44 protein-coding genes, 1 tRNA gene and 1 pseudogene (2 of these 46 cut by a window edge) are annotated in these 57,671 nt (G+C 35.5%); 23 read left to right on the plus strand and 23 right to left on the minus strand.

Features of this window, described 5'->3' with window-relative positions; all coding sequences use genetic code 11:
* The 5 genes in view from AAC084_RS16490 to rodA are tightly spaced (at most 51 nt apart) and all read left to right on the plus strand, a layout consistent with a single transcriptional unit that may run on beyond the window.
* Positions 1 to 226: the 3' end of a rod shape-determining protein gene (locus AAC084_RS16490; protein ID WP_027066022.1), read on the plus strand. Its footprint begins 803 nt before the window's first position; only the last 226 of its 1,029 coding nucleotides appear in the window; its start codon lies beyond the left edge, outside the window; its stop codon occupies positions 224 to 226.
* A gap of 51 nt (positions 227 to 277) precedes the next feature.
* Positions 278 to 1,102 (plus strand): rod shape-determining protein MreC, encoded by an 825-nt coding sequence (gene mreC / locus AAC084_RS16495; protein WP_339841320.1) that lies wholly within the window; start codon positions 278 to 280, stop codon positions 1,100 to 1,102.
* The gene (gene mreD / locus AAC084_RS16500; RefSeq protein WP_339841321.1) at positions 1,092 to 1,601 is read left to right on the plus strand and encodes a rod shape-determining protein MreD; all 510 of its coding nucleotides are present in this window, start codon (positions 1,092 to 1,094) and stop codon (positions 1,599 to 1,601) included. The genes mreC and mreD overlap by 11 nt, the downstream gene beginning before the upstream one ends.
* Positions 1,598 to 3,466: a penicillin-binding protein 2 gene (gene mrdA, locus AAC084_RS16505; RefSeq protein ID WP_339841322.1), complete on the plus strand. Its 1,869-nt coding sequence runs from the start codon at positions 1,598 to 1,600 to the stop codon at positions 3,464 to 3,466. Before mreD ends, mrdA begins: the two co-directional genes overlap by 4 nt.
* On the plus strand, positions 3,456 to 4,739 hold the full coding sequence (gene rodA, locus AAC084_RS16510; protein WP_339841323.1) for a rod shape-determining protein RodA: 1,284 nt from the start codon (positions 3,456 to 3,458) through the stop codon (positions 4,737 to 4,739). The genes mrdA and rodA overlap by 11 nt, the downstream gene beginning before the upstream one ends.
* Here rodA and AAC084_RS16515 read toward each other — a convergent pair.
* Positions 4,736 to 5,548 (minus strand): DNA/RNA non-specific endonuclease, encoded by an 813-nt coding sequence (locus AAC084_RS16515; protein ID WP_339841324.1) that lies wholly within the window; start codon positions 5,546 to 5,548, stop codon positions 4,736 to 4,738. The two genes, rodA and AAC084_RS16515, sit on opposite strands and share 4 nt — an antisense overlap.
* A gap of 91 nt (positions 5,549 to 5,639) precedes the next feature.
* Between AAC084_RS16515 and msrB the strand changes: the two genes are divergently transcribed.
* The 3 genes and pseudogenes from msrB to AAC084_RS16530 all read left to right on the plus strand — a co-directional run bounded on the left by msrB (position 5,640) and on the right by AAC084_RS16530 (position 8,303).
* On the plus strand, positions 5,640 to 6,098 hold the full coding sequence (gene msrB / locus AAC084_RS16520; protein WP_339841380.1) for a peptide-methionine (R)-S-oxide reductase MsrB: 459 nt from the start codon (positions 5,640 to 5,642) through the stop codon (positions 6,096 to 6,098).
* Entirely contained in the window at positions 6,091 to 6,630 is a 540-nt protein-coding gene (msrA, locus tag AAC084_RS16525; protein ID WP_339841325.1) for a peptide-methionine (S)-S-oxide reductase MsrA, read from the plus strand. The genes msrB and msrA overlap by 8 nt, the downstream gene beginning before the upstream one ends.
* A gap of 461 nt (positions 6,631 to 7,091) precedes the next feature.
* Positions 7,092 to 8,303 (plus strand): annotated as a pseudogene (locus AAC084_RS16530) (NADH:flavin oxidoreductase/NADH oxidase family protein).
* Positions 8,304 to 8,354: 51 nt separating this feature from the next.
* Here AAC084_RS16530 and AAC084_RS16535 read toward each other — a convergent pair.
* The 9 genes from AAC084_RS16535 to AAC084_RS16575 form a co-directional block, all read right to left on the minus strand.
* On the minus strand, positions 8,355 to 9,959 hold the full coding sequence (locus tag AAC084_RS16535) for a cellulase family glycosylhydrolase (protein ID WP_339841326.1): 1,605 nt from the start codon (positions 9,957 to 9,959) through the stop codon (positions 8,355 to 8,357).
* Positions 9,960 to 10,226: 267 nt separating this feature from the next.
* Entirely contained in the window at positions 10,227 to 10,388 is a 162-nt protein-coding gene (locus AAC084_RS16540) for a hypothetical protein (RefSeq protein WP_339841327.1), read from the minus strand.
* Between the two features lie 107 nt (positions 10,389 to 10,495).
* The gene (locus tag AAC084_RS16545; RefSeq protein ID WP_339841328.1) at positions 10,496 to 11,473 is read right to left on the minus strand and encodes a metallophosphoesterase; all 978 of its coding nucleotides are present in this window, start codon (positions 11,471 to 11,473) and stop codon (positions 10,496 to 10,498) included.
* 48 nt (positions 11,474 to 11,521) lie between these two features.
* Positions 11,522 to 12,529: a metallophosphoesterase gene (locus AAC084_RS16550; protein WP_339841329.1), complete on the minus strand. Its 1,008-nt coding sequence runs from the start codon at positions 12,527 to 12,529 to the stop codon at positions 11,522 to 11,524.
* Between the two features lie 69 nt (positions 12,530 to 12,598).
* Entirely contained in the window at positions 12,599 to 14,293 is a 1,695-nt protein-coding gene (locus AAC084_RS16555) for a beta-N-acetylhexosaminidase (protein WP_339841330.1), read from the minus strand.
* Between the two features lie 60 nt (positions 14,294 to 14,353).
* Positions 14,354 to 15,235: an endonuclease/exonuclease/phosphatase family protein gene (locus AAC084_RS16560; RefSeq protein ID WP_339841331.1), complete on the minus strand. Its 882-nt coding sequence runs from the start codon at positions 15,233 to 15,235 to the stop codon at positions 14,354 to 14,356.
* A 14-nt stretch (positions 15,236 to 15,249) separates the two neighbouring features.
* A complete protein-coding gene (locus tag AAC084_RS16565) occupies positions 15,250 to 17,346 on the minus strand; it encodes an alpha-L-fucosidase (RefSeq protein WP_339841332.1) in 2,097 nt (698 codons plus the stop codon).
* A 289-nt stretch (positions 17,347 to 17,635) separates the two neighbouring features.
* A complete protein-coding gene (locus tag AAC084_RS16570) occupies positions 17,636 to 19,300 on the minus strand; it encodes a SusD/RagB family nutrient-binding outer membrane lipoprotein (protein WP_339841333.1) in 1,665 nt (554 codons plus the stop codon).
* Positions 19,301 to 19,312: 12 nt separating this feature from the next.
* Entirely contained in the window at positions 19,313 to 22,669 is a 3,357-nt protein-coding gene (locus AAC084_RS16575; protein WP_339841334.1) for a SusC/RagA family TonB-linked outer membrane protein, read from the minus strand.
* 405 nt (positions 22,670 to 23,074) lie between these two features.
* Between AAC084_RS16575 and AAC084_RS16580 the strand changes: the two genes are divergently transcribed.
* The gene (locus AAC084_RS16580; RefSeq protein WP_339841335.1) at positions 23,075 to 27,115 is read left to right on the plus strand and encodes a two-component regulator propeller domain-containing protein; all 4,041 of its coding nucleotides are present in this window, start codon (positions 23,075 to 23,077) and stop codon (positions 27,113 to 27,115) included.
* A gap of 890 nt (positions 27,116 to 28,005) precedes the next feature.
* Here AAC084_RS16580 and AAC084_RS16585 read toward each other — a convergent pair.
* A complete protein-coding gene (locus AAC084_RS16585; protein ID WP_339841336.1) occupies positions 28,006 to 30,144 on the minus strand; it encodes a carboxy terminal-processing peptidase in 2,139 nt (712 codons plus the stop codon).
* 188 nt (positions 30,145 to 30,332) lie between these two features.
* On the opposite strand from AAC084_RS16585, the gene surE reads away from it, so the two are divergent.
* The 5 genes from surE to AAC084_RS16610 all read left to right on the plus strand — a co-directional run bounded on the left by surE (position 30,333) and on the right by AAC084_RS16610 (position 35,201).
* Positions 30,333 to 31,106 carry a 5'/3'-nucleotidase SurE gene (surE, locus tag AAC084_RS16590; RefSeq protein WP_339841337.1) on the plus strand — a complete coding sequence of 258 codons (774 nt, stop codon included), beginning with the start codon at positions 30,333 to 30,335 and terminating at the stop codon, positions 31,104 to 31,106.
* 35 nt (positions 31,107 to 31,141) lie between these two features.
* A complete protein-coding gene (locus AAC084_RS16595; protein ID WP_339841338.1) occupies positions 31,142 to 31,426 on the plus strand; it encodes a hypothetical protein in 285 nt (94 codons plus the stop codon).
* 1 nt (position 31,427) lies between these two features.
* Positions 31,428 to 32,549 carry a lipid-A-disaccharide synthase gene (gene lpxB / locus AAC084_RS16600; protein WP_339841339.1) on the plus strand — a complete coding sequence of 374 codons (1,122 nt, stop codon included), beginning with the start codon at positions 31,428 to 31,430 and terminating at the stop codon, positions 32,547 to 32,549.
* A gap of 68 nt (positions 32,550 to 32,617) precedes the next feature.
* Positions 32,618 to 33,184: a C40 family peptidase gene (locus tag AAC084_RS16605; RefSeq protein WP_339841340.1), complete on the plus strand. Its 567-nt coding sequence runs from the start codon at positions 32,618 to 32,620 to the stop codon at positions 33,182 to 33,184.
* A gap of 1 nt (position 33,185) precedes the next feature.
* The gene (locus AAC084_RS16610) at positions 33,186 to 35,201 is read left to right on the plus strand and encodes a ComEC/Rec2 family competence protein (RefSeq protein WP_339841342.1); all 2,016 of its coding nucleotides are present in this window, start codon (positions 33,186 to 33,188) and stop codon (positions 35,199 to 35,201) included.
* 6 nt (positions 35,202 to 35,207) lie between these two features.
* Here the strand turns inward: AAC084_RS16610 and AAC084_RS16615 are convergent, their stop codons facing one another.
* Together AAC084_RS16615 and AAC084_RS16620 are read right to left on the minus strand one after the other, a co-directional pair.
* The gene (locus tag AAC084_RS16615; RefSeq protein WP_339841343.1) at positions 35,208 to 36,740 is read right to left on the minus strand and encodes an oligopeptide:H+ symporter; all 1,533 of its coding nucleotides are present in this window, start codon (positions 36,738 to 36,740) and stop codon (positions 35,208 to 35,210) included.
* A gap of 16 nt (positions 36,741 to 36,756) precedes the next feature.
* Positions 36,757 to 38,922, minus strand: a complete 2,166-nt coding sequence (locus AAC084_RS16620; protein WP_339841344.1) for a S9 family peptidase — start codon at positions 38,920 to 38,922, stop codon at positions 36,757 to 36,759.
* Between the two features lie 208 nt (positions 38,923 to 39,130).
* Here AAC084_RS16620 and AAC084_RS16625 point away from each other — a divergent pair, with 208 nt between their 5' ends.
* A complete protein-coding gene (locus AAC084_RS16625; RefSeq protein WP_339841346.1) occupies positions 39,131 to 40,447 on the plus strand; it encodes a hydroxymethylglutaryl-CoA reductase, degradative in 1,317 nt (438 codons plus the stop codon).
* A 10-nt stretch (positions 40,448 to 40,457) separates the two neighbouring features.
* Positions 40,458 to 41,369 (plus strand): GYDIA family GHMP kinase, encoded by a 912-nt coding sequence (locus tag AAC084_RS16630; protein ID WP_339841347.1) that lies wholly within the window; start codon positions 40,458 to 40,460, stop codon positions 41,367 to 41,369.
* Positions 41,370 to 41,425: 56 nt separating this feature from the next.
* On the opposite strand, the gene AAC084_RS16635 is transcribed toward AAC084_RS16630, so the two are convergent.
* From AAC084_RS16635 to AAC084_RS16665, 7 genes are all read right to left on the minus strand, one after another.
* Positions 41,426 to 43,543: a peptidylprolyl isomerase gene (locus AAC084_RS16635; RefSeq protein WP_339841348.1), complete on the minus strand. Its 2,118-nt coding sequence runs from the start codon at positions 43,541 to 43,543 to the stop codon at positions 41,426 to 41,428.
* A gap of 111 nt (positions 43,544 to 43,654) precedes the next feature.
* The gene (locus AAC084_RS16640; RefSeq protein ID WP_339841349.1) at positions 43,655 to 44,941 is read right to left on the minus strand and encodes a hemolysin family protein; all 1,287 of its coding nucleotides are present in this window, start codon (positions 44,939 to 44,941) and stop codon (positions 43,655 to 43,657) included.
* Positions 44,941 to 45,150, minus strand: a complete 210-nt coding sequence (locus tag AAC084_RS16645) for a hypothetical protein (protein WP_339841350.1) — start codon at positions 45,148 to 45,150, stop codon at positions 44,941 to 44,943. Before AAC084_RS16645 ends, AAC084_RS16640 begins: the two co-directional genes overlap by 1 nt.
* Complete coding sequence (gene lptC, locus AAC084_RS16650; RefSeq protein ID WP_339841351.1) at positions 45,140 to 45,742, minus strand: LPS export ABC transporter periplasmic protein LptC; 603 nt, start codon at positions 45,740 to 45,742, stop codon at positions 45,140 to 45,142. The genes AAC084_RS16645 and lptC overlap by 11 nt, the downstream gene beginning before the upstream one ends.
* A 5-nt stretch (positions 45,743 to 45,747) precedes the next feature.
* Entirely contained in the window at positions 45,748 to 47,121 is a 1,374-nt protein-coding gene (locus AAC084_RS16655) for a hypothetical protein (protein ID WP_339841352.1), read from the minus strand.
* Between the two features lie 39 nt (positions 47,122 to 47,160).
* Positions 47,161 to 48,447 (minus strand): hypothetical protein, encoded by a 1,287-nt coding sequence (locus tag AAC084_RS16660; RefSeq protein ID WP_339841353.1) that lies wholly within the window; start codon positions 48,445 to 48,447, stop codon positions 47,161 to 47,163.
* Positions 48,448 to 49,176, minus strand: a complete 729-nt coding sequence (locus tag AAC084_RS16665) for a type III pantothenate kinase (RefSeq protein ID WP_339841354.1) — start codon at positions 49,174 to 49,176, stop codon at positions 48,448 to 48,450.
* Positions 49,177 to 49,276: 100 nt separating this feature from the next.
* Here AAC084_RS16665 and AAC084_RS16670 point away from each other — a divergent pair.
* The 3 genes from AAC084_RS16670 (at position 49,277) to AAC084_RS16680 (ending at position 51,663) form a co-directional block, all read left to right on the plus strand.
* Positions 49,277 to 49,349 (plus strand) — tRNA-Phe (locus AAC084_RS16670).
* Positions 49,350 to 49,423: 74 nt separating this feature from the next.
* Positions 49,424 to 50,395, plus strand: a complete 972-nt coding sequence (locus AAC084_RS16675; protein WP_339841355.1) for a phosphotransferase — start codon at positions 49,424 to 49,426, stop codon at positions 50,393 to 50,395.
* Positions 50,392 to 51,663 carry an ADP-ribosylglycohydrolase family protein gene (locus AAC084_RS16680; protein ID WP_339841357.1) on the plus strand — a complete coding sequence of 424 codons (1,272 nt, stop codon included), beginning with the start codon at positions 50,392 to 50,394 and terminating at the stop codon, positions 51,661 to 51,663. Before AAC084_RS16675 ends, AAC084_RS16680 begins: the two co-directional genes overlap by 4 nt.
* Before the next feature lie 4 nt (positions 51,664 to 51,667).
* Here AAC084_RS16680 and AAC084_RS16685 read toward each other — a convergent pair whose 3' ends face one another.
* Positions 51,668 to 53,251, minus strand: coding sequence for a glycoside hydrolase family 32 protein (locus AAC084_RS16685; RefSeq protein WP_339841358.1), 1,584 nt, complete (start codon positions 53,249 to 53,251; stop codon positions 51,668 to 51,670).
* Between the two features lie 55 nt (positions 53,252 to 53,306).
* On the opposite strand from AAC084_RS16685, the gene AAC084_RS16690 reads away from it, so the two are divergent.
* The 4 genes from AAC084_RS16690 to AAC084_RS16705 are packed head-to-tail and all read left to right on the plus strand — an operon-like array spanning position 53,307 to position 56,075.
* Positions 53,307 to 53,813 (plus strand): rhodanese-like domain-containing protein, encoded by a 507-nt coding sequence (locus AAC084_RS16690; protein ID WP_339841359.1) that lies wholly within the window; start codon positions 53,307 to 53,309, stop codon positions 53,811 to 53,813.
* Between the two features lie 29 nt (positions 53,814 to 53,842).
* Complete coding sequence (locus tag AAC084_RS16695; RefSeq protein ID WP_339841381.1) at positions 53,843 to 54,514, plus strand: TIGR04282 family arsenosugar biosynthesis glycosyltransferase; 672 nt, start codon at positions 53,843 to 53,845, stop codon at positions 54,512 to 54,514.
* Positions 54,511 to 55,326, plus strand: coding sequence for a purine-nucleoside phosphorylase (locus tag AAC084_RS16700; protein ID WP_339841360.1), 816 nt, complete (start codon positions 54,511 to 54,513; stop codon positions 55,324 to 55,326). Before AAC084_RS16695 ends, AAC084_RS16700 begins: the two co-directional genes overlap by 4 nt.
* A gap of 44 nt (positions 55,327 to 55,370) precedes the next feature.
* Positions 55,371 to 56,075 carry a TIGR04283 family arsenosugar biosynthesis glycosyltransferase gene (locus AAC084_RS16705; protein ID WP_339841361.1) on the plus strand — a complete coding sequence of 235 codons (705 nt, stop codon included), beginning with the start codon at positions 55,371 to 55,373 and terminating at the stop codon, positions 56,073 to 56,075.
* A 3-nt stretch (positions 56,076 to 56,078) separates the two neighbouring features.
* Here AAC084_RS16705 and AAC084_RS16710 read toward each other — a convergent pair whose 3' ends face one another.
* Together AAC084_RS16710 and AAC084_RS16715 are read right to left on the minus strand one after the other, a co-directional pair.
* On the minus strand, positions 56,079 to 57,104 hold the full coding sequence (locus AAC084_RS16710; RefSeq protein ID WP_339841362.1) for an N-acetylmuramoyl-L-alanine amidase: 1,026 nt from the start codon (positions 57,102 to 57,104) through the stop codon (positions 56,079 to 56,081).
* 197 nt (positions 57,105 to 57,301) lie between these two features.
* On the minus strand, positions 57,302 to 57,671 hold the 3' portion of the coding sequence (locus AAC084_RS16715) for a DUF547 domain-containing protein (RefSeq protein WP_339841363.1). Its footprint extends 347 nt past the window's final position; only the last 370 of its 717 coding nucleotides appear in the window; the start codon falls outside the window, past its right edge; it ends in the stop codon at positions 57,302 to 57,304.

Raw genomic sequence — 57,671 nt, forward strand, 5'->3', positions numbered from 1 at the left:
GATGGAAACGTTATCTCAAACACCCCCAGAATTGGCTGCTGATATTTATAACACTGGTATTTACCTTGCCGGCGGAGGTTCTATGTTACGCGGATTGGACAGAAGATTGTCGCAAAAAACTGACTTACCAGTATATATTGCAGAAGACCCATTACGTGCGGTGGTTCGTGGTACAGGTATAGCATTAAAAAATCTAGAACGTTATAAGAGCATATTAATCAAGTAAGTGAGCCGATATTAATTGGTTTATTTATTTGATGGTAAAATTTAGGGGTGAATGCAACAGATTATAAATTTTCTAATTAGGTACAAAACCTTTCTACTATACCTATTTCTGTTATTAATCTCCTTAATTTTTACGTTTCAGTCGCATTCTTATCATCAATCTAAATTTTTAAATTCTTCCAATTACATCACTGGAAGCATTTATTCATTTTCAGATAATATTTCTTCCTACTTCAACCTAAGGGAAGAAAACAATAGTTTGGTCGAAGAAAACAAAAGGCTTAGAGATAAACTTTTCAACACGCCTCAGCTTACAGCAGCAACTATTGATACCACTGCTATTGACTATGAAGTAATCAGAGGTAAGGTAATCAATAACAGCTATGCAGATCAACGTAATTATGTAACTATAAACAAAGGAAAGAAAGATAGCATTGCGCAAGATATGGGCGTAATTACAGACAAAGGTATCTTAGGTATTGTAGAAAATACCTCAGCCAACTTTTCAACCGTACAAAGTATCTTGAGCGAAAAATCGAATATCAATGCCAAAATCAAAAATTCGAATCATTTTGGTTCACTAGTTTGGGAAAATACACAAGATTATAATGTAGTTCAATTAATAGACATTCCTCGACTTGTACCCTTAACCATAGGCGACACTATTGTAACCGGAGCAATGAGTAGTATTTTTCCAGAGAATATTCCTATCGGCACTATCAAACGTTTCGACTTAGATAATTCAAAAAGTTTCTATTTTATTGATGTTGAATTATTTAATGACATGACCAATATTGGAAATATATATATCATTAAAAATTTGAACCGTAAAGAAGTTTTACAATTAGAAGCAGAAACAGAAGCCAATGATCAATAGTACTTTCTTTTTCAACGTACTCCGGTTTATACTATTGGTTCTAGTACAGGTACTCGTATTCAACAATTTAAATTTCTTCGGCTATATAAACCCACTGGTTTATATTCTGTTTCTATATTGGTACCCCATCAAACAAAATAGAGCTACATTTATAGTACTATGTTTTATTCTAGGGCTATTTGTAGATATATTCTCTGACACGCTTGCCATAAATGCTGCTGCTACCGTTACAATAGCTTATTTACGACCTACAATTATGCGTTTTGTTTTTGGCGTCAACTATGAATTTCAAAGTTTTAAGTTAAACAACAGTACTAAGGCACAACAATTTACATTTTTAGCGTTATTAATTATAATACATCACTTGGTATACTTTACGTTAGAAATTTTCAGCTTCGCGAATAGCTTGTTAATTTTACAAAAAACGCTTACAGTTGGTATCTCCACATTGATTTTATGCATATTATTCAGCACACTATTTAGCAGTAAAAAAGAATGAGAAAAATTCTTTTATCATCTATTATCATTGTTATCGCAATTACATTCTTGGGACGGCTATCCTATTTGCAAATTTTTAGCTTTTCCACAGATCACGTTTTGGAGGATCCGGCCATAAAAGCTATTTATGATTATCCTGAACGTGGATATATATATGATAGAAACGGAAACCTTTTAGTCGGTAACGACCCTGCTTACGATGTCATGGTTATCCCTCGAGAAGTAAAACCATTAGATACTCTTGAATTTTGCGGTCTATTAGGTATTGACAAAGAAAGATTCATAGAAAAACTCAGAAAGGCAAGAGTTTACTCTCCAAGATTACCTTCGGTTTTAGTACCACAATTGTCTAAGCAAGATTATGCCAAACTACAGGAGAAAATGCGTAAGTACAAAGGCTTTTATATTCAAAAACGGTCTTTACGCTATTATGACACCCCTAGTGCAGCCAATGTTCTTGGGTATATAAGTGAGGTAAATGAAGGTGACCTTGCCGTGAACAAATATTATGTTCAAGGAGAACTAAAAGGTAGAACCGGAGTAGAGCGCTATTACGAAGATTTATTAAGGGGAAGAAAAGGCGTACAATACATTCAAAAAGATAGATTCAATAGAGATATTGGCCCGTACAAAGAAGGAGCAATAGACACTTTACCTGAGCAAGGAAAGCAAATAAGTATCACTATCGACAAGACGCTACAAGAGTATGGTGAGCTATTAATGAATGGTAAAAGAGGTGGCATAGTCGCTTTAGAGCCTTCCACAGGTGAAATTCTATCTATGATTTCAGGCCCAACCTATGACCCCGCTCTATTGGTCGGTAGAGAACGTTCTAAAAATTACACCAAATTATATAACGACACTATAGCCAACCCTACTTGGGATCGCTCAATACACGCTCAACAGCCCCCTGGGTCACCTTTCAAAACCCTTAATGCACTTATTGCACTACAAGAAGGTGTACTGGATGAATCAAGCACTATTCAATGTTATCATGGATTTTATGTTGGTAAGACAAAAAGAGGTTGTCACTGTGGTGGTGGTATGCGTGATATGAATAAAGGAATCTACATGTCTTGCAACGCTTATTTTGCAGGTACTTTTCGTAAAATATTTGAACATTTTGATACTACGGATGAAGCGATGGACGTTTGGGAAAAGCACATGCGTAGCTTTGGTCTTGGCGATTACCTTGGCTATGATTTGCCTTTTGGTCAAAAAGGTAGAATACCAAACAAAGAATATTATGACAAATGGTATGGAGATAACCGATGGAGTTCTTCCTATATCATTTCCAATTCTATTGGCCAGGGTGAAATATTGGCGACACCTATTCAATTAGCCAACATGACAGCCGCCATTGCGAATAGAGGTCATTATTTTACACCGCATATCTTAAAGAAAATTGAAGGTAAAGATATTACAGAACCAAAATTTACCGAAGCTAAACACACCACAATAGACCCGAAATATTTCGAACCTGTTGTTCGAGGTATGGCAGATGTATACACAAAAGGTACTGCATCTCGCTTGCAAATTCCAGGTATTGAAATGGCAGGCAAAACGGGTACTGCAGAAAATTTCACTAAAATAGACGGGGTACGTACTCAATTAACAGATCATTCTGTTTTTGTAGCGTTTGCACCAGTAGATAATCCTAAAATTGCAATTGCCGTATATATCGAAAATGGATATTTCGGCTCTAGATATGCTGGCCATATTGCTTCTCTTATGATAGAGAAATATTTGAAAGGGGAAATAACCAGAAAGGATTTAGAAAAAAGAATGCTTGAAAAAACGTTAGAAGCAGAATATGCAAAACCCTACAGTGGGGAGGAGTTTAAAATAAACGAGCGTGTCTGGTAGAAGTATTCTAAAACGTATAGATTGGCTAAGTGTTTTCATCTATTTCGCACTTGTTCTTATTGGTTGGATTAATATTTACTCCAGTACATTTACTGACGAGCACAGCTCTATTTTTGATTTCGGAACACTTTATGGCAAACAACTATTTTTTATTGGAGTCAGTCTAATAACAATAGTTATCATACTTGCCCTTGAAGTAAACTTTTACGAACGATTCTCAAGTCTTCTTTACATACTTTCAATGGTCTCGCTCTTAGGGCTTTTTGTTTTTGGCAAAACCATAGCTGGCGCAACCTCATGGTATGACCTCGGTTTTTTCAATCTACAACCTTCTGAATTAGCGAAAGTTGCAACTGCATTGGCTCTTGCTAAATACCTTAGTGATATTCAAACAGATATTAAACGAAGAAAGGATCAGTTATATGCATTGTTGATTATACTTATACCTGCGTTATTGATAATACCACAACCGGATCCCGGTAGTGCCCTTGTGTTCTTTGCACTTATTTTTGTAATATTCAGAGAAGGCCTACCCCTTTTCTATTTGGCAATTATCGTAAGTCTGATACTTATATTTGTTACCACCTTAATGTTCGGCACTATTTGGCTTGTTATAGGTTTGGTATTACTAATTATACTTTTATTTGGGTTAAAACGAAAAACTCTTAAAATTCCTGTTATTCCGCTTACTTTTATTAGTGTAGCGGTCATTCTCTTTTCTTTATCTGTAAATTTTGTTTTTAACAATGTATTCGAACAACGCCACCGAGATCGTTTTGGCTTGTGGTTACGACTTGAAAAAGACCCAAATAAATTAGAACAGATAAGAAAAACAATAGGCTACAACACCTATCAATCAGAAAAAGCAATTGAATCTGGCGGATTTTTTGGTAAAGGTTTTTTAGAAGGGACAAGAACTAAGGGTGATTTCGTGCCTGAACAGCATACGGATTATATTTTCAGTACCGTTGGTGAAGAATGGGGCTTCTTAGGAACTGCCACGGTGATTATCCTATTTACAATACTTTTTCTAAGACTTATTTCTCTCGCAGAAAGGCAGAAAAATGCTTTTGCCCGAATGTATGGCTACGGTGTTATCTCCATTCTTTTAATTCACTACTTTATAAATATAGGTATGGTAATAGGCATATTACCTACTATTGGTATTCCGCTACCTTTTTTTAGTTATGGTGGGTCAGGTTTATTATTCTTTACTATTTTACTATTTATTTTCCTACGACTAGATACAAATCGATTAAAGGAGAGTTTCTAAAATTTAAAACCAGAAGCGTTATTTTGTTTTTCAAAAGCATCTTGGTCTTTTAGGGGTAAACTTTCAAAAAAATCAATACCCGTCTCTTTTTCAATATCATCAATGGAAACAATAAAACTACGAAGCTGTGAAGATTGAGGCTTATTAGGTATTAAAAAAGATATCGTAATTAGTTGATTACCCTTTTTACGAGCTATAATTTTATAAAAATCATCTGGCACATCTACATCCTCCTGTCCAATTTCTTCCAATCCATTCTCCAACACTCCACCGGTAAAAATATATAGTGTTCCATATTTCTTTGCCCAACGCCTTGTTTGCTGTTCTAAATCGTTCCATATACCTGCATTAAACTCTCTATCCTGCGGACTTATATTACTTGTGTAGAAAGTTTCATTATATGCTTGCAAAGAGAATCTACGGTCACCTGCAGGTACCAAATGGCCGCGGTCATACCCTGATCCTTTATAATTTTTATAATCTGCAGATTTAGATGAAACAAAAGGATCTTCTATAAAATAAGGTCGTTTTCTATCATCATAGGTCAGGTGCTTTTTATCAAGTATATATGCCACCCATTCTGCCTGTTCAAAAGGTTCATTATAGGATAATGTAAAATAAGAATGGTCAACGATTTCACCAGTAGTTGATGAGGGTAAAAGTTCTTTTGGGAAATTATTCGAGTCTGCACCTGTATCATTATTTGAATAAGTTGCAGGCGTATAAAAATTCTCGAATAGCCAAAAACCTATTACACAAACAAGAATTAAAATACTATAAACAGTTCCATTCTTTTTACGGTATGTCATACGCCAAAATTACCGTAATTTTGTAAGATATACAGGAATTAATCGACCAATAAACCTAGTATAAAAAGGTCTAAACGAAAGAAAAATTATGATACTTACTTGGAAAGATGTAATTCATTTTTCGGTGAATGGTAACCCTGAGCCTGATAAAAGAATAGAAAAAACAGAACAGGAATGGAAAGATATTCTTACTCCTGAACAATTTAGAATCGCTCGCAAAAAAGGAACAGAAGCTCCGCATTCAGGCGCACTATGCACTTCTCATGAAGCTGGCAAATATGAATGTATTTGCTGTGGCACTTCTTTGTTCGATTCAACTATTAAGTTTGAGTCTGGCACGGGCTGGCCTAGTTTTACACAGCCAATTAAAGAAAATGCTATTAAATACCACAAAGATGATTCTTTTGGGATGGTTCGCGTTGAAGTTATGTGCAATACATGTGATGCTCATTTAGGACATGTTTTTCCTGACGGACCAGAACCTAGTGGCTTACGCTATTGTATAAATTCAGAATCGATGCAATTAGAAAAGGAGGATGCAAATGGCTAATACTAATTTTGAAGTTGCCACAGTAGGTGGTGGGTGTTTTTGGTGTACCGAAGCGGTCTTTCAAGAAGTAAAGGGTATTAAAAAAGTTGTTTCTGGTTATACTGGCGGAAAAGCCCCCGGAAGACCAACATATAGAGAAATCTGTTCTGGACTCACTGGCCATGCCGAAGTAGTTCAGGTGACTTTTGATCCTAAGATAATATCTTATGAAGATATACTAATAATCTTTATGACTACACATGACCCTACTTCATTAAACCGACAAGGTGCCGATGCAGGTACCCAGTATCGTTCTGTGATATATTATCATGATAATATTCAGGAAAGTAAAGCTAAGATGGTATTAGAAGAAATGACAGCACTCTATGATAAACCTATTGTCACTGAACTAAGCCCAATAGGTGTTTTTTACGATGCGGAAGATGATCATCAAGATTACTACAAGAATAATTCTCAGCAGGGTTATTGCCAAGTTGTAATTAACCCCAAATTAGCGAAGCTTAGAAAGTTTCATTCTGATAAATTAAAGTAGATAAATAAATTTGAATCCTAAAAAGCCACTGCATTTAGAAACCAAAGAAAAACGAGGTAAAAAAATGAGACAGGTTAGCGAATATCTTCCCCAAGTGTAAAGAAATCATTCAAACGAACAAAATACAAGGGATAAAGGACAGGTATACTGCTGACCACATAGAGATTTCCATTAAAACTGCTGAGTCATAAATACGCATTACCCACACTATAATCGGAGAAACTTCTAAAGAAGATTACTCGAAATTATTTTAAGCTTTAACAGCGGGTAACAAATATCTCTTTTCTTAGCAACTATCTTTATAAGTAAATAGTTTTAAACTTTTCTGTTTATAATAAATTTCAATATTGAAAAAAATATTAAGCTTTTATTTGCTTAACTAGGTACTCAAAAATGTCTCTATTCCTACGTCATTATGAACGCACGACCGTTTATTGACCTATATTAAAATCATGTAATACATGACACAAAAATCAGCTTCATATAAAATATTAAAAACCGAACTAAGGCTTCCTTGCGGTGCTATTCTTAAAAACAGGCTTGCAAAATCTCCTATGTCCGATTCTCTTGGTGATGGCGAAGGCAATCCTACAGAAGCTCAAATACGACTTTATGAAAGATGGGCAGAAGGTGAAATTGGAATATCATTTATTGGTGAGGTACAAATAGATCCGCGCTTTCCAGAAAAACCAGGAAATTTGGTTCTTGGAAAACAATCTAGCACTAAAATATTAAAGCAACTAACTAGCAGAGCTACAATTAATGGAGCTCATTTATGGGCACAATTAGGACATGCAGGTGCTCTTTCTCATTTACCAATTAGTAAACCAAAAGGTCCATCAGCTTTAGATATTAATGGTCTAACCTGTGCAGGTATGACTATCGAAAATATTCAAGAATTAATACCCATGTACGCAAGAGCAGCATTGAATGCAAAAAAAATGGGTTTTAGCGGTGTTCATATCCATGCAGGACATGGTTTTCTATTAAGTCAATTCCTTTCTCCTTTATTTAACCATAGGACTGATGAATATGGCGGCTCTATTGAAGCTCGATCACGTATTATTCTAGAAATAATAGTAGCAATAAGAAATGCTGTTGGCCCGGCGTTTCCTGTTGGTATTCGTATCAATTCAACAGATTAATTAATTGGCGGGCTAACAGAAGCTGATGCCTTGGATGTTGTTCGGTTAATAGATAAAACATCAATAGACCTTATTGATATTAGTGGAGGAACCTACTTTCCCGGTGCTGAGTCTAGCTCTGAAGGTTCTAAAGAAGGCCCTTATTTTATAGATTTTGCCAAACTAGCTAAAGAGATTACGGAAATACCACTAATGGTAACTGGTGGTTTTAAAAGAAAAGATCAAGCAGTTAATGCCATAGCTAGTGGTGCTGTAGACATAATAAGTATGGGACGCGCAATGGCTATTAACCCTAAACTTGCCAAAACTTGGTTGAGTGGAGAGGATTATGATCCTGTTTTCCCAAGATTTAAAGATGTCATTCCTGGAGGAATAACAGCTTGGTACACTATGAGACTTATTGCATTAGGCGAAGATAAAGAGAATGATTTTGAATTAGACCTGCCAACAGCCATTCAGAAGTATGAACAACGGGATGCACAACGTTGCGGACGATGGTTGAAGAAATTTTCTTCTTTAAATTCCTAAATTGTTTTTCTTTTGCCAATTGTAATTATGTTTTTTTTTGAAAAGTAATAGTTAATAATTAAAATAAAGAGTCAAAATTCTATTCTCTGCACTATTCAATGGAGAAACTATAACCCAACCTGCGTCCGAATCTTCAATTTTTTCTATCTCAACTTGGCCCCATTCGTTTAATGTTTTCTTGTCCAATTTGGATATAGACGGTACAAAAATTATAGTTACAGCATTACTCTTATTGTCTTCTTTCCATGTCATTGTGAACTGGCGGGAATCAAAATTATTACTATAACTAATTAATTCGCCATTTACATATGCCGGGTACACACGGTTAAGAATTTGCTTAAAATATTCAGAATTTTCAGTACCTGGGTTATAAGACCAATAAGCGTTCCCAAAAAGATGTTTTTCTATCAGCTTTACAGCATTTTTTGCTGCTGGGACCATGCTCATGGAACTGCCGGATAAAGCGCCCCATTCCCCCAACCATACAGGCATTTTTAGTTGCTCCCCTTTTTTGCTGATTTGACCATAAATATAGGACACCCTTTCATTTGAGGCCATTGCCACTGCCTCGGTATCAGTCACCAAATCGTAGCCATGTGGTGCATAAGCAAGCAATGGATCTGGAGAACCATCGGACAGAGTAACCCGTTCTATACTACTACCCACACCCGTATTACTAAAATAGCTATGTTCTAGAAATAGGATATGTTTTTTATCCACTTCTCTAATAGCACTTGCTACTTTCTGATACATATTTTGTAAAGAGGTGGTTTCAAATTCCTTGTTCAGTTCAAAAAGTCGACTAAACACAAAGTGATAGTTATCCTTGTCAGACAAAATTTCAAGTGCTTCGATCCTTTTATTTTCGTCTTCCCACATAGTTGTCAATTGTTCCTCATCCAAAGCTTCCCCTGTCAACGAATAATGTAGTTCACCATAAGCGCTTAGCAAAATATTGGTCGATTCCAAAGCCGTAGACCCAGGAAAAGGCTCATTCATAATGTCGTACCCTATAACTGTTGAATTGTCTGCATAACGCTCTGCTAAGTGCCGCCACAACGCGGCATAATGGTCTTGAATACCTATACCATCACTGGCGGGTTTGTTCGACCAAAAATTATCGAAAGAAGTTTGGACCGCCTCACTCATCATATATGCATCGCTCCATATGGCCCCGGTAGTATGCGGTTTCCCCTCATCTAAAGTAGCCCATTCTGGGGCTCCATCGGAATATTTTACACTATATAGATCCTGGTGCATATCCAAAACTACAAATAAGTTATTCTTTTCAGCAAGTGCTATACACTTATCAATTTCTTTTAAATAGTCTTCATTATAAATTCCCGGCTCCGGCTCCAACCTATCCCAAATAACAATAAACCGTATACAGTTCACCCCCCATTTTGAAAGGTTTTCATACAGTTCTGGACCACTCTGAAAAATATAGCCCTCATCCTTATTCTTGTTGACAATATTTATTCCATTTAAAATAACCTGTCGACCACTATCATCAACAAAATGACTCCCGTTGACTGTTATGGTTTTAGGGAATTTTTTTTCGCCCAATGTTATCGGATTGTCATTGTTCTTACAAGCCATAAAAAAGATCCCGAGCAACATTATTGTCACGGAGACAATCCTAATTTTCTCTTTCATTTCAAATCCTCATTTTATTTTCATTTCAATCCCTAACCTTACCATTTAATTACGTTAAAAACAATACCTAGATAAACAGCCCTAAATCCAATCCTTTTAAAAAACGGGCTGGAGCACCTCCATAGCTTATTTCATAAAATTAAAGATCCATTTTTGCATTTGACTTTCTCCTGAGTCTTGCATAAATAAATACAGTTAAAAGACTTATTCCTAAAAATGTCCATCAAACCCGGTTTCCAGACACTCCATTGATTCGTACTATATCGGTCACCAAGTTAGGGGTGTTCGCACAAGAAATACTTGCCACCACGGCATTGACATTCCTGACAGAAAAAACTCAAAACTACTCTTACTAGAGATTTTAGAAACATAAAGTCCTATAGAAAGAGTAACTATAATGGCATAATCCAATGTACTTAACGATTTCATAATATTTTTTAAAAAAATAAGAATATGAATAGAAAAAACGGGCACTAACAATTGTAAAATAAGCCTAGAGTCGATATGTATACTAGTCGAACCTGATTAAATTGCATTTATAACTTTAGTTTATACTTGGATATAGTCGGCACGATAGGGTCGTTTGGTAAAGACTCAGGTAGGCCCATTTCTACTGGACCTGGACCAACGAATTCCGTTTTCTTAGGAGTAATGGTAATACTATCATGACTTATCTTAACGAAAGTGAACAATGGCTCCCTATACGGAATCGTGTATTTAATCCACTCGAATTGCTTATCTATATCCTTACTGTATCTAATAGTTTTATAATCACCACCCAACCATCTATAAGACGCACTATTTATCTGTACATAATGAATATCATTTATCTGCGTGGCATAGTCAGTATGGGTATGCCCGTTTATACAACATAGTACTTTTTTAAAACCAGCCTTTAGGTTCGTCTCTTCAAGAATCTTTCTGATTTCCTTCATATTGGCGATTCCGTCATACTCTAGTTCCAACGATTGATGACTAAAAATAACAGTAGGCATATTTGTTTTTTCCAAGTCGTTCACCAACCATTCTTCTTGAATTTCGCCAATATATCTATTGTAGCCAGACCACGGCGTTGGATTTGGATCATTGCCATCAAGCACTATAAAATGAACTCCTTTTTTATCGAAAGAATAGTAATTCTCAGGCATATTCCAATACGCCTTGACCTGTTCACGGGTAAACCCTCCATCTGTATCATGATTACCAAGAATATGGTATTTATCACCCTCGTATTTATTAAAAATATCAAGAAATTTTTGGTTGTAATCGTAAGGCCTACAAAAATCTCCTAACTGCATAATAAAATCCAAATCCTTCTGGTCGGCAGCATCAATAAACGCCTGAAGGCGTTCATCCGCATCATGCATCACATCTTTATGTATGTCTGCAATCAGCCCAAACTCAATTGTTTCTTTACTATTGGATAAGGGGAAAACATTTAGAGGCAGTACCAATGCAGCGCCTGCCAATGCCGAAGACTTAATAAAACTTCTTCTATTTAAATCGCTGGTCATATTATTTATTTGTTTTAGGGCCTAGTTATTTATCTGCAGTAGAGATTACTAGAACTTAATTTTATAGTCTGACATTGTTGCTGAGTATTCGAGCCCATAAATACCATTTGGCATTCCCATTTCGGCGGGAGAAGGAGACACCCAATCACTTTTAACACCCTCAATCAGCATATGCCCTTTAAGGTCTACTGTTGCAAATGCATACAAAGGGTCTTTGTAAGGAGCAATATGGGGCAGCGAACCGTACTCCCTATAATACTGCTCTGGAAAGTGCTTAGTGCTCGTGTACTTGTCCCCCATCCATTGATAGGACATGCTGTTCACCTCTATGTAATCTATACCGTTTTGATGACGATGAAAGTCTATATGATTATGCCCATTCATACAACAAATGATTTTTTCAGATTGCGATTCCATTATCCTTTGTAAAGCCAAACGGTTTTTGACCCCCCACTCATAATGCCACAAACTTTGATGAGAAAATATAATGGTAGGCAATTTAGTTTCTTCTAAATCACCTTTGAACCATTCTATCTGCTCTTCATTAATGAAAGTCCGAATCTTGCTATCCACATAAAAATTCGCTTTGTCATAATCTGTGAACTTTCCGTCCTGGTAAAGAAAATTAGCATCCAAGACTATAAAATGGATTCCCTGAAAATCGTACGAATAGTATGTTTTTGGCATTCCCCAAAAATCGAGCATTTCCCGTTTAGAATTTTTATCCATGTCATGATTACCCAATACATGGTATTTTAGACCTTTAAAAGATTCCCAAATTGAAAGAAAATCATTGTTTTTTGAATCGCCCATACAGAAATCTCCCAGCTGAATGATAAAGTCTACGTTTTCTCTCTGTGCCTTGTCAATAAACTTTTCTAACCTTTCGTTTGCATCGGGTATTAAATCTTTATGTACATCGGTAACAATACCAAAACGTAAGATATCAGCACCAGTCTCTCTTAGATATGATGGAGAGAAAGACAAGCCAGTGTACGGTAATAATGACGCTGTCATACCTGCACCTATTTGACCAATAAATTTTCTACGTCCCATATCTATTGTTTTTTAAGTATTGCATTCGGTGACCCGAGCTGTCCCCTACTAAAATTTGGTTCACAATTATTATTCGTTGTCTAAGAAATGTTTGGCATAATTGATATCCATAGCATCATACCTTTTGGCAAGGTGCTTCAACCTATTATTGAAATCTTCCCACGACCTGCCCTCTTGGGGAGACCATACTACTTCTGACAAAGCGGTCATTCTAGGAAAAGTCATATATTCTACCTGTTCTTCAGTTTTCATATATTCCGTCCAAACATTGCCCTGAGCACCAAGAATATACTTTTGCTCTTTTTCACTAAGTTCTTTGGGGATTGGATTATAGGAATAGACCTCTTCTAAAGGTAAAAAACCTCCAATAGCTAATGGTTCATTCTCCGTATCTTTAGATTGATAATAATCGAAATAATTGTAAGTTGTAGGGGTCATAATAACATCGTGCAATTGCTTGGCCGCTTCGATTCCTCCTTTTTCTCCTCTCCACGACATTACCGTAGCATTAGGTGCTAGGCCACCTTCAAGAATTTCGTCCCATCCTATGATCTGCTTCCCTTTTCCATTTACGTATTTTTCCATTCGTTGAATGAAATAACTTTGCAGTTCGTGCTCGTCCTTTAGGCCCAAAGCTTTTATTTTTGCTTGGCAATTAGGGCAACGCTCCCAATTGGCCTTAGGGCTTTCATCTCCACCTACATGTATATATTTAGATGGAAACAAAGGTATTACCTCATCTAAAACATCTTGTAAGAACGCAAAAGAACTTTCCTTACCCCCACAGAAAACATCATCCATCACTCCCCACGTTTCCTGAACTATCTTTGGAGTACCTAATTTTTGTTGTTCCTTACTTTTATCCGACATCATATCATTAAAAACTGCAGTAGGTTCCTCTGGAAAACAGCTCAAAAATGGATATGCGGCAATTGCGGCACCACCATGTCCTGGCATCTCTATTTCTGGTATTATGGTTACATGTTTCTTGGTGGCATAAGCAACTATTGCCTTTACATCTTCTTGCGAATAAAACCCACCATATTCCTCTTGGTCGTTGCCCGTGCCTGGGTGGTGACCTATTATCATTCCGTTTCTGAAAGCCCCTACTTCTGTAAGTCTTGGATATTTTTTAATCTCTATACGCCACCCCTGATCTTCGGTCAAATGCCAATGAAGCGTATTCATTTTATGCATAGCAATTAAATCGATATACTTTTTTATAAAAGATACCGGAAAATAATGGCGACCAACATCTAACATCATTCCTCTATATCCAAATCTAGGAGCGTCTTTAATGATTACACCGGGAATTAGCATTACGGTAGTCATAGAAGTCTCGGTTTCTATCGAAACCGGCATGAGCTGTCTCAAAGTTTGAATTCCGTAGAATACACCACGTCCTGTTTTGCCAGAAATAGTTATCTTATTATAATCGACGACCAATTCGTAACCTTCCTCATTATCGATAGAGTCATCAATTTTTAGAACGATACTCTTGTCCTCTGTATCACTACTGTTTAAAGAAATTGCTGTTCCAGTAACACTCTTCAATATTTCTGCCAAATATTCCGCTTCGGTTTTTAAACCTGACGGATTTATAATAGTTGTATTCTTGTTTATTTCAAATCCACCTTTAGACATCACCAAGGATGCCGGTTTAGGTACGATTTGATACGCTTGTTCAGGATTCTCTATATTCTGATTTTTATCAGCACAGGATATGGCCAGAAATGCGACCATAAAAAAAGTAAGTATTCTCATTGTTCAGTTTTTAAAGTATAAAATATTGTATTGTGTTTTTCCATAACACAAGGCTAATTATTACTCAAGGTCTACATATTCAAACTCTGCCATAACGGGGTAATGATCGGAAAGCCTTGCGGTTTCCTTTCCATTAAATATTGTGGTTTTGGTACAAAGCTTTGCTAGGCTTGCACTGGTCAAAATATAATCGATGCGCTCGTTCTTTTTCTCCACTTCTTCGGAAGCTGGGCAAGGATATGTATACCTGCTTTTGGGGTTCGAGAAGTCAAGAGCTACATCAATTGCCGGCAGTGCAAGAAAAGTAGACATTACGGCGTAATCGAACTCACCAAGTCTTAGATTAGAACGCTTTTCGCCAAGTTTTTGGTTCTCATACGCTGTCTTTAAAAGACCCTTCTTTTCTAGAAAATATTCATCAAAGGGAGAATGTGAATTAAAATCACCTAATAAAATATACTTTTCACTTGTACTGTTCTTTACGCGTTCTGTAATTATCCTAGCTTCCTTCAACCTTATATTACAATCTGAAGGAGAAAGGTGGACCACAAAAAAGTCAATCCCAAAAGTTTTACAGTGCAAAGCCCCATGAGACATACCGTCCAATACTCGCTCTTTTAAATCAATTGGTTTTTTGGAAGTGAGCCCAACAGGGTATCCATCCGTTTTAAGAATTTTCACATAAGGGTGTCCCCAGTTCATAGCGTCCTTTCTTAATTTTTCCTCATCATATCCGCAAAGTTCCTGTAGAGCCAATACATCTGGATTTTTAGACTTGATCCAAAGCATAGTTTCAGTTTTTCGGGAAGCATCTTTGCCCCAATCAAAACCATTCCAGATGTTATAGGTCATGACTTTCAACTTACTTTGGGCGTTCACAGTAGTGTGGAATGCGCAAAAAAGTAGGAACATGAGAATGAAAGATGGTGTAATTGCTTTCATAAGTGTTTAAATTTCTATTTAGTAATTATCCCTATTTCTCCGATAGACAACTCCTTGTTATCATCAATCATTTTAACTCCTTTCAGTTTTATATATCTAGCTTTTGATGAGTTGAATTCAATTGTTTGCTGAATAGGGTTGTTCTTAATATTTGCAAACTCGCCAGTAGCGACCTTTTCCCATGTTTTGTTATCATCACTTACTGAAAACTCATACTCTGAGATGATTCCTACGGGCCACCTACCCAGAATAGGCATGTAGGTAAAACCCTGTAAACTATACGTCTTTCCTAAATCTATAGAAACTTCTTTTGGTAAATCGCTAGCTGCCGAAGTCCAAGAGCTCATAGGGTCATTGTCTATTATAGCATTTGCAGCTGCAGCCTTCCCTGAACTTACTTTAAGCACCTTCCAGTCTTTTTTGCTAACATCAAAATAAATCGTTTTAGTTGCTGTTTGCTCCTGGTTTTCAGAATTATAGGCGATTATATTTACCGTTGTAGGTGTTTTGATTACAAAAGGAGCATTGTATTTTCTAGACTGTGTTGTTGGTTCAGAACCATCTGTGGTGTAAAATATCTCAACATTTTTATCTGCCACACCCATAGTTACCGTACCATTTTTATCGCGTGTAATATTAGGTTGTGTCAACAAGCTTGGCGCACGATATAGTTCTATATTCGAAATAAGGGGCGCTGCTTTTGAACCGGTGACATTCACCTTAACTTTAGAAGCTTTGACGGTATCGAACCGTAAAATTCTTTTTACGCCAATGGTGGTCTGCTTGTCAATAAGTTCCCAATTTCCATTAACTTCTGCTTCTACGGTAAAACCATACACCCGTTGTCCTAAAGCAATAAATTCTTGCAATACAATTCTATTGACTTCGGTAGGTTCATCAAATTCTAAAATGATTGAAGCAGAAGTAATGGCTTCATCAGTTGCCCAATAGGTAGTATTGTCTCCATCATTCACTTTATTAGCTTCAAATCTGGATTGATTTCCTCTAACATTTGTTGCTTTAACTTTCACCTCTTTAGCTACATTATTTGCGAAATCCTTTTCAATCTGATGCTTTAACGCCATTAACTGTTCTACATCTTTTTCATGTACCAAACCTCTGTCATCTACAGGCAAATTCATTAATAAAGAAGCATTCCTACCTACGGATTCGTAGTAAATTTTAACTAAATGCTCTAAAGACTTTACCTGTGTATCTTCTGAAGGGTGATAGTACCACCCTGGTCTAATAGATACATCACATTCAGCAGGCACCCAATGAGTACCATTTTCATGGCCAGAGCGCAATTCTTTATACTTGGAATATCCTGGATATACTTTGTCCCTTTCTAACAAACTCCAATTGGTTTCGTTTGCCCAACCTTCTTCATTACCTACCCAACGGACCCCTGGACCTCCATCGCCAAAAATAACGGCATTGGGTTGCAATTCTCTAACTATCTCAATAGTCTTATCCCATTGATAGTAGGTTTTATTGTCAATTTTACGAGTTTCGTTGGTTCCTCCATAATAACCGGAACCTCCATTTGCACCATCAAACCAAACTTCAAAAATCTCACCATAATTGGTTAGTAGTTCTCTTAGCTGATTATGAAAATAGGTGACGTATTCCGGTTTGCCGTAATCGGCATGGTTTCTATCCCAAGGAGATAAATATACCCCCATCTTTAATCCATATTCCGCACAGGCTTCCGATAAATCCTTTAATACATCTCCATTACCATTTTTCCAAGGAGAGTTTTTAACCGAGTGTTCTGTATATTTTGAGGGCCATAAACAAAATCCGTCATGATGTTTTGCTGTAATAATAACACCTTTCATACCTGCTTCTTTAATGGTTTTTGCCCATTGTCTAGCGTCTAATTGCGATGGATTGAATTGTTCTGGCTTTTCACTACCAATACCCCATTCCATATTGGTGAATGTATTCATGTTGAAATGGATAAAACCGTAATATTCCATCTCATGCCATAACAATTGACGTTCTGAAGGCACTGGTCCAAAAGGCTCTGGCCCAGTACTATCTTGTGCATTTGAAAAGTAACAACTTAACACTGCTATTAGTAAAAATCTTAAATAAAACTTATTCATAGTATAAAATGTATTCTGTAATTTTTTTAACTCTTTTCATGGAAATTGATAATTCCATTATTCATGAGTGACCGTTATTTCAAAAATAAGGAGAGACTGCTTCAAGTCTCTCCTTAAACTCAATATTAAACTAAACAAAAACTAAATTTTTAATCGAGTTAAACTTTCATAGATGATTTAAAAAATCTTCTATGAAAGTTTAATAGTTACCAACCAGGATTTTGTTTCAATTCCCCATTCGGATATAAACCTATTTGACTTGGAAGTAGTACTCTGATAAGGTCACTCCCTATTGCTTATCCCACCATAGACGTCCAAACTCGTTATCAATATTCCCAAATTCCGGGTCTGCAGACATCTTATCAAAACGGTCTACCATATTCTCATAATTAGGTGTTCCTTCCGCAGGATAAGAAAATTTTGAACGTCTTGGTACGTTCTGTTCCTGTCCCAGTACTATTACGGGATCCCATGTCACTACAGAGCTAGATTGATTAGGAAAACCTGTACGTCTCCACAATGCCCAAGCTTCATTATTATTTTTAAAATGTTCAACCCAAGTCTGGTTATAAATTTGCTCTTTGGCAATAGCAGGATTCCATGCAATATCCGTTTGGCTCAGAAAATCTTCAATTTCAGTTTCAGTAATTGCCTCATAATTATTGATTTGAGTGTGGCCACCGATATCACTCCACTGTCTAAGCGAAGCCCTAACGCCTTCTTCATACCACTCTTGAGCAGATTTACCGCTACTAACACCCTCTAGAGCAAATTCTGAGGCCATAAAACAAAAATCGGCATAGGTAACTACTGGAGCCCATCCTCCTCCACTACCACTATCTTGGGCACCTTTCCACAAACGAGTCTGCGGTCTGTTCATGGCTCTCATATCAGTACCGTCTTCCAAGGAACGTGCCATGTAATTGGTATCTGTTGCGCGGTAATCATAGCTTACAGTTCCACCTTCCCATTGTGTCGTGGTAGGTGCTATATGTTTTGCTGGATCAGTTTGTTCCGAATTATATTGGGCAATATTTTCAGGAGTTAAGTTATTAGGCTGAAAAAATAGACGCTTACGAGGATCATCATATTTATTTAAGTAAGTCATAAACGGAGCAGAAGCCCTGTCCATATCAATAACTGAATGCCACTCCCCTTTGGTAGTCCATTGGTTATCAAAATAAAGAATGAAGCTATCATTTGTGCTTTCAAAATGTTTATCCGACCCTAAAACATCAGCAGCAATGGTCTTAGCAACATCTGGTGCGCGTTTTAAAAGCCTTAAAGCAATTCTTAATCGCAATGCATTTGCAGCTTTGATCCATTTGTTTACATCCCCACCGTAGGCAAGGTCATAATTACTAATATTCTTTTGATCCGTTGCCGATGCCAATCTATTTACAATCCCCTTAAGTTCATTGTTCCAAACTGTATACAACTCTTCTTGTGTCTGAAAAACTGGAGTAACAGTTTCCGCGTTTTCACTTCTTGTTCCCCAACCCTCAGAATAAACCAAGGAACCAAATGTATCTGACGCCTGTATTCCTTTGTATATCAACAAAACACGGGAAACATCGATTAAATTTGAATATGAATCTAATTCCTCAGGCATATTCTCCTCAATATAATAAGGGATATGCGATACATAAGAACCCATTGAATTATATTCCGAATATAATGTTCCTCCTATGCCTATATCTGTAAAGTTAGTCTGTGAGTACCCCCAAATATTGGAGCAATATTGCATCCATCTTAATTTGGTAGCATAAGAATCTACCCAAGTGGAACTTGCTGTAGATACATTAAGCTGTACATTATGTAAAAAAGTAACAGGATCCGCTGTGTATACTGTTGCTGGACTTTTATTAATATCTTCAAAATCTTTTTCACAAGATGAAAGCAGTACTATAGTGCATAGTAATGAACCTATAATAGTATATCTTATTTTTTTCATTTATATATTTTTTTAGAATGACATTTTTACGGTAAATCCAATATTTCTAGAATAAACAGCTCCTCCTGCTTCTAGATACTCAGAACTATAAATAGTTGCAAGTCCTTCTGGATGTATATTATCGGGAAGACTGTTGTATAGATAACCTAAGTTTCTGGCCATTATACCTACACTAGCCGATTGTAACGAAATTTGCTTTGTCCACTTTTTCGGGATACTCCAGCTCAATGAAATTTCTCTAAGGGCAACCCATGAACTTTCCATTACAGAATTTTCACGAATACCATTACCCCAACTATACATGGAGTCATAAAATTGATATGCAGAAACAGGCCCTATAACCCCATTTTCAACAGCATTCCGATAACTTATACCGGAAACGTCCGAACCATCGATCGTTGTGCCGTCTTTAAAAACTCCTTCTGGTATTATACCATCATTTGCTGTTCTACCGTCTGGCAATGTTCTAGGTAATCCGCCAGACTCTGTATCACGGCCAATCAATGAAGATTCTATGTTACCGGAAGACATTCCATAATTGTAACTGCCCGAAAATATATCACCTCCAAAACGGGCATCTACTACAGCATTTAAACTAACTCCTTTGTAAGAAAATGAGGTATTTGCCCCCCATAGAAACTTAGGTTGTAGAGATCCAATTTTAACACTTTTTCCTGAACGGATATAAGACCCGTCCGAATTCAATAATTTTTCTCCAGCATCGTTACGATCATAAGCATAAGAAGTATAAATATCTCCGTAAGCTCCTCCAACAGTTGCCCAAGCTTGAGTATCCACTCCGCCACCTGGCAATTGGTATTTATCTACACCTTCCGATAGGCTAATAATTTTGTTTCTATTTCTAGTAAGGTTAAAAGAAAGATCCCAACGAAAATCATCCGTATAAATAGGCGTACCGTTAACCAATAATTCTACACCGGAATTCTGTAAGTTTCCTGCATTGATATATCTAGAACTTACACCTGTTTCTGAAGCCATTGGTAGCGCTAAAATCTGGTTCTTTGTATTGGTCTTGTACCATGCAATATCAAAACCTAATCTATTATTAAAGAAACGCATGTCCATCCCTAATTCTATTGAATGTTGTTTCTCTGGCTTTAAATCGTTATTAGGTAAAGAACTAGAATCAAATTCATAATAAGGGTAGCTAGCTCCTGTTTGAGGATTAATGAAAGTATCCTTAAATTGGTAGAAACCAGTTGCCGTAGTTACATATGGATCAGTATCACTTCCTACAATTGCATATGAAGCCCTTAACTTACCAAAGGAAATGAAATCTGGCATTGCCTCCTTAAAAGCATCTACAAACAACCAAGAAAACCCAGCTGAAGGATAGAAGTAAGAGTTATTACCAGAGCCATCAGAATACACCAATGAGGAAGACCAATCATTTCTACCAGTAATATCCAAATAATATAACCCTTTATAATCAAAATTTGCGAAGGCATATACAGAGTTAATTCGCTTACGATTGGTATTGTATCTGACATCTGTTCTTGCCCTTTCCACTGAATTGGTCATATCAAACAAGCCAGGAACCAATAATCCGTTTTGCGAAAATGAATTGTGGTAACCAGACCTCGTATCCCATTGCTCCATAGCAACCGTTGCTGCCATATTAAACTTATCTATCGAGTGGGTTGCCGTAAGCATCCCCGTTATTTTGTATTGATCCTTTTTATTCTCCTTTATATTATAGGCCGAACCGTCAAAATTACTTGCTCCAGTTGCCATTATTTTGGATTCATTGGTGGTATATAACTTATATAAATCTGCTTTAGCCTTAAAAGTCAGCCAATCAGCAAGCTCTATATCAACATTTAGATAGGAGCGGAAACTACTTTCTCTTTGATTGTATTTATTCTCTAAGTAATCATATAACATTTTAGAATACTGATATGGGTCTTCTCCGTTATACCCATTTCCAGCACTATTGATGTATCGTTTATCCTGTAACCAATATGAAGTATCGTATTCCCGAGCCACACTATACATGAAGTCATATACAGGAGAACCGTCTCCCCCTTGCACAGTTGGGTTTTGAGCTCCAGATTCTACATATGCAAAACCACCCTCAACGCTAATTCGGGAACTCAGATCTTGCTGAGCATTTAGGCTGAACGAATTTCTGCGAAATTCATTATTAAGGGTTATACCATTGGTTTCAAGGTTTGAATAAGAAAACCTAAAAGAACCAGTATCGCTACCTCCTGTTAAAGCAACGTTGGTATTTCTGTAGGCACCAGTTTGATATAAATTTTTAAGATTATCCTTTTTTTCTGAATAATCTGTTGGAAAGCCATCTACATTAACCTGTTTATTGTCAAAACGAGGGCCGAAACTACGTCCTGAAGATATATTCCTATTTTCTGTACCGTCGGAATTTAAAGCCCACAATGGTGAAGAACCGCTACCATATTTATTTTGTAAATCTGGAAAATCATAGACTTTCTCCCAAGAAATCGTGTTGGAAACAGAAACCCCTAAGCCTTTCCCTTTTTCTCCCTTTTTGGTAATAATCAAAATCACACCATTTGCTGCTCTTGATCCGTAAAGTGCAGTAGCTGCAGCTCCTTTTAAAACAGACATAGATTCAAAGTCATCTGCATTTAGGTTTTTAAGATCATTTCCCCAATCTTGACCTTGTCCAGTGCTGGTAACCTCATTATCTATAATAATACCATCTATCACAAATATTGGCTGGTTATTAGATCCTAATGAAGAGTTCCCTCTAATTACAATACGTTGGGATGATTGTGGTCCAGAATTTCCCATATTCACCTGTACACCAGCAACTTTTCCCTGAATACTATTAATTAAATTAGGAGAGTTTACTTTTGAGATGTCATCCCCTTTAATCTCGGTCATAGCATAACTCAAGGATTTTGTTTCCCTTTTCATTCCAAGGGCAGTTACTACAACTTCACCCAATTCTTCACTATTTTCGTTCAAGATTACGTCAATATCAGTATTTTGGGATACACTGATTTCCTTAGTGGTATAACCTATATAAGAAAACACTAAAACTGCATTGTTGGTAACTGTAATAGTATAATTCCCATCAAAATCAGCTGTTACACCGTTAGTCGTCCCTTTCTCAATAATGTTAGCCCCCGGTAAGGGTGTACCATCCGAATCAGTAATGGTCCCTCCTACGGTATGTTGCTGTAGGCTGTTGTCAATTGCATTTAGAACTTCAACTGTGTTACTCGTTTCTAAATTATTCTTTGGGTAATTTTCAGTATGGCTCATTGCCCCCTGAAAACTCATTACCACTAACAAGAGAAGTAAATTCCTGCTTTTCCCTTTAAATTTGGAAGTGGTCATCTTCCGTAATTTGTAATTCATACTCGTTAAGTTTTGATGATTAAAATTATTTCACATCCCTTTTTGTTTTCAAGTCCTATAAATTTTGAAAATGCCCTATAAGAATGCTTTTCAAAACTAGGCCTCAATCTATCTAACGAACGGTAGTAATCTGGTTTTTAAACAAGCTCAAATAGCCTCTAACCCAACCAAAAATTAACTTTTTATGACCCACAATTGTACTTTTACCCCATTCTATTTTATAGAGCAAAAAGCTTAAAAGTCTACATTATCAAGCAGTTTCATAGAATTTTTAACCTCCACACGAATTAAACAACTAGTGATCTAAAATTTACAGAGGTATTCGTAAACTCCTTAATTGTATATTTGAAGGCAGCCTTAATGAAATAGTATATTTTCAGAATCTTCTTTGAAAGTCTAAAGTGAATGAAATCTACACTACAGCTCTTTTTTTTTCTAGCATTTATAATAAGTAACATCCTTTATGGACAAAAGGATGCAAACAACTTACCTTTCTATACACTAGATGTAGAAAATGGTCTATCACAAAACTATATTACTTGCACTGCTCAAGATGCGGAAGGTTTTATGTGGATAGGCACAAGAAACGGGCTTTATAAATATGACGGATATCTCTTTGAACAGGTTAAACTAAAAAACAACGAAGTAAATTTTAACAGTATAACATGCTTATATAGGGATAGTAACAAAAATCTATGGGTAGGGACAAAGCAGGGTCCGCTATTATACAACTACATTACTGGAAAAATTGAGTTTAATTTCATTAATAGTAACACGCTTAAAGAAAACATTACGTTTATCCATCAAACTGAAAAGCACTCTATCTGGATGGGAACTGTGGATGGCAATCTTATATTTTGTAATACCACAAAAAATGAAATCAAATATTATTCGCATCTCAATTATAAAGATATAACCCATATCTCAAGCGTAAATAACAATACGTTACGGATAAGCTATAAATCCGGAGGACTTCTGGATTATACGATTGACAAGGAACAATTTTCTATTCCCCCACATTTAGAAGGTCTTAATGAAATAAGTGTGAGTACCATTGGGTCTCTAAAATCCAAAGATTTAGTAATTGCCACCCCTAATGGGTTGTTTTTGTCTAAACCAAACCACAATCCAACCCTACTGAATGATTTCGAAAATACAATGAACACCAATGCTTTAAAAGCAGTAATTAGTGTTTTGGTTATCGATGACCAAAAGGTTTGGCTGGGCACTGATGGTCACGGAATAATTGAATATGACATTCCATCGGGAAGATTAAAAAGCATCCACTCCAGAGCTCTCTCTCCCGTACTGTCCGTAACTTCTATGTTTAAAGATAGAGATAGCTCTATTTGGATCGGCACAACAAACCAAGGTTTCAAAATTGTTAATCCATATAAAAGCCAATTCAATCATTGGTCTTATGAAAAAGGTAATAAAACTGGACTGAGCAGTAATTCAGTTTTAGGATTGTGTGAGACTGAAACTGGCGATATAGCCTTAGCCTTAGATGGTGGTGGGATTAATCTATTTGACTCTAATTTATTGACGTTTAAGCATTTTTATGAAAATTCAGAAAGTAGAAGAGTAAATAATGCGGTCATTCAAGATAAAAAACAGCGTATTTGGGCGGGAACATACAATCACGGATACCAAGTATATAATTTATCAAAACAAGGCACTTTAGTACCTTATACCGTTCCACTGCCAAAGACCTTGGGCGACAATGCTACGGTTAAGGCTTTTTTTCGTGACAGAGATGAAATTATATGGTTAGGGACTGTTGAAAATGGCATTTTCACCTACGACCCGGAATCTGGTCTGGTAAATAAGTTTCGTCCTGAAAACCCAATTATTAAAAATGCACAAACCTACTGCATCTATCAAACAGAAGATTCGCTCATATGGTTGGCTTGCTACTCAGGACTATTTGTATACAATGCGAAAAATGATATTCTTAAAGAAGTACTCCAAAAAAATGGAACACCTTATAAACAACTAACTTCAATAATTGAAGTAAATAATAACAACATTTGGTTAAGTTCAAAGAATGGTCTCTACAATTTAAATAGAAATACAAATGAAGCGATACTATATACTACGGAACAAGGGCTGCCTAGCAATGTAATTAATTCGGTACTAACAGATTCTATGGGTTTCTTGTGGTTAGGCACCGACAAAGGCTTATCTCAATTAAACCTTAAAAGTTTAGAATTTCGGAATTTCGGAAGAGAAGACGGTATTAAAGGGTTGGATTTTAATGAAAATGCAACTTTAAAAGGTAGTGATGGAACATTATATTTTGGCAATACCAACGGGGTCTATTTCTTTCATCCAAACCAAATAAAGTCCAACCCAATACCTCCAGAGGTTGTACTAACTGATTTTAAAATAGCAATTGACACCAAGTCAAAATCAAAAGATTTACTCAATCAAAAAGCGATTAACCAACTGAAGGAAGTTAATTTAAATTACAATCAAAATTTTTTCACCTTTCACTTCACCGCATTAAATTTTACGAATTCATCCAAAAACAATTATCAATATAAACTCTTAGGTTTTGATCAAGATTGGGTTTTCAGCAATAGCGCAAGAAAAGCGAATTACACTAACATCCCACCTGGAGAATATATCTTTAAGGTCAGAGCAAAAAATAATGATGGCGTATGGAGTTCCTCACCAAAAACAATACAAATTATTATTAGACCTCCTTGGTGGCAAACATGGTGGGCCAGAATTCTATTTTTAGGTATAATTGTAGGTATAATAATTTTGGTCAACACATATTTATTAAAGCAAATAAAATTAAAGAACACACTAAAAATTGAACGGTTGGAAAAAAACAACCAAATAGAAATAAACAAGTTTAAGACAAAGTTTTTTACCAACCTCACTCACGAATTAAAAACCCCATTAACAATGATCTTGAGTCCTTTAGACAAAATGATCACTACAGAGGTAAAAGGACCGGAATATAAGAGTCAACTAATATCTATTCAGCGCAACGCGCAAAACTTATTAAGATTAGTCAATGAGTGGTTAGATTACCGAAAAACTTCCTCAACAAAAGCGGTAATACATGTTACCAAAAATGACTTTTCACCGTTTGCCCACAGACTTACCGAATCCTTCAAAGAGTTGGCTTTTGACAAATCAATAGTTATAAAGTTCTTTGCAGATTCACCCAAAGTAAAATGCTATTTTGACCCAAGAGCTATGGAAAAAGTAATTTCCAATCTTATTTCCAATTCTATCAAGTACTCTGGCGAAGGAAGTATAATTAAAATTTACGTTGGGAAATCAATCAAAGAAGAGAAAACAAAAGGATATGCTTACTTTAAAATAATAGATTCGGGAAAAGGAATTTCACAGGAGAAGCAGGAACGAATATTTAATAGGTTCAATAATTTAGGGGAAAACCCTTCTACGAGTACCGGAATTGGTCTTTCTCTTTCAAAAGAATTGGTTGAAACCCACCAAGGAATACTTAAATTCACCTCAGGTATAGGTGAAGGCAGTACCTTTACCATTATACTTCCTCAAGGCAAAAAGCATTTTACAAAAGATCAGCTCGCTAAAACCGCTAATAACTACAACGTTTCGACCGAATTGAAAAATGGTAACGAAACAAAAAGCAGAGCTTTATTAGATTTAAACCTTATTAAGAATATAGATTCAGACACCGAATTTACAGTATTAGTTGTTGAGGATGAAAAAGAAATTCGGGATTATATAGCAAGAGAACTGTCTTCCTTTTTTAACGTGGTTACAGCTTGTGATGGTGAAGAAGGGTTTAACAAAGCTTTAGAATGCATACCTGACTTTATACTATCAGATGTTCTAATGCCTAAAATAACAGGCTTAGAACTTTGTAAAAAAATAAAAGGCAATCTTAAAACCAGCCATATACCCATAGTCCTGTTAACCGCCTTATCTGATGAAGAAAGCCAAATTGACGGATTAAATCTTGGGGCCGAAGACTATATTACTAAGCCTTTTAGTTTAAACACTTTATTCTTCAAAATTAAATCGATAATTGAAAACAGAAAACTAATTATTCAGAGGTATCAAGTTGAAACGGCAATGAAACCAATGGAATTGGCCCAATCTACACCTGATAAAGATTTCCTGGAAAAAACAGTGGCGATTATACATGAAAATATTTCCGAATCTAATTTTACAATTGACAAATTAGTGTTGGAACTGGGAATGAGCAGAACACCGTTTTTTAAAAAAGTTAAGAGTCTTACCAATTTATCGCCAAATGAATTTTTAAAAACCATTCGTTTGCGTCATGCAGCTCAATTACTACTAAAAACTGATTTAAATATTTCAGAGATAAGTTTTGAAGTTGGTTTTTTATCATCTAAATACTTTCGTTCAACTTTTAAAAAGCAATTTGGGGAACCGCCATCGAAATACAGGCAAAGAAAAATCTCTAAAACTTAACGCTTGGGCTATATCTATTACACATAATCCTATCCAGGCCTTACAACGCTGGGTGTATTATTACACGGAAAAGTTCGATCTTAAAATCCTTAATTAGGAAAGGTCGGCAATGTTTCACATAAAGGACTTAGGCCAGTTTCGTTGCTATGATTTATTATTTAGACGTGAAAGTGGGCAAACTTATCACCTATTTAAAAAAAGGAGAGGCACTATTAAAACACTTTGATAATTTTCACATCAGACAACGGTGTCACCGATACCAGAGGCACTAACGCAACCTTTTTTACAGTTCCAGAGAATTTGGATAAGCTTAAAAAGGTTTTGTTCATGAACGCGGTACCCACACTCCTATGATTGTTATATGGCCCGAAAAGATTACACCCAGAAGCCAATTCAATTTAATATCTACGCAATACAATGTTATAGCCACCTTATCGGATATCGCCGGAATTGAGAAACCAGCCGTCACGAATGACATAAGTTTTCTGCCCAAATCTATAGACAAAAAAAACATCATGATTTTTTTTGAAACATCTAAAATATGATGTTAATCGATACAAATTGTTGATTGAAAAGTAGTTATCCAAAACTTCAACAATAATTAGTAAATGCCAACAATTGATCTGTATCATCTAAAAACAGACCCCGAATAATCACATAATATTGCAAATATACATTATGTGATTATTGATGAGGCCAGTACTATTTTTGATATAGCGTATGAAAATGCCTAAATAGGAAGGTCTAGGATACTAAAATTAAAAGCGGTCCTCATAAATGTAACCCAACTTAATTTACAACACACTTCTAACCAGCATACCTGCCAAATAAAAACTAAAGAACCCAAACATTGCAAGCAATGTTTGGGTTCTTAAAGAATTTCTGTGTAATTAATTCTTTACACTAGCTAGTTTACCTTGCTTAATATTATTGATTTTTAAATCTTCTAATACATTTACAGCTTCCTCTACATAAACATCTTTAGCTAAATTTTTATGCCATCTGTTTCTCTTTTCACGTAAGACAGAATCTTTCGTAAACAACTGCTCTTCATAACCTAAAGACTTAAAGGTAAGTTTAGAATCGTAATCGGTTAACCTTTTAAAGTAATCAGATTGTTCTTTATCCTTTTCCTTTTCTTCTTTATAGGTGTCAAAATTAAGAGAGATTTCAGTTTCATCCTGTTCTCCCTTTAACCATTTTGCATTTTCTTCAATCAATTTAATTTGCTCACTGGTTTCCATTCTTTTTTTGCTATCTGCAATGGTCTTTTCATAATCAATATAACCATCCCATGGCTTATATTCGGCAGGTGTTATTTTATCCCAACCTAAAGGATTTGACTGATCTCTTTCACCTAAATCAATATAGCTATACCTATCTGGAACAACAATATCACTTTTCACCCCTTCTAACTGCGTAGACCCTCCGTTAATTCTATAGAATTTTTGGGTTGTAATTTTAATTGCACCTAAATCTCCGTGCTCATTACTACGTAACATGTTATTCAATGGTATCACATTCTGAACAGTTCCTTTACCGAAAGTTTGTTTACTACCTATAACAATCGCTCTTTTATAATCTTGCATAGCAGCTGCTAAAATTTCAGAAGCAGAAGCAGATAGTTCGTTTACTAAAATTACTAATGGGCCATTCCATTGAATTCTTTCATCTTTATCATCATACACATCTTTACCTTTATCTTTAGATTGAACTTGAACAATTGGTCCATCTTTTATAAATAGACCTGCCATTTCAACAACTGTCTTTAAAGACCCGCCACCATTATCACGTAAATCTAAGATAAGACCTTCAACACCTTCTTCTTTTAATCTATCAACTTCTTTAGCAACATCAGTTGCCGCATTTCTTTCACTGTAGTCATTAAAATCAACGTAGAACTTAGGAAGATTAATAATTCCGAACTTCTCTTGACCTCTAATAATCGTAGCAGATTTAGCATAAGACTCTTCCAATTCAACAACATCTCTTGTTAATGAAACTACATCTAAAGAACCGTCAACTTTTCTTACCGTTAAATCTACAATTGTACCTTGAGCACCTTTTATTAATTTGATGGCATCATCTAAACGCATGCCTACAATATCGATAGGCTCTTGCCCATTTTGGCCCACTTTAACGATTTCATCACCAACCTCTAATCGTTGATCTCTCCAAACAGGACCGCCAGATATAATCTCTACAATTTTAGCTCCTTCTGATTTCTTTTGAAGCCTTGCCCCGATTCCTTCGAATTTACCTGACATACTAGTGTCAAACTTTTCCTTTTCTTCTGGTGCAAAGTAAAATGTGTGTGGGTCAAATTCGTCGACAATAGTATTAATGTATTGTACAAACCAATCTTTACGTTCAAGGTCATTTACAAAATCGAAAAACTCATCTAAAGTAGTTTCAGTAGATTCTCTCGATTCTAATTCTGCTTCTTTAGAAGTATGCGCGTTATGGTCATGCTCATCGGTAACTTCGATATCCTTGTTCTCCATATGAACAATCTTAGAGTCATAAGTTCCTAAGGTTGCATATTTTAATTGCTTCCTCCATCGTTCTTTAAGTTCATCTCTATTGGCCGCAAAAGGCTCTTCATCATATTTAATGCTAATACTTTCGTTTTCAGAATAATCGAAAGGAACACTCAAAACTTCTTTATATATGTCCTTGGCATCACCCATACGTTGCATCAATCTTTCATAAACAACATTAAAGAAAGTGATATCCGTATTTTTAATTTCATCATCAATCTGATATTTATACTTTTCAAATTCAGCAATATCAGATGCTACGAAATATCTTTTTGTTGGGTCGATTACATCAATAAAATCTTCGAATACATTCACCGAGAATTCATCATTGATTGCTTTTGGCTCATAATGTCCTTTTTCTAAAACATAGGTGATCAAATCCAATAACAATTTGTCTTTATCATCGTTTTCAAAAGTCTTATTTGTAAAACTGCACGAGGCTACAGCAACGAGCATTAAAAGCAGTACATAAGCTAAATTTCTCTTCATAAAATTATCTTTTACCTTCTTCTTCAAAATCTCCAAATTTATAGTTCTTTGTAGCGATTAAGCTACATAAATGTCTAAGATAAAGAAAAAACCATGCCAATAATGGAGCTAGGAATTAATTTTTTGTTAAACGACGTTTCCGCCATATCACTTATAAAAACGTATTTTTACTGTAGAAAGTATGTACTATGGCAAAACCATTAATCTTAGTTACCAATGATGACGGAATTACTGCTCCCGGGCTTCGAATGTTGGTTTCTATCATGAGAACAATTGGAGAGGTTGTCGTAGTTGCGCCTGACAGTCCGCAATCTGGTATGGGTCACGCAATAACTTTAGATACAGCTCTCTTTTCAAAGAAAATGAAAATTGATCTTGACAGCGAAGGTATTGAAGAATATAGCTGCAGCGGCACACCTGCCGACTGTGTTAAATTGGCATTACAAGAACTATTACCTAAAAGACCAGATATTTGTGTTAGTGGTATTAATCATGGTTCTAATTCTTCTATAAATGTAATATATTCTGGCACCATGAGTGCTGCTGTAGAAGCTGGTATAGAAGGCATACCTGCCATCGGATTTTCATTATGCGACTATAATTGGGAAGCTGATTTTTCCCAAGCCCAAGATTTCATTTTTACTATCGTTACCGAGGCTATAAAAAATGGGATTCCGAAAGGCACTGTACTTAATGTGAATATACCCAAGCTAAAGAAAAATAAGATAAAAGGAATTAAAATCTGTAGACAGGCAAAAGCGAATTGGAAAGAGAAATTCGATAAGCGTACGAACCCAATGGGGAAAGATTATTACTGGCTAACGGGTGTATTTGAATTGTTAGATAAAGGGGAAGATACCGATGAGTGGGCTTTAGCAAACGGATTCATTTCTGTTGTACCTACCCATTTCGATTTAACCGCCCATCATGTTATTTCAGAATTGAATACTTGGGAATTATAATGCATATATTTAATTATTAAGTTCAAAATTTATACATGAACACCAAAAAAGAAATCCTAATTGGCTTTATGGTAGGTATTATCGCAAATACCATAGGCACGTTACTATACATACTTTTATTCTCAGATTTAAGTATCGCTGAAACTTATGCTGCGGCAGTTGCACAAGAACATGTTGGTAGTCTTTTAGCATTAGGAGCTGTTTTAAATTTAATTGCTTTTTTTGGATTTTTAAGGATAAAAAGAGACAACAGAGCAAAAGGAGTTTTGTTAGCAACCATTATAACTGCTTTTATAATTCTTTACTACAAAGTCTTTTAAAATGAAGTATTATATCATTGCAGGAGAAGCATCGGGTGACCTACATGGATCCAATTTAATTAAGGCATTAAAAATCCAGGATGACAATGCTGACATACGCTGTTGGGGTGGTGACCTAATGCAGCAAGCTGGTGGAAATCTGGCAAAGCATTACAAAGAATTGGCCTTTATGGGTTTTTTAGAAGTGATTCTGAATTTGAACGCCATCTTTAAGAATATAAAATTTTGTAAACAGGATATTTCAGAATTTAAACCTGATGCCATCATATTTATTGACTATTCTGGTTTCAACTTAAGAATTGCAAAATGGGCCAAATCGAAAGGTTTCAAAATTAACTACTATATCTCTCCTCAAATATGGGCATCAAGAGAAGGTAGAATCGAAAAAATAAAAGCGACGGTAGACCACATGTATGTCATTCTTCCTTTCGAGAAAGAATTTTACGAAAAGAAACATAGTTTTCTCGTCAATTTTGTCGGCCACCCCTTACTTGACGCCATATCAAATAGAACCGAATTAAATGAAGCTGCATTTCGGTCCACTAATAATATCGACCCGAACAAACCCATTATCGCTCTATTACCTGGAAGCCGTAAACAAGAAGTACAAAAAATGCTCGCGTTAATGCTTTCGTTAACTAATGATTTTTCAGAGTATGAATTTGTTATTGCCGGGGCACCAAGTTTAGATAAAGAATTCTACCACACTTTTTTAAAGGATGCCAATGTTAAGTTCATTCAAAATAAAACGTATGATTTACTATCTGTATCAACTGCCGCACTAGTTACTAGTGGAACCGCTACTTTAGAAACTGCACTATTCAGAGTACCACAAGTTGTTTGCTACAAAGCGAATTGGATCTCTTACCAAATAGCGAAACGAATTATTACTTTAGAGTATATTTCTTTGGTAAATTTAATAATGCAGAAAGAAGTAGTGAAAGAATTGATTCAAGATGATTTTACTAAGGAAAATTTAAAAAAGGAACTATCATCGATACTCCATGGAGAAGCAAGGGCAAATCAATTGGCTGCCTATGATGAACTTATTACCAAATTAGGTGGCTCTGGAGCTAGTGCACTTGCTGCTTCGTTAATCATTGAAAATACCAAAATCGATTAGGTTTCTTGTTTTTATAAAATAATTCTATAATTTTAAAGTTCATATACTAAAGGGAACACCTTGTATTTATGCGCATACTACCATATTTTCTTATCGTCTGTTTTTTAGCGAGTTGTGGCACAAGTAAAAAAACAAGTAGTTCTGATAAGGAACGAAAGATTTCAGTAGCTGCTGCTAACAATGCCAGAACTGGCACTGTTGTAGTGACTAAAACACCATCTGAACCACGAGTTACGACAAATTACAATGTAACCAAAGCCGACGAAATCATTAATACCGCTCTTTCGTTTTCAGGAGTACGTTATAAATTTGGAGGAACCACCACTAGAGGCATGGACTGTTCTGGCTTATTATATATATCTTTTGGTGAACATGATGTTCAATTACCCAGAACCTCGTTTCATATGGCTGAAGAAGGCCATCGCGTTACCGTCAAAAATGTAGAAAAAGGTGATCTATTATTTTTCAAGACCAGTAGAGGCTCTAAACGAATTAATCACGTAGGTATGGTAGTCGGAACCGAGAATGATGAAATAACTTTTATTCATGCATCTACATCACGCGGGGTAACTGTTTCATCGTTACGAGATGGATTTTGGAATCAAGCTTTCGTAAAAGCAACAAGAATTTTATAGGATGAAACTTTTAGCGTTTATTCCTATAAAATTAACGCTGCTACTTATCCTCGGAATTATAATTGGTCACATGTGTTCCATCGACTCGTTTTATTTCCTTATTAGCACACTTTCTTTATTTGTACTGCTAGCTGCCATATTTATTTTTGAAAAGAAAACCAATACAAAGTTATTTGGCTTCATTGCTGCCTTATCCTTTATTTCGCTTGGCATTTATAGCTACACCTCATCACAACCAATAAATCACTTCAATCATTACAGTAAGATAACATCTGCAGAAGATGGGATTTGGACGCTAAAAATCAATGAAGTTTTAAAACCGAATAAGTACTCACATCGTTATTTTGCAACAGTCGAAAGTGTTGGTAACAAAAAGGCTTCTGGTACACTTTTAATCACTATACCCAAAGATTCTACTATTACTTCATTACAAGTTGATGATGAATTCTTGACATTCGCTAAGATTCGACCTATTAGTGAACCTTTAAATCCGCATCAGTTTAACTATAAAAAATACTTAGAAAATTTAGGGGTTTATCATCAGTTAAGAATTTATTCAAATCAATTTGTAGCAGTTCACAATACTAAAACCACCTTCATCGGAATTGCGTCAAAAGCGAGAACCAACATCATTGAAAAACTTAAAACTGAAAATTTCGGGGCAGATGAACTCGGGGTCATACAGGCATTATTATTAGGTCAGCGTTCAGATATTTCTGAGGAAACCTATACCAACTACCAAAAAGCAGGTGCCGTACACATACTAGCTGTTTCAGGACTCCATATTGGTATTCTACTACTGTTAATTCAATTCTTATTAAGTCCGCTGAAGCACATTCCAAAGGGCAGAACAATCATATTATTACTATCTGTATTATTTCTTTGGGGCTTTGCTTTTCTTGCAGGTTTATCGGCAAGTATTATACGCGCCACCACGATGTTCACTTTCGTAGCCTATGCGCTATACTTAAATAGGCCGAGTAACTCATTCAATATTTTAGCTTTATCAGTGTTGTTCATTCTACTTTTCATTAACCCGAATCTGTTATTTCAGGTTGGGTTTCAAATGAGCTACGCGGCTGTATTCGCTATATTATGGATTTTCCCTTTACTCAAAAAACTGTGGTTTCCGAAAAATAAAATTATAAGATATTTTTGGCAACTTCTTTGCGTTAGCCTGGCTGCTCAATTGGGCGTATTGCCCATCAGTTTATATTATTTTCACCAATTTCCAGGGTTATTCTTTATTTCTAACTTAATCATTGTGCCAGCTTTAGGTATAATTTTAGGTTTAGGTATTTTGGTCATTTTCCTTTCGCTGTTAAATTGGTTGCCAACACAACTAGTATGGTTATACAACAGTATAATAGGCTTAATGAACAACCTTATCGGTTGGGTAGCTAAACAAGAAAGTTTTATATTCAGTTCTATTTCTTTTGATTTCGGACAACTCATCCTATCCTTCATAGTACTTGTATCGTTTGTAGAGGCGTGTTCTCATATAACTTATAAACGCATTGCTTTTTTCTTAATCAGTTTGATATGTTTTCAAGGATGGACTTCCTATCAAAAATTCGAATCCTCTAAAAAACTGGAAGCAATCGTTCTACATCAAACCAAGAATAGTGTTCTTTTTAATAGAAGTGGAAATAATTTGATTATTTTAACGAACCAAATCAAAAAGGCTGATAATATGATTTCAGATTACAAAACAGCTGAACGAATAGCATCGGTACGTTTTGATTCTTTAAAAAATAGCTACTCCCTGCTAAATACATCGTTACTTATTTTGGATAGCACAGGTATTTATCCAAAAAACGAATCAATAAATAAAATTCTACTAACACAATCACCCAAAATTAATCTTGAGCGTTTAATAGATAGTATTAAACCAAATGAAATTATAGCAGACGGAAGCAATTACAGAAGTTATATCGACCGTTGGAGAATTACCTGTCTAAAATATAAAATCCCTTTTCACTATACTGGTGAAAAGGGAGCTTATTATTTTGAGTAAATATAATTAATGCACTTTACCCATTAATTTTTTAATTAATGGCGATGCTAAAAGTACTACTGCCCCAGCACCTAAAGCATATTTGGCAATTAGCATAAAACCATCGGTGTACACAGTCAAGGTCTCAAAACCTCCAACATTTTTATCTGTACTCTCAATTGCTAACTGCTTACCTATAAAACCTACAATTTGAAACGCAAAAGCCGATGATAAAAACCAAACACCCATAATAAATGCAATTAAACGTAAAGGCGCTAAATCTGTCATTTTAGACAAACCCACAGGAGACATAAACAACTCCCCCACTGACAATAAGAAATACATTAATAATAAATATGCAAAAGGAACAAATCCGCTTTCATTTGCACTACCTCCACTTAATGCTAGTACATAAAAACTAATACCTGCAAAAAGTAATCCAAGACCAAATTTATACGGCGTTCTAGGATTCCATTTCTTTTTACTTAACCAGGTCCACATCATAGAAATCGGAATCGCCAATATAATAATGAACATAGAGTTCAATGAATTTGTTTGAGCTGCAGACATAATCCCATCTAAATCGATATTACGAGCTGCGAACAAGGTAATAACACTACCCGACAATTCATGAAAACCCCAAAATATAGTCATGAAAAACGTAAGTAATACCGCTACAAATAACTCTTTTCTTTCTGTAACCTTTGCTCTGTACATTTCATAAGCCAAGTATGCAAGTACAGCAATACCAATTCCTGTAAAGATTACATTCACAATATTTTGGTCTGCAAACATACCATCTGTTGCGATAGCCTTATAAGATGATAATAATACAGCAATTAAAGGGGCAGAAAGTACTGCAAGTACAGGCACAAGAACTCCTTGTTTAATACCTAATACTTTTTTGTTCAATACATGTTCATTCGGAGGTAAACCCCTATTCCCAAATACATTTTTCTTTATACCTCTCCAAAAGACTATTAAACCTGTTAACATACCTATACCTGCAAGGCCAAATCCATAATGCCAGCCATATGTAGCCGCTAACCAACCACATAAAAGAGGTGCAACCCAACCACCAATATTTATACCCATATAAAAAATAGTGAACCCTGAATCTTTTTTAGGGTCTCCCTTTTCGTACAATGTGCCTACAAATGTTGAAATATTAGGCTTAAAAAAACCATTACCAACTATAATTAGAGATAGGGCAAAAAAGAAGGCCATATCATCTTCAATTGCCAAAACAAAATGACCAATAGACATAAGAATACCGCCTAAAAAAATAGAATTTCGCATTCCTAATATCTTATCAGACAATTTTCCGCCAATAACAGTAGAAGCATATACTAACGAACCATAAGAAGAATAAACAGCAGCAGTAGCGTAATCTCTTTCTGCCAATGCTTGAAATATTACATCTATCATGTAAAGCGTGAGCAGCGCACGCATTCCGTAGAAGCTAAAACGCTCCCATAATTCTGCAAAAAACAAATAAAATAAGCCTTGGGGATGCCCAAAAATCTGCTTTTGGTCTGAAAATTCAGTGCTTTCGGTCATATTTAAATTAATTTGGTTAAAGTTTTTCTTTTATAAAATTGGTCATTTTTGTAAACAGGTGAATTCTCGTATTTCCACCATATATACCATGGTTCTTATCAGGATAAATTCCCCAATCGAACTGCTTATTTGCCTGTATCAATGCTTCAATCATTCGCATAGAATTTTGCACATGTACATTATCATCACCGGAACCATGAATCAACAAGAAATTTCCTTCTAATAATTCAGGATAATTAAATGGTGAATTATCATCATACCCACTTGGGTTTTCAGCCGGCGTACGCATAAAACGTTCTGTATAAATCGTATCATAAAAACGCCAAGATGTTACCGGTGCAACGGCTATAGCTGTTTCGAACACATCGTTACCTATTAGAAGACAGTTGGTTGCCATATGACCACCAAAACTCCACCCCCAAATACCAGTCCGTTCTTCATCAATATAATCTAACTCGCTTAATTTTTTTGCTGCTGCAATTTGGTCTTCTGTTTCATATTTCACCAAATTCATATAAGTGACTTTTTTAAAATCGCTGCCTTTGAAACCAGTCCCCCTACCATCTACACAGGCAACTATATAGCCTTCTGACACTAACATTTGATGCCAGTAATCATTAGCTCCCATCCAACTATTAGATACATTCTGTGATCCAGGGCCGCTATATTGATACATTAATAAAGGATATTTTTTTGATGGATCAAAATCCTTTGGCTTAATCATGTACATGTTAAGATCATTACCATTAATGGAGATTGTAGAGAACTCTTTCGGACTTGTCACATACCCTTCCAATCTTTGAAGTAGTTGTTGATTATCTTTTATATCTTTTATTTTTTTGCCATTTATCGCTTGATGTAGCGTAAAAACCGGTGGTATTTCAGCGTTTGAAAATGTATTGATGAAATAGGTAAAATCAGCACTAAAAGATGCATTATTAGCACCTTCAGTAACCGCTAACGCTTTTTTATCGTCACCACCACTTCCAATATTATATACACCTCTATTTATAGAGCCATTTTCTGTAGACTGATAATATATTTTGTCCTCGTTTTGGTCATACCCATAATAGTTCGTCACCTCCCAGTCACCTTCGGTAATTTGGTTCATTAATTTACCGTCTTGATTGTACAGGTAGATATGATTCCATCCATTACTTTCACTTGACCAGATAAAACTATCATCTTCTAAAAAAGTCAAATTATCTGTGATATCTACGTAAGCATCATCTCTCTCTTCCAGTAAAATTGAAACTTCTCCTGTTTTGGCATTTACCGTTTGTAGTTTCAAATGATTCTGATGGCGATTCAAAGTTTGCACGCTCAACCTATCTTTATGATTCTTCCATTTAAGACGAGGTACATAATACGCATCTCCTAAATCAATATCAGAAATTTTACTACTGGCAACATCTAAAAGGTGTAATGTCACCAAAGAATTATTCTCTCCTGCCTTTGGGTATTTAAAAACATGCGGCTGTTGATACAATCCGGTTCCATAAACATCCATAGAAAATTCAGGAACATTGGTTTCATCAAAACGAAGAAAAGCTATTTTAGAACCATCGGCATTCCACTCGAAAGCACGTACAAATGAAAATTCTTCTTCATAAACCCAATCTGTAACTCCGTTTATTATTTTATTCTTAACCCCATCTACAGTAACCTGTTTGGTTTCACCTGTTGAAATATTAAACAGATAGATATTATTATCCTTTACATATGCAACTTGCTTTCCATTTGGTGAAAGCATAGGCTCTTGAATTTTTGCATCACTAATTCGAACTACGTTTTTGGTGCCTATATCATAGACATAAAATATACCTAAAGTAGATCGTCTGAATATTGCTTCTACCTCTGTAGATAGTAATATCTTTTTTTCATCTGCACTAAAACTATATGCTGAAAAATAAGGAATATCATATAAATCTGCAGATGATACTATAGTCGAAACCTTTTTCAAGGTTTTGTAATCGTATTTATCAATTGTTGATGATTGATTTAATCTATTCATATTGAGAACCGTATACTGCGTGCCATTATTCATCGACCGCAATGCATCCATCCCTTCAGTCCTAAAAGCACCTTGATAAATTTCCGTTATCTCAATTTGTTTCTCCTGTGCCCAAGTAAATACATTGAAAGCAATTAACATCAATGTAAATAAGTGTGTTTTTCGCATAAAAATTAGATTTTTGTTAAATCTCTCAAGTTTACTACAATTTCCTTAAAAAACCACGATTTCATCGAAAAAGAAACTGCTTTTAACGCTTTCGCCTCTATATATAGGTTCATGCCAATATGCTTATATTTACTTCCATAAAAAACACAGGGCTTTTTATATAAATGCCGTAAAGTGATATCAACCTTTAGAAGAAAGTTACACCTAAATGACTGAGCCGATTAGTGGTTTTTCCAAACTTACGAAAGAAGAAAAAATAGATTGGGTTACCACCTATTTTACCCAAAATAAAGAACAATCAAAAAAAATATTGCAAACCTATTGGAATCAAAATTCTAATATACAGCAGTTGCACGACGAGTTTATAGAGAATACCCTCACTAACCTTTACCTACCATTGGGCATTGCTCCAAATTTTTTGATTAACAATAAACTGTATGCCATACCAATGGCTATTGAAGAAAGTTCTGTAATTGCAGCTGCCAGTAAGGCTGCTAAATTTTGGTTAAACAGAGGTGGATTTAAAACAGAAGTTCTTGGAACCGAAAAAGTAGGGCAAGTACATTTTTTATTTAAAGGTGATTTTGAAAAGCTTAGCTCATTTTTTACTTATTTAAAACCAAAATTGCTAACAGAAACCGCATCCTTTACCACAAGCATGGAAAAAAGAGGTGGTGGTATCAGTGATATTGTTTTAAAAAATAAAACTTCCGAACTTGAGAACTACTATCAACTGCATGCTACTTTTCAGACTAAGGATGCAATGGGAGCAAACTTTATTAATGGCTGTTTAGAGCAATTCGCTACAACTTTGAAATCAGAAGCTTCCTTTTATACTAGTTTTTCTGAAGAAGAAAAGAATGTGGAGGTCATAATGAGCATCTTGTCTAATTATGTACCCAATTGCACAGTACGCGCTCAAGTTAGCTGCCCTGTAGACGAGCTAAAATTAAATGCAGACCTATCTCCACGACATACAGCAGAAAAAATAATACAAGCCATAAAAATAGCACAGATAGAACCTTATCGTGCGGTCACACACAATAAAGGTATCATGAACGGCGTCGATGCCGTCGTTTTGGCGACTGGTAATGATTTTAGAGCCGTAGAGGCTGGTGTTCATGCTTATGCTAGTAGAAATGGCCAATACAGTAGCCTAACACATGCTGAAATAGAAAACGGAATATTCACATTTTGGATTGAACTACCCTTGGCATTAGGAACGGTTGGCGGGTTAACCAATCTTCACCCGCTAGTTAAATTGAATTTGGAAATTCTTCAAAGTCCTTCTGCGGAAGAACTGATGCAAATAATAGCCGTTGCGGGACTCGCACAGAATTTTGCAGCAGTTAGCTCATTGGTTACTACAGGTATTCAAAAAGGCCATATGAAAATGCACTTGTTAAACATCTTAAATCAACTAGGAGCCAATGAAACAGAAAAAGCTACTATGGTTGAATATTTTAAAACTAACCCAGTAACTCATCACGGTGTTGAGATACAACTGAACAATCTTAGGACGTAAGCTTTTACCTATGACCAAGGAATACTATAGCAATGGAAAATTATTACTAACCGCAGAGTATGTAATTTTAGATGGTGCCAAAGGGCTAGCTTTACCTACCAAATTCGGACAGTCTTTAAGTTTACAAACTTCAAATTCAGAAAATTTCATTTGGAATAGTTTAGACGAGGATGATAATATTTGGTTTAGCTCTGAATTTTCAAAAAACAATTTAAAAACAATATACACTTCTGATATTCATGCATCAAATAGATTATCTCAAATTCTTTTAGAAGCACAAAAGCTAAACCCTTCCTTTTTACCATCTTCCACAGATTTAAATTCGGCAGAAGCGAAACTAACTTTTCCGAGAGATTGGGGTCTTGGCTCCTCTTCTACCTTAATTGCCAATATTGCCCAATGGGCAGATGTTAATCCATATCGTTTATTAGCAGCCACATTTGGTGGTAGCGGATATGATATTGCCTGCGCTAATCATAATACTCCAATATTATATCAAAGAAATGAATTCGAACCCACTGTAAGCGAGGTCGATTTTCAACCTAATTTTTCTGATCAGCTATTTTTTGTATATCTCAACCAAAAGAAAAACAGTCGTGATGCTATCAACAGTTATAGAAATTTAGATTTTGATAAACCTTCTTTAGTTTCTAAGATCAACGACATTACCTATAACATATTAAAGTGTGAAGATGTACAGGAATTTGGTTTGCTACTAAATGCGCACGAAGCAATATTATCGGAGACCTTAAAAATACCCACAGCAAAGGAAAGCCTATTCTCAGATTATAAAGGGACTATAAAAAGCTTAGGAGCGTGGGGAGGGGACTTTGTACTTGTCGTTGGCAGCGAATCAGAAATGAGCTACTTCAAGAACAAGGGATACTCAACTATTTTATCGTACAAAGAAATGATACTATAAAAAAAGAGCATCCAAAACGGATGCTCTTTTTTTATATGAATTCTTACTTTCTCCTATTAGTAGAAAGTAGCTCTTTTATCTTCAATTTTAGCAGCATCTTTTAACGCGTTGTATACCGAAGTATTTACACGACTTGCAGCACCAGTTTTTAATGCATTTGCATAAACACTGTAATTATCCAATTTTGGAGCTTCTGTTTTCTTAATGATTTCGATTTTAAATACTCCTGTGTTTCCTTCAATCAAACCTGAAACAGCTCCATTTGCCATACCGTAAGCTGTACCTACAACAACTGGCTCGCTACCTGCCCCAGGAATAGTTGGTGACTTAACCGTAAGTGCCGAGGCATTAGAAATAGAAACAGTATTATCTGAAGCAATAGTGCTCATATCTTTTCCTTTATTTGCAGCTATGATTTTTGCCGCTTTACGTTCTTTTCTAATAATTGGCAAAACCAATACAGATGCATCCTCTGCACTCATTACACCTGCTGCATAACTACCCGTAAGTTGAACAACTGCATAACCGTTATTGATATTAAAACGTTTAACATCTCCAACTTCAGTATCTCCATTGAAAGCCCATTGCACAATATTTCTTTGATTCGTTAACCCAGGAAGGTTCTCATCTAAAGCTTTTATCTTATTTACTGGACGAACTACGAATTCCTCTTTTTTAGCCAATGCTGAAAAAGCACTTTCATCTTCGGTAGTTTCCATTTCAAATTTAGTAGCCTTAGTGAACAACGTATTTATTGTCTCTTCAGATGCTACAATTTCTCTAGCGATAGTAGCTATCTGTACTACATCTTCTTTATCATCAACTTTAATGACGTGGAACCCAAAATCAGTCTCTACTAAACCAATAGCACCTTCATTATTATTAAATGCAAAATCATTGAATTTAGGCACCATCACTCCTCTTTGGAAATACCCTAAATCGCCTCCTTGCGGGGCTGAAGGTCCATCAGAGTTGTCTCTTGCCAATTCTGAAAAGACTACGCCAGATTTTTTAGCTTCCTTAAGTAATTCTTTCGCTTTAGCTTCTGCTTCTTCCTTTGTTCTTGTCACTTCAGGGTTAGCTCTAGTAGCTCCTGTGTAAGCTAAAAGTATATGGCTTGCCTTTACAGAACCGTTAGGCTTTCTACTTATCATCTTAGAAATCTTATAAGAACCACCATCTTTATAAGGGCCATAAATCTGACCAATATTCAAGCTCATTAAAGTATCGGCAACACTAGAAGGTAAATTCTTTTTAGCTTTATAAATAGTATCAAACTTGGTATCAGAATTTCTATCTAAAAAAGCTGTTACATCTTTCGTATTACGAAAACCTCTTATGGTATCGTTACGATCAGTTTGAGAATTGTACTCTATAGTATCATCCAAAAGTTTAGAAATAGCATCTTTAATAGCCGTTTCATCAGCTACAGAAGGTTTCTCTTCAAAGTATACATATTGTAGATCCCTTGCTGGATCTTGCTTATACTCTTCTTTATGGTCGTTTACGTAATCGGCTATTTCACTTTTGGTAACTGTAATTGAACTATCCGGAATTGAAGTGTAAGGCACCCTTACATACTTAATATCCATTTTTTCGTTCGCCAACTTATAATCTAACTCACCTTCTTTCAATGTTGCACCAACACCAGCCTTTACCATATTAAAGTAAGTCTGTTCTTTAGCCAATTGAATAATTTCATTCTCTGTTTGTAACCAAGCTTCATATTGCGCTGGATTATTCACTTTCCAATCTGCCACAGTCTGCTTAAAGATGTTTGGGTCAAACTGTCCATTTTGGTTTTGAAACTCAGGATTTTGAGCATATCCTGTTGTACGAAGAAAATCAACAATCTGATCTTGTTCGATCCCTATTCCTAAATCTTCAAATTGCTCACCTAATACGTTCTTTCTAATTGTGTTCTCCCAAACCTGGTTAACAACCTGCATAGACGAAGCAGTTGGACCTACTCTTCTTGAAGCTGTCTCTACCTCTTGTCTAAATTCATCAATAGAAATATCCTCACCATTTATCTCGGCAACGGACGAACCTACTTTTTCACCTCCAAAATTGCTACTGGTAAATACACCAGAAATAACAAATGCAAAAAGCGCCAAACCTATAATTAAGATCAACACTGTTGTACGTTTCCTTATATTTTCTAATACTGCCATTCTATATTAACGTTTAAAATAATCGTTTGTGGTTATTGGGAGGCAAAACTACCATTTTTAATTGAAATAATAAAAACTAAAAAGACTCCTAATTTATTGATTGATGCACTGTTATTCTTCTTCCAAAAGTTCTATAGATACTAAATCAATTTTTGTGTTCGAAACTTCTAAAACGGTAAACTTATAAGGATCTATAGTAAGCTCTACTTCTTTATCTGGTATTTCGCCTAATGTATGTACTAAAAGACCTCCCAAGGTTTCAAATTCATCTGACACCGGAAGTTCTAATTTATAATTTTCATTGATGTAATCTACCTCTAGACGAGCCGAAAAAAGAAAATGTCGATCATCTACACGTTCTTCACGCAAATCTGTAGTATCGTGCTCATCTTCTATTTCACCAAAAAGCTCCTCAACAATATCTTCTACGGTTACTAGACCTGAAGTGCCACCATATTCGTCTAAAACCACCGCTATACTTTTTCGCTTTTTCATCAACGTATTCAAAATATCTTGAATTAGCATAGTTTCTGGCACGAACTCAACAGGAAGTAATATACTTTTTAAGGTCTTAGGCTTTTTAAAAAGTTCATAAGAATGCACATACCCAATGACATTATCTACAGTATCATTATATACCAAAATTTTAGAATAACCTGTTTCGGTAAACAGTTTTGCCATGTTCTTTGGCGTCTCGTGCATTTCAACAGCAACTATCTCAGTTCTAGGAACCATAACTTCTCGAGCCTTAACAGCTGCAAATTCTAATGCATTCTGAAAGATTTGAATTTCGGTATCTACTTCGTCTTCAGCTTCTACCGCTTCCATTTGCTCTGTTATATAATCACCTAGTTCTAGCTTACTAAATGCTAACTGAACTTCATCACCTGAAGTCCGAAAAACATATTTCAAAATTAAATCTGAAATCCAAATAATGAAATCTGATACAAAAGAGAATAATATATAGAACAGAAAAGCTGGTATTGCCAGTAATTTCAAAAGACTATTGGCATAAATCTGAAACAATACTTTCGGAAGAAACTCCGCCGTTATTAAAATAATAAAGGTAGATATCACAGTTTGGGTTAAAAGACTGAAATCTGTAATTAAAATCTTTAAAATAGCATTTTCAGGTGCCATGCCCGTAAACCAGTTCATGAGAATTTCTCCCATAAAAAGGCCATAAATAACTAAAGCTATATTGTTGCCAATTAGCATAGTTGCAATAAATTTCGATGGTTTCTTAGTTAGTCTGGTGAGCACCATGGCCAAAAAACCTTCTTGCTTTTTCTCTATTTCGATATGTATTTTATTTGCAGAAATAAATGCAATCTCCATTCCAGAGAAAAATGCTGAAAAAACTAACGAAAGAATAATGATAATACCGGCTGTACCCACTACTCCTTATTATTATCTCGCTTTCGCTGTTCAAACTTTTTCCTATAGTTTCTTCTAAATAAAAACATACCAATAGAAACTACTGCTGTGAAAATGAAAAAATAGTCTACACTTCCATTGGAATTCCATTCAGAAATAATTCTAAAAATTGAAAAACCTGCTACTAAGATATATAGGTACTCTGTATACCTTAAAATATTAATCATCATTTTCTTCTTTAATCAACATTAGACCATACGTTTTATGTGCATTCAAAAATTTAAGATCTTTTTGAATATCCATTCCTTCGCCATCCATCACCGTGCCATCATCTGGATTGGTAAACTTAAACTTTTCTTGGGTAAATGCCCACTCATTGCCACGGTCATAATACAATTGAGAAGTCTCCAATTTTTTACCATCATCCCCTTTTATGAGCACATTTCCACGCAAATCTACAATAGATGTCGCAGAATACAATACTCCATAATCAGCCTCTATTGTGGTTTTTTCATTTTTTTCATTAAAAATCTCCACTAATAAACCTTCTGGAAAGGTTTGATATGGAAATGTAAGTTGGTCAAAATCATTACGAATAGGACCAGACAAAATCGCAAGCACTTTAGAAGTCCCCACATCTTCTGAGCCCAACTTTTCAGGAGACTCGGTATATGTAAGCACAAAATCTTCAACAACACCTCTAGGATAGACTTTTTTAGCTGCCTCACCGCCTACTCTTTTATAATTATCCTTACAAGATGAAAAAAGCATTGCCATGGTACATACCACGGCAATGCTTTTATAATTAAAGATTTGTATCATTTTTACTATAACGATGGTACCTTAATACTACCTCCTGCCCAGCAAGAGAAAGAAACTGTTTTACCAGCCATACCTGAACTAAAAATCATCTCTTTAGATGGTGCTTTAGCTTGGTAGCTATTTGCCGCCTGACTAGCAGAACCACTTAATGATGGATCTACCCTACCTGCCTTTCTTGCCATATCAGCTGCTTTCCAATATATAGCTCTTTTTTCGAATGTAGTACTACCACAATCATTGGCACTGGTAGCGTACAAGTTAGCAATCAACAAATAAGCACGACCATTTGATGGATTCGCATCGATAGCTTTTTGAGCATAGCTACGTGCAGTAGATTTACTTCCTTTTCTTTTATTAATTACTGCAACCTTATAGGCTATCTTAGATTTCTTATCATTATTTGTTTCTAAAGTCAAAGCCTTATCGAAATCAACAAGTGCACCTTTCGTATCTCCATTCTTCATTTTTAAAGTACCACCATAAACATAGGCGTCTGCAGATGGATCTAATGCCAATTGAGCTTCGAATAATTTCTGAAACAATGGATCATCTGTACACTCTTTGTTAAACATAAGACCTACTGCTCTTTTTACCCAAACAACATCACCTTTCTTCTCTTCAAAACTCTTTTCATATAAAGGAATCAAGTTGCTACAGTCTGCTAAAGGACCTAATTTAGAATCGATACTACCAGCAATTTTACCGTAAACTTCAGAATAAGAATTATAAGACTTTAAACGAGATTTCTCTTTAGAAGTCAATGTACCAGCCTCCTCTTTTGGTAAAAGTTTAGAGATCTTACCAGTAATTTTTTCATTTTCTGATTCAATCTGCTCCGTTACAGCATCATAAACATCAAAAACTTCTTGTAAATCTTTCTTACCAGCTTTGTTTAAATCAACTAAACTAGAGAAGTATATATATAATGCTTTTGGATTTTTGAAATTTTCTTGATCTTTAGTAAATGCCTCACTTAACATGCTATACATCTCAGCATCATCGGCCATTTTATTATCATACTTCACTAATGCTTTATCGACCATGGTTTCTCCCATACTCGTCTTTGAAGCAAAATGTGTCATTTTATTATCATAAAGACCCATTAACTCGTTAGCATACTTTTCTTTATCAGCACCTGATGCTTTATCAACTTTATCCTTAAGTATACGTTCACCATATACATAAATCGCATTATTTAATTGAGGACAAGTTTCATAAACCATTTTCCACGGTTCATAAGCCGCGTCATAATTTTTAACTTTTGCATGTTCTGAAAATATAGACAAATTCGTCATACATTCAGGGTTCTGAGCCTGTGCATTACTTACCCCCATCATCCCAAGGAACATAATTGCCGTGAAGTAAAGTTTCGATTTCATTTTTTCTCTTTTTAAAGTGGTTAATGTACTAAATTTTTATTAATTGATTTTTCTTTTCTGGAACCAACGATCGTTTAATGAAAGACCTACATTAAATTTAAAATAGCTTTCTTCTATTAGATTCGCTTTAGTTGTTCCTCTTCGTCCAATTTCAAATCCTAAATTAAGATTAGAGAAACTTCTACCCAGTGGTAAACCTAATCCAAAAGTTATGCCAAAGTTATTTATATCAACATCATTAACCATCATTCCTGTCTTTTCCAAACGCAACCCAGCACGGTAAGTCATTCGTTTTAAGTAACTTGCAAACGAATCATGATCAGGTGTAATAAAAGCACCTAAAGCATACGAACTTGCATCACCATACCGTATACTATCTGCTCCTAGAAAGGTATTTTCAAAAGAACTCATTCCTTGAAAACTATATTCAGCACCTACAAACCATTTAAAATCCTCACCATAACCAAGGCCTAAAGTAGTTGTTGTTGGTATTTTTAATTCTGTATTTTTTAAGTTTTGAGAAACTAAATCAACTTCTACTTCTTCAATATTGCCACCTGTCGCAATCGAAAAAGAACCTATTTGTCTATCGTTGTGAGATACAAGATTACCTTGTGTGTTTACACGTATAGAGGAATGAAACCGATACCTTCCTTTTACTATTGGCGAATAATTCAACGCATAGTTAAAATCGAAGCCATTAACTCTAGAACTACGCCTATCAAATGTACCAAATTGAACCCCGTCTATTTGTTGTAACCGTTCATTATCTAAAGTACCATAGTTAAAATTAACCGTCGCCCCAATGCTTAAATCTTTTAAAACCTCATAACCAATGGAATAAAAAACACGTGTTAACCCACCCTCTCCGGTGTAAAGATTAGTCAAAGAACCACCTGAATTAGTTTGCTCGTCTATGAGATTATACCCCACAGAAGACAAAGGCATAATACCAAAGCCCATACCTAAACCTTTACCTAGACTAAAGCCCAAAGCCAAGTAATCTAAACTGGTTATTGAACTTTTCTCTTCTTCGGTATAACTTTTAAGCTGATATTGTTTATTGGAAACTCCGGCAGTATAGGTCACAAGACCTTCTCTATCCATTACCTCTAAACCTAATTTACCGTAAGCAGCAGGGTTTTTTAAATTAAGATGGATGCTATCTGCATAAACGCCGATACCTCCCATCATTTGATTTTCTACTGTACTGACGTTCTTTAAATCACCTATTCCAAAAAAAGAATAGGGAGAAACAGTACCATCTTGAGCGTACATACCCACAGTGAATATGTATACAATTGCAATTACAATTTTTCTGATCATTTAGTGCTTGTTGTATTCTAGCAAATAATTAAGCCCTTTCAGGAGAAATTTAGAATCCGCAAATATGGTATTTTTTAATCGTTTAGACAAAAATAGTGTATCACCCCCTGTTAAAATAATTGTTAAATCTTTAAAACGAGACTTATATAGGTCAATGACACCCTCAATTTCAAGAATAACACCATATATAACCCCACTATGCATACAGTTATCTGTAGTATTGCCAATATAATCTAACAGCTCCTTTTTCTCCAATAAAGGTAACTTAGCGGTTTGATTATGCATTGCGCTATATCTCATTTGAACTCCGGGAGATATAGCACCGCCCAAATATTCATCAAAATCATTTATCATATCATACGTAATACAAGTTCCTGCGTCTATTATTAAGTTATTGTGGTGAGGATTATTATAATAGGCAGCAGTCACGATCGCCAAACGATCAACTCCGAGAGTTTGTGGAGAGGCATAAGAGTTCTTAAATGGCACTTTTGAAGTGTTTGAAAGCTCATGTACCTCACAAAAAATAGCCACAACGTTCATTTGTTCCTTAGAAAGCGCCCCAACACTTGAAACAATTGCAAATTGAATTTTTGGATACTTTTCAAAAATATTTTTGACCGCCGCCACAAAATCATGTGTAGCAACAGACTCTAAATGAACGATTTCCGCCTTTTTAAATATCGCCAACTTTACACTTGTATTGCCGGCATCTATGATCAAATTCATGTTACAAAGATTATAAATTAAAAAAACAATTCGCTTTTTTTATGAATTAGTTTGTAAATCATAAAATTGAAATTATATTTGCAGCCGCTTATAGCGACATGGTGCCTTAGCTCAGTTGGTAGAGCAATGGACTGAAAATCCATGTGTCCCTGGTTCGATTCCTGGAGGCACCACAATAAATCCTTACTTAACGGTAAGGATTTTTTTGTTTATATACTTATCTTCAACTATTGAAAATGTAGAAATTGTGATATACATTAATGAAGATAGTTTGGCTATTGTACTACAAGATTACTCCGAATCTAAAGGATGGTTCAAAAGCGACGAACAAATTACTAGCATTGCCAAAGCTGGTGAGGGCAACATGAATGTGGTACTTCGAGTAACTACCAACTTGCGCTCTATTATTGTAAAACAATCGAGACCTTTTGTTCAGAAATATCAAAACATACCTGCCCCGATAGAAAGAATTGCTGTTGAACATACTTTTTACAAATCCATTCAAAATAGTTCAATAAATCATTACACCCCAAACATTTTTGGGTTTGACCCTGAATCTTTTATTTTAGTTATGGAAGATTTAGGCGATTGCGATGACATGAGTTTCATTTACCAAGACCGGACTATCAGTGATCAGCATTTCAATAAACTTATTACTATTATCAGTGGAATTCATGGCACGTTACCTCCAAGCGATTTTCCTGACAATATAAAAATGCGCGAGCTTAACCACCAGCATATTTTCATTCTGCCTTTTCTTACCGATAATGGCTTTTCTCTTGACGATATTCAACCAGGGCTGCAGCAACTATCAATGCCTTACAAAGAAGATGTTATTCTCAAGAGGCAAGTAACTTCAATTGGGGAGAAATATTTATCAAATGGCCAAACCCTTTTACATGGCGATTATTATCCCGGTAGCTGGATGTCAAAAAATGACAGTCTTTATATTATTGACCCAGAATTTGGTTTCATTGGCTTCCCTGAATTTGACCTTGGGGTAATGGCGGCGCACTTAATAATGGCTACCGATGATAGTTCATTTATTGAAAGAATTGAAAAAACATATCCTAAACCAATAGATATAGAGCTACTCAAGAAAATCGCCGGTATTGAAATAATGAGAAGATTGATAGGCTTAGCACAATTACCTTTAAATAGGACGTTAGCCGAAAAAACACTTTTATTACAAATGAGCAAAAACATGATATTATCATGAAATATTCCTATATCCTTATCTTAATTTTCATTGTTGGATGCAAAAATAAAGCTGAAAAATTTGACATTCCCGCCCCGACAAGTAGTGCTTATTTAGCTGATAAACTAAAATTAGAAGATTCGGTATATTATGACAAGGTCTTAGGCGCACTTGTTGGGTCAGCTATTGGTGATGCAATGGGTGCTTCTACCGAAATGTGGCACCGAAAAGACATTCAACTAAGCTATGGTTATATTAATGGGCTAACCCCAGCTGTACGAGAACAATCTCCTGAAGGCACTTGGGAACATAATTTATTAGCCGGCGCAACTACCGATGACACACGTTGGAAGAGTTTAATGGTCCATTATTTTAAAGCGAATGGGAATGCTATAAATCCAGATAATTTCACCCAATTCATTATTGACTATTACAGCACTATAACCAGGTCACTTGCAAATAAAGATATTCAGACAAATACTGATATGCTTGACACACAAATTGAAAAAATAGACTGGGTAAAAGAATGGGCAAGAGTAGCCATGGCTTATAAAAAAGACAACGATTCTTACCTTCAAGCACAAAATCGTTTTTATGGTGGTGAAATGTCTTGTGCGGGGCAATTGTACTCACCAATGATCGGACTTATAACAAAATCGCCTTTAGAGGCTTACCAAAAAGCATATGACCTTAGTCTTTTCGATATTGGTTACGCTAAAGATATTACGGCTTTGGTTTCAGTAATGACCCATATGGCCATGAGAACGCAAGAATTAGATTCTATTATGAATGCCCCAAAATTCATAGATCCTATTGGGTATGCCGATAGTAGACTGGTTGGGCGCATACCAACAACAATTTTAGATGTGGCACAAAAAAATGTACGTCGGATAAACGAACTTATACTCATTGATTCTTTACTATTGAACAACACCATTTTTAAAGTACCAACAGGATACCCCGGAACGAAAAAAGATTGGATACGTCAAGAAATGCTTTATCAATTATTAGAAAAAGATAAACGTGGAATTGCTTTTCACTCGGCAGAAATTTGGCAAATATTAGTCACAGGCCTTGAATTTGGACACGGAGATTTTGAAAAAACGATACTGTTCATAGTTAATTACGGTCGCGATAATGATACCGTTGCAGCTGTAGCAGGTATGATATTAGGTGCTAAATTAGGCTACAAAGCCCTTCCCCAAGAATTGAAAAAAACGATCTTAAAGGTCAACAAAGAAAATTTGGGTATTGATTTAGAAGCTTTGGCGAAAGAAATGGTTCAATAAAAGATTAATCCCAAATACGTTCTATTTTATGCTCCGTAAGGTCATCGATTTTCAAATTCTCATCTGAAGTATTTATAATGGTCATTGCCGTGTAAAAATCAGTAGGGAAAAGTTGATTTGTAATTACATACTGTCCGCCATTCATAAACATTTCTATTGACGAATGATCTAACAGTATTAATATCTCAACAGGCTCATCAGGTAAATTCGGAATTTTCATTTGTTGAACACTAGGAGCAAAATCCTCACTGAAATCAATTTTACCCGATTTTCTTCTGTCGAAGTTGACCATTTTTTTATCACCGTCGATTTGAATACTCAAACTATCACCACTGTCATTACTAAAATACATGTGAACATTGGGGTCATTTAAGGTAAACTTTAACTGACTCTGATTACTATATTTCAGGGGAATTACTCTCTTTCTATTTTCCTGTATATTTAATTCGCTTTCAGGATAAGCTAAAGCAACATGCCTATCAAAATTAGCTACAGGAAAATTGAATAACGATACTTCATCTCCTATTCTGCGCAATGTCAATTTTCTAGGCACTGTCATAGCGCTTCGCCATTTTTCAGTTGGTGTATCTCGTGCATAATCCCAATTACTCATCCATCCAATGAAAATTCGTTCATTACTCGGGGCATCGTTATAAGTAACACCTGCATAGTTATCCCGACCTAAATCTATCCATCGAGATTCTACTTGATCTGTTGTAAATGTTGTCCCATCAAAATCGCCAATAAAGTATTGTGTTCCACTACCTCTATTTGGCGCACCAGGGTTAATACTTATTAAAAGCACCCATTTCTCTTCATCACTGCCTTCAATTTTTAAAGGAAATAAATCAGGACATTCCCATACCCCACCATGTGCTCCCTTGTCTTTTCCAAACTCACTTACTTTTTTCCATTCCTTTAAATTAAGTGAGTTCCATATCTGCAAATGATTTCCTGCTACTAAGAGCATCGTCCAATTTTGTTCTTTATCATTCCAGAAAACTTTTGGATCCCTAAAATCTTTAATTCCATCGTTACCGATTACAGGATTTCCCTCATATTTCGTCCAACTATCCCCATCATCTAAACTGTAGGCAATACCTTGTGTTTGAAAATCCTTTTTACCAGATTGTTCTCCTTTCATATCATGATACGTGAAAATGGCAACCATTGCAGGCTTTTCTTTTGTACCAAAGCCAGCTGTATTCTCTTTGTCGATTACAGCGCTACCAGAAAATATTAATCCGTTTTCATCTGGAAAAAGCGCAATAGGCTTATGCTTCCATCTTACCAAATCTTTACTAACCGCATGCCCCCAATGCATAGGGCCCCAAACCGTACTATCTGGATAATACTGATAAAACAAATGGTAAATTCCCTTATGATAAACTAGGCCATTTGGATCGTTCATCCACTTTTCTTCTGGTGTAAAATGAAACTGAGGCCTATACTTTTCCGTATAATAAGAAACAGCCTCTTCAACTGATATATTTTCATTTCTTTTCATTTCTTGTTTACAACTGAAAATGCTTAACACGAAACCTATCAGCGCTAGCCATATCCATGCTTTTCGAAAAGTTTTAACCATAAATTCACAATTTTAATAATATTCCCTGGTATCTAAAAACAGTACCTTTGTAGCCATGAAGTTAATCAATATTCACCTATTATTTAGTTTACTTCTCTTCATATGTTTTTCAAAGAACAGTTGGGGACAAGGTGATATTGATCGTGTTTTAAAAACTTGGAACAAAGAGACAATACCCTATATCTATCCTGAAAATTTACCGATGTCAGATTCAATTCTTTATTTGGATACTCGGGAAAAAGAAGAATTTGACGTCAGCCATTTAAAGGATGCTTTGTGGGTAGGATATAAAAAATTTGACGAAGAAAAAATTCTCGAATCAATTCCAAATACGGCACAACCCATTATTGTTTATTGTTCTATTGGTGTGCGATCAGAAAATATTGGCGAAAAATTGAAGAAGCTTGGTTATACAAACATTCTAAATTTACATGGTGGTATTTTTGAATGGAAAAATAAAGGTGGCGAAGTATTTAACGACAAAGAAATAGTAACCGATAGTGTTCATGCGTTTAGCAAGCATTGGGGAAAACTATTGCATCAAGGAATAAAAGTCTATTAGTTAGTATAAATTAAAAAAATACTTTGGGAATATTACAAAATAACAGAGAAGAACGAGACGAGAAGGTGATTGATTTCACCTTAGCTAGTTCTAAAAATTTACTATTGATTTTTACGAGAAATCCCGAACTTGGTAAAGGAAAAAGACGATTAGCGGCTACTGTTGGTGACGAATCTGCATTGAATATTTATCAGTTCCTTCTCAATCATACCGTTAAAATTACAAGTAACTTATACGCTGAAAAGCTCGTGTACTACTCTGAAGAAATTTGGCAGAATGATATTTGGGACAATAAACGTTTTGGAAAAAAATTGCAGACAGGCGTCGATTTAGGAGCTCGAATGGCAAATGCATTTCAAGAAGGCTTTCAAAACGAATTTCAAAAAATCATTATCATTGGCAGTGATATGTTCGATTTAACGCAAGAAGATTTAGAAGAAGCATTTAAGGCATTAGAAACTAATGATTTTGTAGTTGGGCCTGCAGAAGATGGCGGCTATTATTTACTTGGGATGAAAAATTACATGCCAAAACTTTTTAAAAATAAAGATTGGGGCACAGATTCGGTTTTAAAGGATACACTAGATGACCTGAAAGACAAAAAAACTGCCCTTTTAGACATAAGAAACGACGTAGATTATTACGAGGATATAAAGGACATTAAAGCCTTTGAACCCTTTTTAAAACATATAAATTCATGATTAAAGAACAATTATTAGAATCTGTAGCTTACCTTAAAAACAAAGGATTTGACAACCCAGAAATCGGAATCGTATTAGGCACTGGTTTAGGTAAATTGGTGGACAATATCGAAAACCCTATTGAAGCTCACTATAACCATATCCCTTTTTTTCCATTGGCAACTGTTGAGTTTCATACTGGTAAATTAGTATACGGCACCATTTCAGGGAAAAAAGTAGTTGTGATGCAAGGTCGTTTTCATTTATATGAGGGCTATGATTTTTTAGATATCACCTACCCTATTCGTGTTATGCACATGTTGGGTATTACTAAACTCTTTATTTCAAATGCTGCAGGCGCCGTTAATCTTGACTATAAAAAAGGCGACATGATGCTGATTGAAGACCACATTAACTTACAAGGCGGTTCGCCTCTGGCTTTCAAAAATGTTGGTGAATTTGGAGAGCGTTTTGCAGACATGTCCGAACCTTATGATTTAGATATGCGAACAAAATTAATGGCCATCGCCAAAGCCAATGACATTTCTTTAAAAACAGGCGTATATGCTTCTGTAGTAGGTCCTCAACTTGAGACTAAGGCTGAATATAGAATGATAAAATTAATTGGGGCCGATGCCGTAGGTATGAGTACTGTACCTGAAGTAATTGTGGCCAACCATTTATCATTACCTATTGTCGCCGTATCTGTATTAACTGACGAATGTGATCCTGACAATCTAAAGCCAGTAGATATTAGTGAGATTATTGCCATAGCTGAAAAAACCGAGCCTAAAATGGTGAAATTGTTTCAAGAATTAATCAAGCAACTGTAAGTTACGCTGTCATTTTGCTACCATAAGAAAGCAAATAAGTGTTTATGAGTACATCCCAGCCAACAATTAGTATCATTATTCCGGTATTGAATAAGGCAAATTATATTAAGAAGGTGCTACTGGCAATAGCAAAAAATGCAGGTTCAAATCGCATTAAAGAAATACTTGTTATCGACGGTGGCAGTACCGACCAAACACCTATTAATGCTCGCGAATATGGCGCTACTGTCATCAACAGCAAAAAAGGCAGGGCAGTTCAAATGAATGTTGGCGCCACAAAGGCCACTGGGGAAATTCTTTATTTCTTACATGTAGATTCTTTGCCTCCTAAAAATTTTGACCTAGCAATTTTTCAAGCTTTTGAAGATGGTCATGAAGTCGGTTGTTTTCAAATGCGTTTTAATAGTGACAGCCGCTTTCTGAAATTTTTTGCTTGGTGTACCAGAATCAACCATCAGATTTGTCGTGGTGGTGACCAATCCATGTTTATCACCAATAAAGTATTTCATGAAAACAATGGGTTTAATGAAAATTATATCATTTATGAGGATAACGAATTTATTGGGCGCATATATAAGTTAAAGCCTTTCAAGATTATACCCTCAGCTGTAACAACTTCTGCTCGTCGCTATGAAGAGCGCGGAATGGTTATGCTGCAATGGCATTTCGGGATGATTCATCTAAAGTATTATATGGGTGCAGAACCCCACGAGCTTCATCAATATTACCTAAGGTATATAGCACTATAATATTTACTTTTCTTCAAAATCTAACAAAACTCCTTCGCTTATCCATTTTGCCAGTGCTTGGCGATTATCTGGGTCCACAATTCTAACTTGATCCTTAGCATTACGAATATTCCCTATTTCAATAAACGTCATTGCGGGGTGCGTTTTCTTAACCAGATAAAGTGAAGTTCTATCTTCAAAAGTACCCGCATAACTTCTATTAGGTTGATATTTTTTATACTTGGCTTCAAAAGTTTTATGAATGCTCTCCGCTAACTTTTTACCATTTTTACTGTGTTCATGATGATAAAAGAACACATCAATGTTTTGGCCTACACTTCTACTATCTACATGTGTAACTATTAAACGCTGGTACTTTCCTTTATTCGACTTATAAAGATCGTTTACGATTTCTACACGCTGCTTTAATCTTGCTACTTGATTTAAAGGAATGGTTTTATTTGGGTAAGCAACCTCATCGTAGTCAATTTCTAAAATATGTTCATCTCTAATTCCGTCATTTTCATCTTGAATAATAATATAGACCATTGCCCCATGAGCCAATAATTCTTTCGCTAAGCGTAACGTTATATCGTACGCATATTCATCTTCTGATATGGTTTTACCAGCATAAATGCCCATGGCACCAGGATCAGGACCACCGTGACCTGAAACCAAATAATAGATATTGCCTTTTAGCCGTTCGCTTTTGTCTATTACCGTCTTATGCTTCTCCCCGAAAATAGCATAACTAGCACTTTCTAATTTTTTTACTTCGGTAGATTGCTTTTGTATGGAGTCTACAATGGGCACTGTAACCAACGCCGCCTTTGGTATTACATAAGTTCTACCTGCAATTAAGTGTACACTATCACGTAAATCATGATTGTTTAAGGATACAAATTCCTCAAAAACCTCATAAGGATTGAACCCCTGTTTTCTTAAAAGCGAAAGTATACCATCGCCGGGCTCAGCTGTAACGGTCTTCAACGAATCCTGACCTATTGCCGCCTGTGAGATAAAAATCAATAAAATAAAATACCTAAGCATAATTAAAAGGAAACAAAATTTGTGCCATTTTTCTAAAATGGTAATGGCTTACAAAATTGGAATTATTCCCTGTACTTTCTGTAATTTATACTGATTATTTCTAACGAAAGTTTATTCTGAAATAAAAACCTGTTATCATTCACCCGTATGACCTACTATAGTTAACAAACAATTTCTCTTACTAAAATGTAAAAAAATTACTTCTTCGAATTCAATGTCCAATCATATGGATAATAACTTATGTTAGCATTACTTAGTAATTTCGAGTCTCGAAATTCATTAATAAAGGTGACAATACCACCGGCTTTATCAAAATCACCTTTATACCATTCAAAAATCTGAGAAACTTTTACGCTAACACCTTCAACACGAATAAAATCTGTATTATTCAAAGCCAATACGGTCTGTCTTTGTAGCTGAGCATTTATTTTTTCTGGCGTGTAGGCCATATTTATAATTGGAGGACACCCTAAACCTGCACAAACCAAAACAAAGTGAAATCTCGCTTCAGTAGGAAATTTAGCCCGTAACATTATATTTTCTATTTCATTTAGACTTAAGTTTTTT

The organism is uncultured Maribacter sp. (assembly GCF_963977385.1).
GTDB lineage: Bacteria > Bacteroidota > Bacteroidia > Flavobacteriales > Flavobacteriaceae > Maribacter.

Coding starts and splice junctions, on each gene's coding strand:
- AAC084_RS16610 (WP_339841342.1), top strand. CDS start 33,186: ATGAAACTTTTAGCGTTTATTCCTATAAAATTAACGCTGCTACTTATC.
- AAC084_RS16575 (WP_339841334.1), bottom strand. CDS start 22,669: ATGAATTACAAATTACGGAAGATGACCACTTCCAAATTTAAAGGGAAA.
- AAC084_RS16605 (WP_339841340.1), top strand. CDS start 32,618: ATGCGCATACTACCATATTTTCTTATCGTCTGTTTTTTAGCGAGTTGT.
- AAC084_RS16665 (WP_339841354.1), bottom strand. CDS start 49,176: ATGAATTTGATCATAGATGCCGGCAATACAAGTGTAAAGTTGGCGATA.
- mreC (WP_339841320.1), top strand. CDS start 278: ATGCAACAGATTATAAATTTTCTAATTAGGTACAAAACCTTTCTACTA.
- AAC084_RS16550 (WP_339841329.1), bottom strand. CDS start 12,529: ATGGGACGTAGAAAATTTATTGGTCAAATAGGTGCAGGTATGACAGCG.
- AAC084_RS16585 (WP_339841336.1), bottom strand. CDS start 30,144: ATGAAGAGAAATTTAGCTTATGTACTGCTTTTAATGCTCGTTGCTGTA.
- AAC084_RS16630 (WP_339841347.1), top strand. CDS start 40,458: ATGACCAAGGAATACTATAGCAATGGAAAATTATTACTAACCGCAGAG.
- AAC084_RS16535 (WP_339841326.1), bottom strand. CDS start 9,959: ATGAAAGAGAAAATTAGGATTGTCTCCGTGACAATAATGTTGCTCGGG.
- AAC084_RS16645 (WP_339841350.1), bottom strand. CDS start 45,150: ATGATGATTAATATTTTAAGGTATACAGAGTACCTATATATCTTAGTA.
- mrdA (WP_339841322.1), top strand. CDS start 1,598: ATGAGAAAAATTCTTTTATCATCTATTATCATTGTTATCGCAATTACA.
- lpxB (WP_339841339.1), top strand. CDS start 31,428: ATGAAGTATTATATCATTGCAGGAGAAGCATCGGGTGACCTACATGGA.
- AAC084_RS16655 (WP_339841352.1), bottom strand. CDS start 47,121: ATGAAATCGAAACTTTACTTCACGGCAATTATGTTCCTTGGGATGATG.
- AAC084_RS16580 (WP_339841335.1), top strand. CDS start 23,075: ATGAAATCTACACTACAGCTCTTTTTTTTTCTAGCATTTATAATAAGT.
- msrA (WP_339841325.1), top strand. CDS start 6,091: ATGGCTAATACTAATTTTGAAGTTGCCACAGTAGGTGGTGGGTGTTTT.
- AAC084_RS16555 (WP_339841330.1), bottom strand. CDS start 14,293: ATGAGAATACTTACTTTTTTTATGGTCGCATTTCTGGCCATATCCTGT.
- AAC084_RS16620 (WP_339841344.1), bottom strand. CDS start 38,922: ATGCGAAAAACACACTTATTTACATTGATGTTAATTGCTTTCAATGTA.
- AAC084_RS16700 (WP_339841360.1), top strand. CDS start 54,511: ATGATTAAAGAACAATTATTAGAATCTGTAGCTTACCTTAAAAACAAA.
- AAC084_RS16570 (WP_339841333.1), bottom strand. CDS start 19,300: ATGAAAAAAATAAGATATACTATTATAGGTTCATTACTATGCACTATA.
- mreD (WP_339841321.1), top strand. CDS start 1,092: ATGATCAATAGTACTTTCTTTTTCAACGTACTCCGGTTTATACTATTG.
- AAC084_RS16680 (WP_339841357.1), top strand. CDS start 50,392: ATGAAATATTCCTATATCCTTATCTTAATTTTCATTGTTGGATGCAAA.
- AAC084_RS16660 (WP_339841353.1), bottom strand. CDS start 48,447: ATGATCAGAAAAATTGTAATTGCAATTGTATACATATTCACTGTGGGT.
- AAC084_RS16625 (WP_339841346.1), top strand. CDS start 39,131: ATGACTGAGCCGATTAGTGGTTTTTCCAAACTTACGAAAGAAGAAAAA.
- AAC084_RS16515 (WP_339841324.1), bottom strand. CDS start 5,548: ATGACATACCGTAAAAAGAATGGAACTGTTTATAGTATTTTAATTCTT.
- AAC084_RS16595 (WP_339841338.1), top strand. CDS start 31,142: ATGAACACCAAAAAAGAAATCCTAATTGGCTTTATGGTAGGTATTATC.
- AAC084_RS16685 (WP_339841358.1), bottom strand. CDS start 53,251: ATGGTTAAAACTTTTCGAAAAGCATGGATATGGCTAGCGCTGATAGGT.
- AAC084_RS16690 (WP_339841359.1), top strand. CDS start 53,307: ATGAAGTTAATCAATATTCACCTATTATTTAGTTTACTTCTCTTCATA.
- AAC084_RS16710 (WP_339841362.1), bottom strand. CDS start 57,104: ATGCTTAGGTATTTTATTTTATTGATTTTTATCTCACAGGCGGCAATA.
- surE (WP_339841337.1), top strand. CDS start 30,333: ATGGCAAAACCATTAATCTTAGTTACCAATGATGACGGAATTACTGCT.
- AAC084_RS16705 (WP_339841361.1), top strand. CDS start 55,371: ATGAGTACATCCCAGCCAACAATTAGTATCATTATTCCGGTATTGAAT.
- AAC084_RS16560 (WP_339841331.1), bottom strand. CDS start 15,235: ATGAAAGCAATTACACCATCTTTCATTCTCATGTTCCTACTTTTTTGC.
- AAC084_RS16545 (WP_339841328.1), bottom strand. CDS start 11,473: ATGACCAGCGATTTAAATAGAAGAAGTTTTATTAAGTCTTCGGCATTG.
- AAC084_RS16540 (WP_339841327.1), bottom strand. CDS start 10,388: ATGAAATCGTTAAGTACATTGGATTATGCCATTATAGTTACTCTTTCT.
- AAC084_RS16635 (WP_339841348.1), bottom strand. CDS start 43,543: ATGGCAGTATTAGAAAATATAAGGAAACGTACAACAGTGTTGATCTTA.
- AAC084_RS16565 (WP_339841332.1), bottom strand. CDS start 17,346: ATGAATAAGTTTTATTTAAGATTTTTACTAATAGCAGTGTTAAGTTGT.
- lptC (WP_339841351.1), bottom strand. CDS start 45,742: ATGATACAAATCTTTAATTATAAAAGCATTGCCGTGGTATGTACCATG.
- AAC084_RS16615 (WP_339841343.1), bottom strand. CDS start 36,740: ATGACCGAAAGCACTGAATTTTCAGACCAAAAGCAGATTTTTGGGCAT.